Origin of the sequence: Bacillus cereus group sp. RP37 (genome assembly GCF_040459695.1) — a bacterium.
Lineage (GTDB): Bacteria > Bacillota > Bacilli > Bacillales > Bacillaceae_G > Bacillus_A.
This window is the reverse complement of record NZ_JARVHP010000001.1, coordinates 403,699-461,369: the sequence shown is the minus strand read 5'-3', so window position 1 is coordinate 461,369 and position 57,671 is coordinate 403,699. Positions and strand designations below refer to the sequence as shown.

Genomic DNA, 57,671 nt, shown 5'->3' with positions numbered 1-57,671 from the left:
TTTTTGAAGCCTCTACTAAACGCTTCATAAGATTATGTACACGTTCATTTTTTGCAACTAAATCTTCTTCCGTTAATTCATTTGCTGCAATCCATACTGCTAATTGTGTAGCATAATGCGCTTCTTCCGTTGTCGCTACACCTAATTCAGATGGGCTTTTTTGAGGATATCCATTTAATAAAATACGATATACGGCATCAGATGTTTTCCCCATCTCAGGCAAATCGTCCCCATTGGGTGAACGTAAATCAGGCGTTAAACAATACGCAATACTACCCGAAGCCGTTTTAATTATTTCTGTCTTTATTTCACGCTGTTTCGAATTACTATAGCTCCAATCCATTTTATATGTTTCTCTGTTCATTACTTCTGCCTTTACTTGTGGCATTGCAATTCCTAACAAAATAATAAGAGCACTTAAAAAACTAAACCATTTTCCTACCATCTTTCGTTTCATTCTCTCCACCACCATATATAAATTTCTACATGAAGCAATCTTACTGTTTCATTGTACTTATAGTAAAAAAAAGAGAATAGGTGGTTTTTTTGTAGTATCTTGTCGAATTGTTGAGAAAGTTTCACAGTAATAAGCAACTTTAAAATTGTTTGCTCTCCTGCTACTATTGACAAATAAATATTACATGTTTTCAATTTTCAAACATAATAAAAAAGACACTTTATAAGTGCCTTTTTAACTTACGAGAAACAAATTTCAAACGAATACATATTACTTATCTTTTTCCTTTATCTCCATCAACAGCTCAATGATTTTCTCATTTTGCTCCACTTGCTTCTCAGAGTTTTGATAGATGCAACGAATCCATCCTAATACAAAAACAACTACAACTATCGGTAATAGTGCAAGTATTACACCGAATATCGAGAAGTTAAACATCATTTCTCCATCACCTCGCTACATACAACTTTCTCCATATACCCACTAAAACCTGCAAAATTTTACAAATGAAAAAAGAACCTATCAAACGATAGATTCTTCTTTCGCGAACTGAGTAGAACGTCCTCTCGTAATCGAGAAAATCGCACAAAGCAGCGCTAGTATAATAAAGCCGCCTCCTACCCAAGCATTATATATAACAGATGATTTTTCAATAACAACTCCGCCTACTGTTGAACCGAGCGCAATTCCTAAGTGAAGGGCAGAATTATTTAAACTTTGCTGAATACCAGCCGATTCTGGTGCAATTTCAATTAAATAATTTTGTTGTGCTGGCGAAATAGCCCAGCTCAGCATACTCCAAAGTCCCATCATAATAATGAACAGTGGGAATGAGAATGTCATCATTGGCAATAGGAAGATCGCAAACGCAAATATGATAATAATTGAGATAATACTTTTCTTTGATCCCCATTTATCCGCAAGCCAGCCTCCGAAGCCGCCTCCAATTACTGCTGCGATTCCGAAAATGAAGTAAAATACACTAATCCAATTCGCTTCAACATGCATGATATCTTTTAAGAAAGGTGTTAAATATGCATATAGTGTTAAATGACCCGTTAAAAATAAAAATGACGTTAACTGTGCACTGACGATTTTTTTATCTTTTAACGTAGCGATTTGCTCTCTTATCGATAACACTGATGTCGGTGGTACTTTCGTTAAGAATAATGAAATACAAGCGATTGCCATAACTGTTAATACCGAAATTAATACAAATGGTGCACGCCATCCATATGCATTTCCAAGTACAAGACCAAGTGGTACCCCAAGTACAAGTGACCCACTAATCCCCATGAAAATGATTCCAATTGCACGCGCACGAAAATGCGGTTCTACAACGCTAGAAGCAAGTGTTACTGACAGTGCAATAATAAGCGAGCCACTCGCTGCACAAATAACCCTTGAGAACATTAACATCCCGTAATTCACACTACATGCTGAAATGATATTTCCGATTAAGAAAATCGATAATGCCCCAATATACAATTTCTTTCTTTCAAACTTCCCGGTTAAAGCTAATAAAACCGGACCCGATAAAGCAAATACTACTGAAAATATTGTTATTAGCTGACCAGCTGCACTAATAGATACGCCTAAATCATTGGCAACTAAATCGAGCGTTCCTCCTATAATTAGCTCAACCGTTCCGACTACGAAAGCCGCGATAGCTAAAATATACACACGAAAATTCAAGTCTTTCCCCACGCTTTCTATTTTGGTTACTACGATTATAGTAATCAAAATAGAAAGTGGACGCAAGTACAATTTTTTTACAGTAAAAAAGGTAGGCGTATTATACGCCTACCCTTCAATCATGACACTTCCGTTTTGTTCTTCTTATTTAAATACCAATACACCGGCAGTCCAGTAAAGACAATTCCAATTGACAAGAAACAACTTACCGGATCGTTAATAATCGCACTACCGATTACAAAGAACGAACCTAAAATCGCAACGATTGGTACGATTGGAAATAACGGTACACTGTATGCACGCTCTTTATTCTTATTACGCTTTCTTAAAATGAAGACACCAATAAACGTCATTACATAGAAAATATAAATAATGAATACGGAAATCTCAGATAGCTTATTCGGATCACTAATAATCATTAAAATAATTCCTAAAATGATTTCAACAGTTATCGCATTTGCTGGTGTTTTAAATCTTGGACTTTCCTTTGCGATAAACTTAGAAAATGGCAGTTGTCCACGTTCTGCCATCGACATCGGGATACGTGGGAACGTTAAAATCTTTCCATTTAAACAACCGAAAATAGAAACGATAATACCGATACTAATAATTTTTCCGCCATATTCTCCAAGTAACATGCCCGCAGCTGTCGCTGTAGCATTTTCTCCAAGGTCTACAATTTGTGTTGCTGGTAATACATTTAGTAACGCTAAGTTAATTGATACGTAAGCAGCCGTTACAATTAAAATACCAACCGTCATCGCTTTCGGTAATAACTTTGTTGGATTTTTCATCTCTCCGCCAATCGAAGCAAGTAGAATCCAGCCGTCATAAGCAAATAACGTTGCTAAAATTGCCATACCGATACTTTGATTTTCTGATATCGGCACAACTACGTTAAAGATATCACTATTCCCTTTCCAAAAACCTAACACAACAATTAAAACGATTGGAATCATCTTCCCAATTGTCGTAACCGTTTGGACGATACCTCCGTATTTTGTTCCCATACTATTTACAACGCCAAGGAACACAACTGTTCCAATTGCGATTGGTAAATTCCATACTTTATCTAAATAGAAAAAATTAATCATTAAAGAACTAAAATACAAGCCTAATGTTCCAATAATAGCTGGTCCATAAACAATCGTTTGCATCCAGCCTGATAAATATCCCCAAAAACTTCCGTAGATTTCCTCTAAATACGTATACAACCCACCATTTTTCGGGATTTGCGCTCCAATTTCAGCTACTGTTAAACCACTCGCTAGCGTCAACAGACCACCAATTACCCAAGCAAGAATAGCCATATTAGAACTCCCCGAGTAATCTAATACGCTCCCTGGTTTCATAAACACACCAGATCCAATAATCGTTCCTACTACGATAGAAAGTGCTACTGTTAAACCAATTTTATTCTTCTCATCATGATGCATGCTGCGTATCCTCCTTCCAATTCTAGTGTGATGCAAAAATGAAATAAAAAAACACTCCTCCCTAAAAAAGGGACGAGTGTTGTATTCGTGGTTCCACCCTTGTTTCAATTCGTAAAGTAACACACTTCACCAATTTCTCAAGTCTAAATAACGGTTTTTGCCGGCAAGCAATTACTAGGTATCCGTTCACTGCTGCAGTTCAGAGGTGGTAATCCATTTTCCGTATTAGGAAGCTCACAGCCAAAGGCTTCCCTCTCTGAGAATCGTAAAAAATCGATCGTGTCCTCATCATCACTTCTTGATGTCGAATTTTGTAGTTATTGTTCATTATATTGAATTGTTAGAAAAAATCAATATATTTTTTTATATAACATAAGAAATATTTCTATTCTTATATTATAACAGAAGATACGACACTTCTCTAATTCCCTAAAAATGGTATGATCCATCTAGGAGGTGCACGAATAATGATTGCTGTTTTTTGTATCATCGCTACATTTCTTTCTGTTCTATTCGCTATCATGTACAGGCACAAGTATCCTAGTTATAGCATTTTAACGGTAGCTATTATACCAGCTGTTTCCTTCTACGTGTTAGGTAAGTATCAATACACAGAGGTGTTTATCGGTTTTGCAATCTTCTACTGTGTCTTTGGATACATACTAACAATGAAAAAAATTTCAACGAATCATTAAAAGGGACCGATTTCTGCTGACAGAAATCGGTCCTCGCACGTACCTTTCGGTTGCCCACACGAAAGATACGACATAGTTCAATTATTTATCTTCATTTTTCATAAAAAATTTACCCCTCATTAACGGGCAGTAAAACTTCCACCTTAAAATCCAGCGAATACAAGGATGAAGTTGGAATATTAACTGCCCGTAAAAGCCCGATTGGTGAGGGCTAATAATCAGTGGAAATGCACCACTGATTAAAGTTTCACTTTATGGTGCGGAAGATCCACATTCAATGCCTCTAATTGTTTCTTTTCGTTCTCTAAAATTGATTTCGCTTTTTCTTTCGTTTCCTCATCTAATCCCGCAAAAATGTCTTCATGTTTCTCTTTCTCTGGAAGTTTCACACCTAGCTTCGTTAATTCTTCTTTTGCTTGCTCATGAGTTAATTTCCCGGATTTTTCTTGTTCAAAAATAGACTTTGCTTTTTCTTTTGTTGCTTCATCTAAGTCAGCAAGCATGTCTTTACGCTTACCTTTCTCAGGAAATTTCACACCTAGCTTTGTTAATTCTTCTTTTGCTTGTTCACGAGTTAATTTCCCGGATTTTTCTTGCTCTAAAATTGATTTCGCTTTTTCTTTTGTTGCCTCATCTAAGTTAGCAAACATATCACCATGCTTACCCTTCTCTGGCATTTTCACGCCTAACTTCGTTAATTCTTCTTTTGCTTGTTCACGTGTTAGTTTCCCAGATTTCTCTTGCTTTAAAATTGATTTCGCTTTTTCTTTTGTTGCCTCATCCAAGTTAGCAAACATATCACCATGCTTACCCTTCTCTGGCATTTTCACGCCTAACTTCGTTAATTCTTCTTTTGCTTGTTCACGTGTTAATTTCCCAGATTTCTCTTGCTCTAAAATTGACTTCGCTTTTTCTTTTGTTTGCTCATCTAATCCTGCGAACATGTCTTTACGTTTCTCTTTCTCCGGAAGCTTTACACCTAGTTCCTCTAACTGTTTCTTTGTATCGTCCATAATCGTTTTTACTTTTTGTTTTGTGGTATCATCTAAATCTTTTTTCGCCGTTTTTGTAGACTGCTCAGCTGCTGGAGTATTCGTTGCCGCGAATGCCGGAATACCGACTCCTCCAATAATTCCGAATGATAAAGCACCTGCAATCGCTAAATACCCAACTGTTTTCTTCTTCATAGGAAATTTCCTCCTTCATAGTTCTAAAGCATGTACACTTTCGTATACAATGCCTATAGTAATGTTGGTTTCTTAACATTTCCTTAACGACTTAACAAAAAAAACGCCGCTCATCCCGAGCGGCGTTTTTCTAAGCTTTTTGTAATTGTAATTCTTCACGTTCCATTATTCTTCTTAATACAATTGTTTGTGTCATTGTAAATAAATTACCCGTTATCCAGTACAACACAAGTCCTGATGGCGCCGCAAATCCCATAAATAGAATCATTGCCGGCATCATAATTTGCTGCATTTTCAGCATCTGTACTTGTTCTCCAGGTGTAATATTAGATTGGAAAACTTTCATCTGAATAAATGTCGTTAGCGCTGCAAGAATTGGTAATATGTGATACGGATCTGCATGTCCTAAGTTCACCCATAAAAATGAAGATGTGCGAATCTCTTCTGTTCGGCTAATCGCATAATACAAAGCAGAGAAAATCGGCATTTGTATTAATAGTGGCCAGCAACCAGCAAGTGGATTCCAACCCCCTGATTTCATTAGTTCTGACATTTCTTTTTGATACTGCTTTTGTTTTTCAAGATCTTTGCTTACATCACCGTGTTTTTTCTTGAGCTTCTGCAATTCAGGTTGCATTTTTTTCATTTTCGCTTGGCTACGATATTGCGAAACAGCTAATGGAATCATTGCTGAACGAATAACGAGCGTCATAATAATGATAGCAATCCCGAAGCTAGCTCCTGGTATATGATGAGCAACAAATTGAATCATAAACGAGATTGGATACACGAAATAATGATCCCAAATTCCCGCACTATGTGCATCAATTGGGGCTGCATTACTGCAACCAGATAAAACAAAAACAAGTAATAATGATAAACTAACGAGCACAGCTCGGTATGATTTTAACATGTTCATTCCTCCAATGTTTCGTAATTATTTAGCGAAACATTGGTGTATACGGACCTACCTCGTCATTCTCTTCACTTGATTCTTGTCTGCGCACAGATCGAATCATTCCATATTTATAAAAAATAGAGAAAAGCGGTACATTACCAGTACCCTCTTCACACGTATTAACTAGTTTAAAAGCTCTTTGTCTACCGCTTGATGCTTGCTGACGCACAAAACGAGAAACGTTAGCAAGGAAGAAAACTTCTAACAAACAAAGCGCCGTCGTTACAAACGATATATATAGAATTGCATCCTGCAATAAAAATTCCATCGCTTCACATCCTTAATAAGATCATTTTAGCACATTCAACAAACATTCTCTATTTCCTTTTATTTTCAAAAAAAGTATTTTGCATATTTTCTCAAGAAAACAATAATTAAGAAACATTGTATTCGCTTTCTTTAGTATATTCACACACATCAATGAATAGGCTTGATTTATTAGAAATTTATAAAATTTTTGCATTATAATAAAACTATTGCCAGTTTTTGAAAAAACCTTTATTCTCTTCTTGTAATCAAAAATGAATATGGAGATGAAACATACTATGGGTCAACTAGGAGACGCCGATTACGTTCCCGACACCGCCTTTTTATCCTTCCCAGCAGCTAAAACATTTCACTTAGAATTTATCATACAGTTGGTTGTTATTTTCGTAGCCTCTATTTTGTATGCAATTTCTATGAATATGTTCTTTATCCCGCATAACATGATTAGCGGTGGATTCGCTGGTGTAGGGATGATTATCGGTTATTTAATGCATTACAATATCGGTGCACTTATCTTTTTACTAAACATTCCTCTTCTTATTTTAAGTCACTTTTACTTAGGCAAGAAGACAACCTTTTTAACAGCGTACTTTGTAGCTGTATCATCGTTAGCGATGAATATTATCCCTGTACACCAAGTTTCAGACGATATTTTACTGTCCTCTGTATTCGGCGGTGTAATCTGCGGAGCAGCCTCAGGAATCATATTCCGATTCGCTTCTTCAACAGGTGGCTTTGATGTTGTTGGATTGATTGTAGCGAAACATCGAGATATTTCGATTGGAGCAATCATCTTTGGATTCAACTTAATCTTACTTGTTGCAGCAGGATTTATTTTCGGATGGGATATTACACTTTATACGTTAATTAGCCGGTTTGTAGTCAGTAAAGTAATTGATGCCGTGCATACGAAACATATTAAATTAACGATAATGACAGTTACAGAAAAAGGCGAGGAAATAAAAAGCGCCCTACTACATCACGGCATACGCGGAGTGACAATGGTAGATGCTGTCGGCGGCTATACAAACCATAAGAAAAAAATGATTTACACCGTCGTGACTCGCTATGAGTTAGGCGAAATGAAACGTATTATCCGTCAAGTGGATAACAGAGCATTTATGAACATTACTGAAACAGTTGAAATTGTCGGCCGTTTCAAACGCATATAAAAAGGCGCAAGGAATGGTATTTCCTTGCGCTTTTTATTTTTTACACTTATTACAAAATCAGATAATTCTATTATTGTGACCCTAAATGTGTTATAATGAAAGCAGACTCACAAAAAAAGAGTATATAGACTTGGAAGTTTCTCTTATTTTACAAGCAAAAAGAAACGAGCAGTCAGGTATATTTCAGACACCATACACGTAACGGTTTACACAACCGATCACTCTTCAATGATCTTTTTATAAAAAGATACGTACAACTAAAACTCACTTCAATATACTATACCTACCTTTTTGACTTCCAAATCATCTTATTACATAGGGAGATGAACATATGAATCAATATATAAGATACACAATAGCTGTCCTGTTTGCTATTATCGGCGGAACGATCTGCTTCTGGACAAACACTCAGCTTGGAGAGAATATCATTTTTAATGGAATCGAAACACTTGTAAGCGCTTCAATTTTAGGCGGGTACATTTTCTTCCTCTTCAATCCAGAAGAAAATGCGCAAAAAACAATGTTATTAACAATGATCGGAATCGTTGGCGGATGTATTTCCTATTCAATGACTAACTATACATTACCACTTCAATTAAGCTCAGCTTTCTTCCACGGTCTATGGACTTGGTTCATTGCATTCTGCCTAGCAGACGTATTCAACTTATTACAAGACAATGAAGAAGAAAACGGTCGCCAAATTGAAAGTAACTCGTAAGCTGGAAGATATTCTTCCAGCTTTTTTTATGTTGTTTTGCATACCCCGTCACCACAATAAAAAGAAGTTACCCCGCGGCAACTTCTTTTCCACATACCCCACTCAGTATTCGCCGAAATATATCAACGATTTTTCAAATATATCGATCATTTCTCCACTTATATCAACGATTTTTTCATTATATCAACGATTCGATATAGGATATCGATTTACCGACATCCTTCGACATTCAAAACGTACAACATACCCTATCCCCCAAGCAACTTACTGCCGAACTCTACGATTAAAAAGATAACTAATAAGATCGCGAGTATTTTTAATGCTACATACGCTACTTTAAAAACAGCATAAATGAGCAAGACGATTAAAATAATCGTTAAAATTTCCATCTAGAATTCCTCCAAGCTTTGCTCTTCTGCTCTTATTTTACTCGCCTCAGACTTTTTATGGAACGGCATAAGATGACATAGAAAAAAGAGGATATCTCACCCATCGTAAGATACCCTCTCTTTCAGCTGCTCAAACCATTCTCTTTCTAATTGTAAATATCCCATTTCACTATTCTCAGCGCTCTTCAATTCTTTATCCGCTTTCCTTATATAAACGTTGGAAGCTTCCATATCGCCCTCTAAATATTTAATAATTCCTTGTGTACGATAATACCCATGTAAGTCTATTTTCGTAATGGCCTTCCCACGTTGCTTCGCTTCTTGCAGAGAAAGATTATCCATCTGATAAAGAATTTTATATAAAAGATACCAACTATGAAAACTACTAACGAAAAACTTATTTTCTTTCGTTACAGGTAGTTGAACAATTGGTTCTATATATGGTATCGCTCTTCCCATTCCTTCTTGATCGGCTCTGGCATAAAAAACGAGCATAAGTCCGCTCATTATATCTCTTATACTTTTATCCTCTTTTAATTTTTCCTCACTAAGTTCTATTAATCTCTTATCCCAATCTTTCGGCCTCTTATAACTAAATAACTCACTCGATACTTGAATGTTATCTAAGTGCTGCTTCGCTTTCTCATCATCTTTAATTAAAATGAGAAATTGCATACCATCACTCAATAACGTTCCTTTTATCGGTACGATTGTAGCTGCAAAAATCACAAAGTGTAAAACAGAAAAATATAAAAGATATTGATAATAACTCACCATGTATATGTAACCGAAAGTAATACCAAATAATAAACTCGTAATCGGTCCACCTAAAGTGAGCCACGCCCATTTTTTCGAAAGGTTCGGTGTCTCTATAGAAGAAGGCACTAACATCGCCACGCCTCCGAAGTACGCCCATAATTTATTTTCTCGAATGCGTACTTTCCCCTTCTCTTTTTGAAAAGTAATCGGCCCTACTGTCATAAATTTAAAATTTAAACCACCTATTAAACCAAATACTACATGTCCTAGCTCATGAATAGCTATGACTAATAAAAAAATTCCAAATAATGCCCATATATCCAACATTACTTCTAATTTCCCAGTTCGGATTACTCCGTATAAAATGGACAAAACTAACGCCGCCGTCATAGAACCAGCTGGCCTTCTTAAAATATCCACCTTTTTCTCCCCTTAATAAATCATTTTTCTTTGCATTTCGTACATGAATTTCCCAAGATGCAATATCCAAATAAATGAGATTAAGCCAATTAATACAAAATCGATATCGCTAGCTGCTGTATATATAACGGCTGCCCACCATACATATGCCAATATTGTATTCGTAAATTCATATGCTTTATATCCAGCCTCATACACAATATGTTTTAATCCTTCATCTGCGTTTTTCGTCCACATTTTCATAGATTCCATATACGTTACACCTTGTTCAGGATATAGCTTATTATAACGATTTTTTGTTATGAGCCCGATAATCACTACGATAGTTAAACAGACGATAGAAGCTACTAAATTCCACACTGCAAATGAAACATTTGTATCTTGTAACAGTGCACGTCTACATGTAATAACTGCATATACAAACCATGCCTGTGTAACTATATCACCTACACGTAAATATATACTTATAATGCCTAATTTTCTGCCTTGTACGCTCTCTTCCTCATCGCGTGCCTCCGCTAACATACGTGTATTCTTCCAAGTGTAATACATCATTAAGATTCCAAAAATAGTACATACACCTATAAATGTATTAGATGATAATTTTCTCGGTTCATCCGAGAGTAAATTTAAAGCTACATACGTTGTTAAAAAGCCACCCATCATGCTTAATGATATTTTCCCCACAAAATCAAATTGTTTTTTTCGTTTACTCTTCATCGTCCTCTTCCCCCTCCACTAACATAAATATTTCCTCCACCGGTACATTGAAAATGTGTGCGATTTTTAACGACAATACAATAGATGGTGCATAATCGCCGCGCTCAATTAAACTAATCGTTTGCCGTGATGATCCAATCGCTTTTCCTAAATCCCCTTGTGATAAACGATGCTTTGCTCGCAATTCTCTCACTCGATTTTGAAGCTTCATGTCTTCCCTCTTTTTCATTTATTTAATTAAAATTGTAAATAATATCCTTACCATTGTCAATTATAATTGTCATTTTGACGTTAATAATTGACAGAACAACCTATGAAGTTTTAAATAGGATGAACAAAAACGTATTAAAATAGATTAGAACATAAAATAAAAAGGCAGTGCTTTTGCACTGCCTTCTAAATTCTGACATAGAATGGATTCCATATTAACTTGCGTTTTGTAAAAATGCTTGTTTTAACTGTTTGCGGAAACGAACGCCTAACGTAACTGCCACAATCACAATCACTCCAAAAATAATTTTACCGATATGACCTTCTAGCACTCCAAAGATGTCATGTAAATTTCCACCTAACCAATAACCACCGATTAAGAAGAATGATACCCAAAATAGAGCACCTGAGTAAATTGTAATCGCAAAACGACGGAATGGTAAGTTAATAATTCCTGCAAAGTATCCTGTAAAATGACGTACACCAGGAATAAAGAAACCGATAAAAATCAGGAAGTACCCATACTTATCAAACCACATTCTTGTTAAATCGATTTTTCTTTGTGTTAAAAATACGTATTTCCCATACTTTTGAATAAAGGGCATACCTAATTTATTTCCTAAAAAGTATTGAATTGTCATTCCTACACTTGTCCCAATAAAAGATAGGATAATTAAAATCGGTAAGCTTAAATCGCCCTTCTGTGCTAAAAATCCCGCATATGCTAATGTTGGCTCTCCCGGAAACGGAAGTGCAATATATTCTAACAGCAAACCAACAAGTACAACATAGTACCCGTACTGCTGAAATAATTCATGAACCCATTCCATGTCATCGCTCCTTTCAATCACGTACAACTTCTTACTATTATTGTATAAAAAAATTGTCGAAATAACTATCACAATAGCTTACATTTTTATTACATTTTTGTAAGGCTCACACTAAGGTTTTCTGTTCTTTATTTACTTCTATGTACGTTAATTTAAAAACAACTTAACAAATATATACCGTGAGAAACCTGGCCTTAATATACATTTTCCATCCAGTTTTTAACACTTAAAAATCACCTTATTTCGTTCTCAATAAAAAACCACTACAAACTCATACTAACTTCATATTAGCTTCATATACGTATTGTAAGATTATAGCGGAATTTGTTGAAAAATTTAACTAATATATTACTAAGCATTAAATTGAATAAATATAAGTCGCTTTTCGAAATTGAAAAAAGGGTGAATAAGAAATGGAAGCTTATAAAATGCACGATTTTATTAATACAAATGTTGAATCTCATCAAAATGAAACCGTTTTTAATTTACACATATGTGAAACAAGTGAATTTGACGTAAGTTTAACAAAATCTACTACACTATCTTTTATCGTTTCAAAAAAGAACATTAAGATTGTCACGAAAAAATGGATTAATTCAAATCAAGAAAGCATGATTGGCAAAAGTTACATCATTCCAACGAAAGCTTTTCACTATTTCTTACCAATCATTTCTGAAAATGAAGATGAACTAAAGATTCAAGTTCAAAGCTTTGGACTACATGGTGAGCTTTTACTAAATGAAAGATTACTTATTGATAAAAACAACAAACACAATCCAAAGATTACTACCTTCTTTGAAACATTAGATGAAAATGTAAATAAAGCATTAAGAGGATTACAAATTCATTGTATGTAAGACTATTACAATAGTAAAAGGAGAATATAATGAAAAAACTATTATTAAGTGCCCTATTATCATTAGGATTTTTAACTATTCCATTCGCAAATGCGGAGGCAGCTACAACGAAAGACCAGCTTATCGTAGACACGCAGTTAAATAAAATGGATTATTATCAAAATGGAACATTCATCAAGAGTTTTACTGTCGCTACTGGCAAAGCAACTACACCTACGCCTAAAGGTACTTTTCAAATCGTTAATAAAATTAAAAACCGCCCTTATTATACAGGCAAAATTAAAGGCGGCGACCCACGTAATCCACTTGGTGATCGTTGGCTCGGATTAAACATGGCAGGAACTTACGGAACAACTTATGCGATTCACGGGACTAACAATAATCAGGCAATTGGCAAATGGACAACACTAGGTTGTATTCGTATGTATAACAATGATATACACTGGTTATTTGAGCGTATTCCCCAGCAAGCTACTGTCACTGTAAAATAACCTAAGAACACGATTTACGTGTAGCCAAGAATTTTATGTCTTGGCTTATTTTATTTATTCATTTACAGTAGCAAAACAACTGTATTTACATATATAATGGGAATAGATTGTGTTAAATGAAATTAAAACATTGATAAACATGGATATTAAAATTATACAGTTATAATATTTTATAAATTTTACAATACATACTATAATAGAATTACTGTAATTCTTAAATATTCAGTTTCGCTAAACAACTCCCCTTGCTACTTTCATGATTATTTTATGGCGGGGGCTTATTATATGTATAAACAATCTGAGTCATCCGAAAAATGATGAATTCGAATATTGCAGTAAAAAGCGTTATTTAGGAGGTGTTACTATGACGCATATACTGGTGATTGAAGACAACCCAGATATACAAGAACTTATTCGTGAATTTCTAATGGCACAAAATTTTACCGTTGATGTTGTTGGCGCTGGAACAGAAGGTATACTTCTTTTCCAAAAAAATTCATACGATCTTGTCCTCCTTGATGTGATGTTACCAGATATAGATGGCTATAGTATTTGTAAAATTATGCGAGGACAATCTGACGTACCAATCATTATGTTAACAGGCTTACATAATGAAGAAAGTGAAATTAAAGGATTTGAATTAGGTATTGATGACTATATTACGAAACCGTTCCATTACACCGTATTTATTAAACGTGTAGAAGCTGTATTAAGAAGGGCAGCAACGAAGGAAGCAGAGACTGCAACTATACTACAATTCCATGAATTGATGTTAAATTCTACAGCATATGCCGCTTATGTTCATGGTAATCAAATTGAATTGACAACAAAGGAATTTGAAATTATTTATACTTTACTGCAAAATCGAGGAAAAGTATTATCAAGAAGTGATTTGCTGAATAAGGTATGGGGCTATGAACATTATGGTGATGTAAGAGTTATAGATACACATATTAAAAACTTACGAAAAAAATTAGGAATTACTTATATTAAAACGGTGAAAGGCATTGGCTACAAAATCGAATCGTAGCAAAGACAACATCACCAAAAATATTTTCATCAAAACCTTATTATTTTGTATTCTTTTATCACTTTGTCTTTATCAAATCATTTACTTCTTAGCTTCAAACTACGATAAAGAACGTTTTGCGAAAGAAAATGGAACGCATACTACAGAACAAGCGGATTCAGATAAACGAAACGACCAAAGTAAAACGAATCAAAATAAAGCTGTATCACAGGGAGACATTTTTAATTTCCAATCTTCTATTATAGATTATAAATCTCTCTCTACAGCTATCACTCACCTTTTGCAGCCTAGCCAAACTGCAAAAGCAAAAGAACATGCTCAAAATATTTCGGGGAAAAATAGCGCTTCTGCTCCACTTACAGAAACGGAAAAGCAAGTCGCTACTAATGATGCCTTACATAAACAAAATGCAGCCAGTAAAACAAATAATGCACAGGATGATCCAAAATTAACAGATGCACTACAGCAGTTAGCTCCACATATTGGCGCAACAATGCTTGCACTATCTCTGCTCGGATCTTTAATTTATGCAAAACTAATTGCCAAACCTTTTCAATATATGAGTGATGCTTTAAAAGATATTATAAATCTTGATTTCTCAGATAAAAAGCTACTTAACAAAAATACGGATCAAACAGATTTTAATTTGCAAGTAGCTGCTTCACAGGTCCCAAGTATAGTGAAGAATCTACATGCAAGCAATCAAGATTTAAGAAATGAACTCAAAAAGGAGCAACAATTAGAACAATCTCGTAAAGAATTTATGTCTATGGTTTCCCATGAATTAAAAACACCAATCGCAGCTGTTATGGGACAACTAGATGGCATGATTCACGGAATTGGAGCTTATAAAGATAGAGATAAATATTTAAAACGTTCTTATGAAATGATGCAAGACATTAACATATTAACGGAAAAAATGTCGGAATTATCCAAAATACAAAACCCTCAATTTAAACCTGATTTAAAAGTTATCTCATTAACCAATATTATTGAGGATGTTATGAAGAAAGTAGATTATTTCGTATCTGTAAAGCAATTAAATGTTCAATCTAACATTAAACAAGATGTAAAGGTTTTAGCAGATCCTAAATTTATTCAAACTGCTATTTTTAACATTATTTCAAATGCAATTCATTATACAATTGACCATCAGCATGTATATATAAAGCTTTATGAAAAGCCTAACGGTTACGCATTAGAAGTATTAAATACAGGTTCACAAATAGATGAAGATAAACTTGCCCATTTATTTGAGCCATTCTATCGCGCGAACCCTGACAAACATGGCTTAGTACAAGGTAGTGGTCTTGGGTTATACATTGTAAAACAAATACTAGATAAACATCAGTTTCCTTATGGGATACAAAACACACCTCAAGGTGTAAAATGTTCTATTGTATTCCCAAAAGCAATGTAAAAACCTACTACAATTTCATACCCCAAATTCATACTTCGTATGAGTGGCGGAATTTTGTAGAGTATCTTACTCTGTTTCGTTCGCCCGTTATCCTTATTTGGATAGCGGGCGTTTTTTATTATTTAAAAGGAGAATTTTCATGGAAAAATTTAAGTATTCATTACTCGTTTTATTCGGAGCTTGTAGCTACGGCGTACTTTCAACTATTTTCAAACTCGGATTCATTGATGGATTTTCAGCACATGAACTATTAGGAGGACAATATGTCTTCGGATGGATTGGGCTTCTTCTGCTCGTTCTTTTCGTTTCACGTCATAAAGTAACAAAAAAGCAATTCTTTTCATTATTAACAGTCGGCACAACGATGAGTATGACTGGTATTTTCTACGCTATTTCTGTAGAAGAACTACCGGCATCTATCGCTGTTGTCCTACTTTTCCAGTTCACATGGATTGGTGTAGTCATTGAAGCAATTGCAAATCGAACATTCCCAAGCCGTGAGAAGGTTATATCTATCATTATTTTATTTACTGGTACATTGTTTGCAGGCGGTGTCTTTGAAGGTCTCGGACAAAGCTTTTCTACGAAGGGTATTATCTTTGGTCTATTAGCCGCTGTCTCTTTTTCATTCTATGTTTTTGCAAGTGGGCGCGTTGCTACAGAAGTTCCACCTTATACGAAAAGCTTTCTTATGACGACAAGCGCTACTCTTATCGTATGCCTATTCTTCCCGCCAACCTTTTTAACGGATGGTGCCCTGCAAGCCGGTCTTTGGAAATACGCTTTCTTCCTCGGATTGTTCGGTGTTGTCGTACCTGTCATTTGTTTTTCAATTGGCGTACCGAAAGTAGGAACAGGACTTAGTACAATACTAGGAGCAGCTGAATTACCAACGGCCATTATCGCTTCTATTACACTTGTACATGAAGTCGTAACATTCATGCAGTGGATTGGGATACTCTTTATATTGCTTGGGATTTTTATTCCTCAGATGCTTACGGCTAGGAGAGGAAAAAAACCTAATCATGTGCATAGTGCATAACAAAAGACCTTTCATTTATTTGAAAGGTCTTTTTCCCTATCTCACTTTACCGCTCCATACAGCTTCTCTACCTCTTGCTCGATTTGCTTTACATCAATTCGTTCAAATAGTGGCTGTACACTATCAATTCTATTCGGCAACGTATTTTGAGGTTCCCAATTTCGGTTCACAATCGATAATGTATTTCTAACGCTTTCACTTGAAAATGGTAAAAACGGTTCAAGGAGATTTGCAAAATTAGCGATAAGATACACACAGTTATAAATCGTTTCTTCACATGAAACTGGATCATCTTCTCGTTGTTTCCAAGGTTGTCTCTCATCAAAATATTTATTTGCAAAACGTACTGCATCAAATATTGTTTCTAGCGCCACCTTAAATGTAGTTTGCTCAATTGATTCTCCTACATTTTTATATAATCCTTCTACTTTATCTTTCAGCTCTACATCAATACTTCCCTTCGGCAGGATACCACCATAATACTTTTCAATAAACTTTAATGTCCGGTTCACAAAGTTCCCGTATGCACCTAGCAATTCACTATTATGACTGTAAATGAATTCACGCCACGAAAAATCAGTATCACGATTTTCTGGTGCATTGACTGTTAAAAAGTAACGAATGGAATCTGGATTGTATCGTTCTAATATGTCAGGTACCCATACTGCCCAGTTTTTACTTGTAGATAATTTTCTTTTTTCAACTGTTAAATATTCATTCGAAACGATATGACGAGGAATTGCCCCTTCTCCTATTCCAAGCAATACCGCTGGCCAAATGATGGAATGAAACGGAATATTATCCTTTCCGTGCACATAATATGTTTTCGCTTCTCTATCCCAGAACTCTTGATCATCTTTCCCTGTTTCTTCAGCCCAATGTTTACTCGCTGAATAATAGCCTGTCACTGCTTCAATCCATACGTAAATTTTCTTATCTTCATACCCTTCTACTGGAATTGGTACCCCAATTGGTAAATCACGTGATACGGCCCTATCTAGTAACCCTTCCTTTACATATCTCTCTGTTAGTTGAATCGCATTGTCGCGCCATGTCCCTGTTTGTTTGGCGATTTCTACCGCCCTTTTAATTTGCTGCTGAAATGTATGCAATGCGAAATAAAAATGCTCTGTTTCCTGTACAGATGGCGTACTACCACATAACTTACATTTCTTTTCTAACAAATCGAGTGGATCTAAGATTGCTGAACAAGCATCACATTGATCTCCTCTTGCTGCTTCATGACAGTGCGGGCAAATTCCTTCTACATAACGATCTGGTAAAAACTGCGTACATGTTTCACAATATGCTTGTTCCACTGTTTTTTTATAAATATGACCTTCTTCTAATAAACGTAAAAAAACTTTTTGAACCGTTTCATGATGGTGCTCACTATCTGTACGTGTATAGCAATCATAAGTAAAACCAAGGCTACAAAAACATCGCTCAAACTCTTCATGATACTTATCAGCAATTTTCTTCGCCGTCACACCTTCTTGTTTTGCCCTAATTGTAATCGGTGTTCCATTACAATCACTTCCCGAAACATACAACACATTCTCACCTTTTGCCCGGTAATAACGTGCTAAAATATCTCCAGGTAACAAACTCGCAATATGTCCAAGATGTAACGAACCATTTGCATACGGCCAAGCGCCTCCAATAAAAATACTCATCTTACATTCCTCCTTTTAAATATAAAAAAGCCCCGCCCTTATCTTAAAAAAGATAAGGGCGGGGCTGTATAAACAGTCGCGGTACCACCTTATTTCGCCAATTACTCACACAATTAGCCTTAACAAGTACGGAGCTATATGCTCTTATACTGTGGTTTTGATAACGAGTACCAACTCTCGTCGCCGCCTACTATTATCATTTGATAAGTTCAGGACGAAGCTCAAAGGCCATTGTTCAAATGAATATTCTTGCTTCTTCTCAGCTACCGAAGCTCTCTGGAAAGAATGCGTTCATCCTACTTTTCCTTTTCAACGCTTTTACGTATAACAAGTATTGTACGACTTAATAACAGAAAAATCAAACTTTTATTCAGAAAGAAAAGGAAATCCCATCCTCTTGCCGAATAACTATACGTTCACAAAAGGAGTGATACGATTGAATCAAAAACAACTAAGCACACGTAATAAAAAAAGCTGGAATGCAGCTGCTTATGAAGCTTGGACGAATCGCCACGGGGCACCAGCCGATTACGCGAAAAAACTCATAAAAGATCCTATGCGCGAGGTAAATCACTATTTACCTTACATACAATCTCCAACAGGAAAACGCATTATTAATTTACTCGGGTCAAAAGGAAATAAAGCCGTTGCTCTCGCTCTTTTAGGAGCTGATGTAACAGTTGTTGATATTTCAGCAAGTAATGCAAAATATGCAAATGAACTTGCGGAAGCAGCAGGTGTCTCTATCCAGTATGTCGTTTCTGATGTATTACATGTCCAGCTATCCGAATCATTCGATATCGTATTGCTAGAACTTGGTGTACTCCATTACTTTCTAGATTTAAAACCGCTCTTTCAAAAAATTGCTACCTTACTTAAGCGAGATGGAATGCTTATTCTTCGTGACTATCATCCTGTTTACACGAAATTATTAGGAGTAGACCACCCATCATTTCGGGCCAATGGAAATTATTTCGATGAAGAATTGATTGAAGATGACGTTGCTTATAGCATCCTTCTTACAGAAGCACAGAAAGAATCGTTACCGAAAACAACCATCCGTCGCTGGACATTAGGAGAAATTATTACAGCACTCGCCGAAGAACATTTTAAAATCGAAAAACTAATTGAAGAACAGGGACCTCATCAAAAGTGGGTCTTCCCTTCTACTGCCCCAGAAGGAATTGAAGAAAGAATACCCGGTCTATATACATTAATTGCGACGAAATGCAAAAAAGGATCCCTTCACGGATAGGATCCTTTTTGCATGCTTACGCATATAAGTTGAGGTTGGAGATTACCATAATTCTGTAGAATAGGACACAAGATATTTCAACATTTCGTCTCTGACTTACGTCGTCAAAAAGGGGTATGACCAACATAACGAAGAGTAATGTTACAGTTGATACTGATAATCGTTATCAACTAATTAGAAGTATACATGATGTTATTTCAAATTACAATAGCCTTTCTCATTTTTTTTTATGAATTTTTTGATATACAAATGTATACATTTTAAGAACATTTACTCATATCAATCTGCCATCTTCCATTATCTGCTATACTTTTCATTGAACAGATTAATAACTTCATAATAATGTTTTTTATTAATTTTGTTCTTAATATTAATAAATCATAATAAATAGTTTTTAAAGGTAGGGGTAACTATGAAGTATGTTAGTATTCGAAAAAAACTACTGTTCACACTCTTAAGTATTTGTTCCTTATTTAGCATTGCTCTTATTGTTATTCTTTCATTCGCCATGAACCAAGCAAATGAAGTCGAAACATTAAAAGATGATGTATCAAAAAGAGCCACCATTTTAAAAGAACGTGGCGATTGGTTCCAAGCACAAGTTGCTGGTTTACAAGAATATTTACTGTCACATGATCAAAAAGGATTGGATAAGTTCAACCGAGAAGGAAAAAAACTAGCTGATACTAGAGAGAAAGTAACAAGTGATAAAAAACTCCCAGAAGGAATGAAAGAAGCCATTTTAATGGGAGGGAAGTGGCGAAGCGTCATAGATAATGAAGTCCTCCCTCTCGCTCGTGAAGGAAAATGGGACGAAGCATCCAAAATCGCTTTAGCTCAAACCGATTATGTAAATGATCTTTTAGGTCGTTTTACTAAATATACAAATGAAGAAAATGATAAACGTGATGCATTAATTGCTGACGTAGAGTCTTCCTCATCTCTTATTCAATATATTATTTTCTTCTCACTCATTACATGTACAGTAACGTCTATTTTATTAGCATGGTGGTTCTCTGGTAAACTCGTTAAACCGATACGACAAATTGATGAGAAATTAAAAGAATTAGCTTCTCAAGATGGCGATTTAACTGCTAGATTGCACGTAACGAGTAAAGATGAGATTGGTGATATCGCCAATTCCTTTAATCAAATGCTCACTAACTTACAACGTATCATAAAACAAGTTCAACAAACATCAACAGATGTAAAAGAAGCGTCTGAAAATGTGTTTATCGAAACAACTGCTTCTATGGAAAATAGTGCAAAAACCCAAGAAACTATGAATGTTCTCGAGCATAATATTCGTTCACAAGTTTCCAGCATCGAAGAAAGTTCAACTGCAATGGATGATATGACAACGAGTGTTCAGCGTATTGCAGAATCTGCCTCTTCTGTTGCTAGCCTAGCTGTTACAACTTCAGAAAAAGCAGATGATGGAAATAAAGTCATTGAGAAATCTATTACGCAAATGCATACTATTAACGAAGCTGTTAACGCTACATCACAAGTAGTAGAGCGACTCATTACACATACAAATCATATTGATACTGCACTTCAATCCATTTCTAATATCGCGGAACAAACGAATTTACTTGCCTTAAATGCTTCCATTGAAGCTGCCCGTGCTGGGGAACATGGAAAAGGCTTCGCTGTTGTTGCCGATGAAGTACGAAAACTTGCTGAACAATCTCAGCTAGCAGCAACTGACATTAACCATTTACTTCATCAAATTCAAGCAGATACAAAAATAGCAAATGAAATGATGGCGCAAGGTCAGTCAGAGGCTTCTGAAGGAATTACAGTCATTCGTACCGCTGGATCTTCATTCTCAGAAATTGTTAACCACATTAACAAAGTCTCTACACAAATGCAAGAAATGTCTGCAACTGCTGAAGAAATGGCCGCAAGTTCTGAAGAAATGAATGCAGCTTTAAATAACATCGCTTCTATTTCAAATGAGGTTGCCGCCGAAACATCACAAACAGCAACTTCATCTGGTGACCAAGTAAACAAAATGGGTGTCGTTGCTAAAAAAGCGTCTGAAATGAAAACGACTGTACAAGAACTTGAAGTTCTCGTTTCTCATTTCAAAACACACGCTTAAAGTGAAAAAAGAGAGATTTACAGTCTCTCTTTTTTCACTTTAAAATATCTCTTTCTATCTCTCATTCCGTCTGCTATAATTCCTAAAGGAAAGAAGAAAGCTTTGTTCCAGATGGAGTAAAGCTTTCTTTCAATTTTTTAAATTTATTAATTCTAATACTAAGATTTCAAAAAAAGGAGGCTTTTTATCATATGAATTTTATTGGCATTCGAAAAAAACTAATGTTCATGATGGGAACAATTTGCGCTTTATTTGGCATCGCCTTGGCTTTTATTTTATTTTTTGCTATTGACCAATCTCGTAAAGCTGAAGCTTTACAAAAAGAAATTTCTCCCCTTGCAACAGAATTGAAAGAACGTGGAGACGCTTATCAAGTACAACTTTCTGCTTTAAGAGGTTATTTATTACAACATGATCAAGTCGAATTAGACAAGTTTAATGAGATGAGTAAACGTCTGGAGGATTCAAAAGATAAACTTCTTTCTAATCCAAATATTTCTCAATCTGTGAAAAATACAATGGAATCAGGATCAACTTGGAGAAAATTTATTGAAGAAAAAGTTTTCACTCTTGCCAAAGAACAAAAGTGGGAAGAGGCTTTACAAGTAGCTTATGCAGAAAATGGTACTGTTTATAAAGTAATTGGTGACTTCACAAATTACAGTAATGAACAAGCTAAGTTACGTGATCAATCTATCGAAAAAATTGATCAATCTTCACTACAAATTGAATATGTTATCTTCTTATCACTTGTTATTTGTATTATCGTAGCTATCATTCTTGCATGGTGGTTCTCTGGTAAGCTTGTAAAACCAATTCAACAAATTGATAGTAAACTAAAAGAATTATCATCTCAAGAAGGTGACTTAACAGCCCGCCTACAAGTAAATAGTAATGATGAAATTGGTACGATTGCAACATCATTTAATAAAATGTTAGAAAACCTACAACATATCATCAATCGTGTTCAAAAAACATCTGTGGAAGTACAAGATGCTTCTGAAAATATGCTAGAAAAGACGAATATATCACGCGAGGCAACAATAAAAGTTCAAAGCTCGATGTCCAACTTAAATGCAAGTATTCAATCGCAAGCCTCTAGTATGGAAGAAAGCTCAACTGCAATGGACGATATGACAGTAAGTGTTCAGCGTATTGCTGAATCTGCTTCATCTGTAACTGAACTTGCTGTAGCTACATCTGAACAAGCTAACGATGGAAGTACTGTTATTCAAAAATCTGTTTTACAAATGACAACGATACACGACGCTGTAAATGCTACGTCAGAAGTGGTCGAACGTCTAATCACACATACAAAATATATTGATACAGCTGTACAATCTATTTCTAATATCGCAGAACAAACCAACTTACTTGCTTTAAATGCATCTATCGAAGCAGCCCGTGCTGGCGAGCAAGGAAAAGGTTTTGCTGTCGTAGCTGACGAAGTTCGAAAACTTGCTGAACAATCTAAAACAGCGGCAACAGATATTAACCAATTACTACATCAAATTCAACAAGATACTGAAACTGCGAATTCCATGATGTCCCAAGGCCGTTCTGAAGCATTTGAAGGCATTACTGTCATTCGTGAAGCTGGCAATTCCTTCACAACGATTGTCGAACAAGTAAATAAAGTATCTACTCAAATGCAAGACATCTCAGCAACTGCTGAAGAAATGGCTGCAAGCGCTGAAGAAATGAACGCTTCGCTTAATAACATCGCTTCTATTTCAACTGAAGTATCTAGCGAAACAGCAGCTACAGCACAATCTGCTGAGAAGAAAGTCACTACTATGAATGAAATGACCGTAACTGCAAGACAAATGAAACAAACAGTTGCAGAATTAGATCAACTCGTATCTCATTTCAAAACTGAATAGCTTTCAAAAAATATCCCTTTCCCAAAAGGGATATTTTTTTGAGCTCATTTCCTGCACATTATACACATTTCCGTTATAATGAGAATCGATATCATTAATGTGTAGGAGGTGCTACTTATGTCACAAGAAGCATTTGAAAATAAATTATATACCAATTTAGAAGCTGTTATCGATCCTGAGCTAGGTGTTGATATTGTTAATCTCGGATTAGTTTACGATGTTACAGCAGATGAAAATAACAATGCTGTCATTACGATGACGATGACTTCTATCGGCTGTCCAATGGCTGGGCAAATTGTATCAGACGTTAAAAAAGTATTATCAACGAACGTACCTGAAGTCAATGAAATAGAAGTAAATGTCGTTTGGAATCCACCCTGGTCTAAAGAACGCATGTCACGTATGGCGAAAATCGCATTAGGTATTCGTGACTAAATAAAGTGAAACTTTAATCAGTGAGGGGTCTTCATCCCCCACTGATTATTAGTTGAACCAATCGGACTTTTATGGGCAGTTGATCCACCACCTAACTTCTTTGCTTTCGCTGAATTTTGAGGTGGGGGTCTTACTGCCCATTAAAGCGGGATAAAGAAAGACCTGACATCCTAGTCAGGTCTTTTTCTTTTATTATTTTATGCCTACTGCATCATAAGCTTTCGTTACAGCTTGTACAGCTTTAGAGTTTTTACCATATAAATCTTCAGCTGACTGAAGAGCAGCTTGACGCATCATCTTAAAGTCAGAGTTTGCAGTTAAATATTTCGTAAGAGCACGGTAATAAATTTTTTCTGTCGCTTCACGGCCTACTCCAGCTACTTTCACGCCGTAATGCTCTCCGCCATCAGATACTAAATATGCAGCTTTATTATTAATACTACTGTTAATATGAACGCCGCCATTATCAGCTGCTCCAGTGTAGCGTTTATTGTAATGATCTGGGTAACCTTCACCTGGCTTTAATGGGTTTGGAATAGATGCTGGATCTTTCAGAGAACGAAGTGCATCACCAGGTTTTCCAGGTGTATAAATGTCAGCACCTAAATCCCAGCTCTTCTTCTCAACCATGACACCCATAATATCAGATAACGATTCATTTAACGCGCCTGACTCATTTTTATAAACAAGATTTGCTGTATGCTCAGTTACAGCATGCGTTAATTCGTGACCGATAACATCTAGGCCAGCAGATAATGGAATAAATGTCTTGCCATCTCCATCACCGTACATCATCTGAATACCGTTCCAAGCTGCGTTATTCCAGCTCTCCCCTACGTGAACAGAAGAAATAAGCTTCGCACCTTTATCATCGAAAGAGTTACGGTTAAATGTCTTTTTGTAGTAATCGTATACTTTTCCTGCATTTACATGCGCATCAACCGCTGCTTTGTCATCAAAAAACTTATTTTTACTTTCTACTTCGACACCTGTATATCCAAACCATTGTGAGAACATATTAAACCAGTTTTCATCCATATTCTCTGCATCAAATGTATGAACACCTTGTCCACGCTTACCATCAAATAAATGGAATGCTCCTGTCTTCTCATTTTGAGCAATTTCAAATGATTGTCTATTTCCTAATACTCCGTAACCAAATCCTGTAATGTTATCTACAGCATTATATTTCTCAATCACATTTCCATTTGTTGCATCAACAAAGTAATGCCAATAGCCTGGAGCTGGTTTTGAAATCGATGCCTTAACTAAGTATGCAAGATAGTAGTTTCCATCTTTTTCATACACAAATAAATCTTTTTTCACACCGTCATAATTCTTTACTTCTCCAATTTCTTTCTGAATATCTGCCTTTGCAATCGTTTCTGCTTGTTCTGCACTAATGCTTGCAAATGCAGGAATATTTTTATTCTCTAAATTCGGAATAACTTGTCCGAAGAATGCTTTTACATTATTCTCTTTATCTAGTGTAACAGTTTGGTCTGAACCGTACACAGGAATGTTATTATGTTTCTCAACTAACTTCACATGTGTCGTACCAGATTCAGCATCTTTTTCTTCCCCAACGACATTGAAGTGCTTATCAATGTTTCCTGCTAATTTAAACATATCTTTCTTACTCTCTAAGTATTGAAAGACCGTCTCTTTTTTATCTAGTCCTTCCGGTGCTTTCCATTCTTCACCTATGTATGCAGGTGTTTTAAATTCTTGATGATATTGAATTTTTTGTTCTTCCGCTTTCGTTGTCGTTGCTCCAAACGTTCCAAATCCCCCGGCGATAACAGTTAACGCTAATGCTGATGAAATGACTTGCTTTTTCACTATAACATTCCCCATTCCCATAAAGATTTTTGACACTTTTATAAAATTCTGAATCTTTAACCAAATACCTCTTTCGAAAAATTGAGAAACATTTTTCAGATAATTCCATTCAAAAAGAGGACACCCTATCAGGTGTCCTCTTTTTATAAACATTTTGTTATTTTTTTAACTCAATTGCTAAATAGTGTGATTGCTCTTTCGCTTCAATATGAATATCTTCTTCAATCGCTTCTGCCGCATCGCGCATAACAAGTGTCTCACCATTTATTACACTACTTCCTTCAATTTGAACAAGGTATAATTGACGACCTTCTTTCACAGGAAAATGAATTTCTTTTCCAGCTTCTAACGATAAAGAATATAAATTCGCATCTTGGTGAATTTGAATTGGTGCCTCTCCTTCTAATGGAGATACCATATGGAACCACTCATTTTCACGCTTTCTCCAATCAAATTTAAACTCACCATAGTTTGGCTTATGATCCGCACGATCTGGTAAAATCCAAATTTGTAATAAACGCAATGCCTCATTTCCTAAATTATGCTCACTATGAAATACACCTGTACCAGCACTCATATATTGAACATGACCACGCTCAATTGTTCCGCGATTCCCCATGCTATCTTCATGTGTTAAAGCACCCTCTACAACGTACGAAATGATTTCCATATCGCGGTGCGGATGCATATCAAAACCAGTTTGTGCCGCTACTAGGTCATCATTAATAACACGTAATGCTCCAAAGCTCATGTTATTTGGATTATAGTAATTAGCAAAGGAAAAATGAAAATGTGTATTTAACCAACCGTGATTTGCTCTGCCCATATTTTTATGATCAACTTTTCTAAACATATCCTTCACCTCATATTATCTCGAATTCAAGATTTATTTTAAAATTTTTTCTTACTGTAATTTTTTTAGTAATTGTAATAATTGCTGTTGTTCTTCTATGTTTAATTTATGAAACTGCTCCGCTTGGAACGTTTCCTGGGGCGGGACGATCTCCTCATATAAAGCTCTTCCCTTTTCTGTTAACGAAATATATTTCGTAGTACCTTCTTGTTCACGACCAATCCACTCCAGCTGCTCCATTTTATTTAAAAGCTGCGTGACATTTCCTTTCGTAACAAATAGCTTATTTCCAAGCTCTTGCTGCGTTAAACGATTATGTCCCCCAACTTGAGCTAGTACATCAAACTGAGCGGCAGATACATTCCACTTTTTCAAATGCTGATTCGTCTCACGAATACTCTTGTTATAAAAACGTGATAAACGAAACCATAATAGTAATCCGAGTCTATCTTCTGTTTTCATTTCATCACCTCGCTCGTTTCATACCATTAGTTTAGAACTAAACTTTATAAAAGTCAATCGCTTATTTTTAGTAAGCAATAAAGAAAGCACAGCGCCATTTCTCCACTATGCTTTACATCAAATTTCTATTTTTATATTCATCTAATTTCCTCTCCGCGAACTTCCTCGCATCTTTCTCAATCCATCTATCTTCGTACAATTCACTTCCAACATACAATACTTCTCTCTTATGCTGCATCGCATGGCGAAATTCATGCAGTAGAGTTTTGAGCACTTGCTCATACTCTTCCCACATACAAACAAAAATTAATTGTTTGTCTTTATGATAAAAACCACCTATTGGGAATAGAAACTCTTCCTCTTCTTCTCCTAATGATAGAAGTACATGATTTGCATCGCACGTATCACAAAAAATAACTGGCGTTTTACATACTTCAATAAGTGAAAACAAATCATCTCTAAGTCTTTTGACATCCCAAGGAAGCTCCGAATCCAACACATACCAATTCTCCACCTGTTGATATACATTTTGAAACTGGAGTTCCATTTCTCTTTATTCCCCTTTCCAAACTCCCTTTTCCTATATGTATGCCACAATATGTAAAATATTAAACCCACTCTTTCCCCTTTCGAAAAATGACAATAAAAAAGAATCTATATCAGCATAGATTCCTTTTACGTAATCACCTTTTTTTCATCACTTTTTTTAATACAAAGTAACCAATTGCACAAACAATTGCAGCAAGTGCAAAGTATTTCACATATGGCCCCGCTACTTTATTAATACTTTCCCACTCTGTTCCTAATTTAAAACCTAAATATACAAATACAATTGACCATGGAATAACAGCTAATGTAGTTAGCGTAATAAACTTAGCATGTGACATTTTTGCAATACCCGCTGGTATCGAAATAGCATGACGCACAACAGGAATAAAACGCGCTGTAAAAATAACACCAGTTCCGTAACGATTAAACCACGCTTCAGCATAATCAATATGTTTCTTCTGAATCAAAATATATTTTCCATATCGCTCAAGAACAGGTCTTCCTCCGTATCGACCGATCCAATAAATGAATAGCTGTGCGATTACACCACCAATTGTACCGAACGCGACAGCGCCCCAAAATGTAATACTTCCGGTTGATACTAAATAGCCTGCATAAGATAATACGATTTCACTCGGAATAACCTCTAGCATTAATCCAAGCATAATTCCCCAATAACCAAGTCCTTCTAGAAAAACTAAAACGGAATGAATCAACTCTCCTAACATGATGTACCTCTCTTTACTGTTTTCATTGCAAAAATAAAAGTACAAGCAGGAAATATCTTGTACTTTTATTTTCAAAAAATTTATCTAGTCTTCGTATCCCACTTAAAGATTTTATTTAAAAATTTATATACATTCTTTGACTCTTTCGTCAGAAGTGGACCTAAGATGGATAGTATAAGCACGTATAGTGCTGAGAATGGTTTCAATACTGACATTAAACCACCTGCGATACCGATATTGGCCATAATGATGGAAAATTCTCCTCTTGAAACGATTGTTAATCCAATATTTGTTGACGCTTTATGAGATAATCCAGCTTGTCGCCCTGCAATCATCCCTGCAACAAAGTTCCCGATGATTGTTAGAAGGACAGCACCTAACGTTAACCATATCGCTCCGCCTAATGAAAACGGATCTATACTTAATCCGAAACTGAAGAAGAAAATGGCTCCGAAGAAATCTCTAAATGGAACAACGAGATGTTCAATTCTGTCACTATGCTCTGTCTCAGAGAAAACTAACCCTAAAAGAAGTGCTCCGATTGCTTCTGCAACGTGAATTGTTTCCGAGAAACCGGCAATAAAGAATAACGAAGCGAATACTACAATAATGAAAATTTCATCTGAACTAATATTGAGCAATTTATTTAATAACGGCGTTGCCTTTCTAGCCACAATAAAGAATAGAAGCATGTATCCTAAAGCAATTCCAATTGAAGTAAGGGCACCTAAGAAGGAAGCGTGATCCCCTAGAACTAAACCAGAAACGACTGATAAATATACAGCAAGGAATATATCTTCAAACATAATAATTCCTAAAATTAATTCGGTTTCATTATTACCAGTTCTTCTTAAATCAACTAACACTTTTGCAACGATAGCACTAGAAGAAATCGTAATAATACCCGCAATAATTAAGATTTCTAGTAAAGGGAATCCCATTATAAATCCGTATAATAATCCAAGTGAAAAGTTAATTAAAATATAGATTGTTCCGCCAATCGCAATAGAACGTCCCGATTTAATTAGTTTTTTCATCGAAAATTCTAGTCCTAGATAGAACAGAAGGAACAGAACCCCAATCCGTCCAAGGAAGGAAATTACACTTGCACTTTCAATAAACTTGAGATCGATAACACCTATTGTCGGCGCATGTGGCCCCACTAACATCCCAAGAACAATTAGAAACGGAATTACTGAGAATTTAAACTTTCCAGCAATTACTGCCGCAATTGCAACTAATACTAACGCTGTACCAACTTCAAAAATTAACGTATCCATCTAGTCAGTCCCCCTATTCGAAAGTAACTCATTAATAATTTTTTTAATTTCTTCTCTCTCACCAGAAACTACAAGCATATCGCCTTCTTCAATTACCGTTTCTGGTCCTGGATTAAATAGCTTTTTCATATTCTTTTTCATAACTGCAATGATTGTTACGCTATATGTTTTTCTTATTTCAAGATCACCGATTGTTTTTCCGATTGCTGGAGCTGCATTCTCTACTTTAAACCACTCAATCGCTAAACCTTCAAAGACCATTTCAACATTTTCTAATGCTCTAGGCTTATACACCATTCCACCTAATATTGCTGCAATTTGTCTTGCCTCTGAGTCGCGTAATGAAATACTTGAGATACTTTCTTCATGGTCTGAATCAAAATGATACATTTCTCTACGCCCGTCATCATGAATGACAATTACCATCTTTTCGTTACCTTTCGTAACGATTTGAAATTTGTAACCAATACCCGGAAGTTCACTTTCTCTAATATTCATATTTAGCTCCTCCACAACATTTTATATTTGAATTTTCTGTTTTTCTGTCTTTTGTTCATCCAATTAACTTTAGAAATTCTAACCATTCAGGATACCTGTGATTTGGAAATCTTTTATTGTAATAATAAGTGGCTCCCAAAAAGATACTTAAAGATGTAATGATAAAAAATATATTACTTCTCATTTTCAAACTCTTAAGGCTTACTTTCAATAAAGATTCTTCTTTCAAATTATCCCCTCTTTCTCGTTTTACATTTAGTTTTTTAAAATGTAAATAATTCTAAAAATATTACGATGTAACATAATCATAACACAAAACACATTTAAGTAACATAATTTTTTAGAAAAATTGATTCTCGTATATTTTTTGCATATAATTTTCTTATTACGGAAAAAAGGAAGTGTATTATATGGTTGATATCTTTAGCAGATTCCTTGAGGTAACGAATAATATTTTATGGTCATATATTCTTATTGCAATGCTAATCGGCTTCGGTCTTTATTTCTCTTTTAAATTGAAGTTTGTCCAAATTACTCATTTCGGTGAGATGGTCGGTTTAATTAGTAAAGGGTTTAATCGAAAAGAAAAAAAGAAAGATAGCATCTCTCCATTCCAAGCATTTTGCCTAAGTGCAGCAGCACGTATCGGTATCGGGAACTTAGCTGGTGTAGCACTAGCCATTTCAATGGGTGGACCTGGCGCAATATTTTGGATGTGGTTTATCGCTATTCTCGGAGCAGCTACTAGTTTCGTAGAATGTACGCTCGCACAAATTTATAAAGTAAAAGATGGAAGCAGATTCCGTGGTGGTCCAGCATATTACATGGAAAAAGGATTAAATAAACGCTGGATGGGTGTTTGGTTTTCACTTCTTATTACAGTTGCGTACGGATTAATTTTCAATTCTGTACAAGCAAACACAGTAACAATAGCATTTGAAAATGCATTTGGACTAGAGCGAACGATCGTAGGAGCTCTATTAGCTTTATTAGTTGCAGTTATTATTTTCGGTGGTATCAAGAGCATTTCACGTATTACAGAAATGATTGTTCCTCCAATGGCAATTATTTATATTGGTGTGGCAATTTTTGTTGTTATTAACAACTTCACTATGTTACCAAGCATTTTCACGGAAATATTTAACAGCGCATTTGGTTTAGACCAAGCCGTCGCTGGTGGTATTGGAGCAGCAATCAAGTTCGGAATTCAGCGCGGTTTATTCGCGACAGAAGCAGGTATGGGTAGCTCTCCTAACGCAGCAGCAACATCAGATGTATCTCACCCTGTCAAACAAGGACTTGTTCAAGCATTAGGTGTTTTCGTAGATACATTCTTAGTATGTACATCAACAGCGTTTATCGTATTATGTTCTGGACTTTACAAAGGATCGAATTTAGAAGGTATTGAACTAACACAACAAGCATTAAGTTCACAAATTGGACCGTGGGCAAGCACTTTCTTAGCGATTATTATTTTCCTATTCGCTTTCAGCTCTTTACTAGGAAACTACTATTATGGTGAAACGAATATCGCATTCATTAAAGAAAGCAAAACATGGTTAATGATTTATCGCATTGCAGTTGTCGGAATGGTATTCTTCGGATCAATCGCTGCCCTTAAAACAGTTTGGAGTTTAGCTGATTTATTCATGGGACTAATGGTATTCACAAACTTAATTGCCATCTCATTCCTAAGCAAATTCGCTTACGCAGCATTAGTAGACTATATTAAGCAAAAGAAACAAGGAAAAGATCCTGTTTTCGTTGCAAGTTCTATCCCTGGCTTACAGAATACAGAGTGCTGGGATGGACAGGATGTAGAAGAGAATAAAAAAGCGGTATAACAATTAAAAGCGAAAGCGGCTCGTTTAGAATCGCAGGACATTGGAGCTCTCGATTTTGAAGCGCTTGTTGCTTCGAGCGAGAGAGCGAAATGACCGGAGATTCTAGCCGCTGGAGCTATATATAAATAAGAATCCCTATTACTTCACAGTAATAGGGATTTTTATATACAACAGTTCATAATTTGTTCAAATTAATTCCAGCAAAAGGGTTGATTTATACGAATTACTAGATTATAATAATTATAAATTAGTAATTGATATAACATAACAACTCAAAAGGAGATTGATCATAATGAACAAACAAGTAATCGAAGTATTAAACAAACAAGTAGCAGACTGGAGCGTTTTATTCACAAAACTACACAACTTCCATTGGTACGTAAAAGGACCTCAATTCTTCACATTACATGAGAAATTCGAAGAACTTTACACAGAATCAGCTACTCACATCGACGAAATTGCAGAACGTATTTTAGCAATTGGCGGTAAACCAGTAGCAACAATGAAAGAATACCTAGAAATATCTTCTATTCAAGAAGCAGCTTACGGAGAAACTGCAGAAGGGATGGTCGAAGCAATCATGAAAGACTACCAAATGATGCTAGTCGAACTGAAAAAAGGCATGGAAATCGCTCAAGACTCTGACGACGAAATGACATCTGACCTACTACTAGGCATCTACACAGAACTAGAAAAACACGCTTGGATGCTACGCGCGTTCTTGAATCAATAATAGATTTAAAAGCGAAAGCGGCTCGTTCAGAACAGGAGGGTGTTGGAACTCCTGATTACGAGGCGCTTTTTGCCTCGAATGAAGGAGTGAAACAACCGACTGTTCTAGCCGCTGGAGCTGGATATCATTAAAAGCGGAAGCGGCTCGTTTAGAATGTGAGGGGGATGGAGCTTTTGACGTAGAGGCGCTCTTTGCCTCGCAGGAAAAAGCGAAGCCACCGAACATTCTAGCCGCTGGAGCTGGATAATACTTAAAAGCGGAAGCGGCTCGTTCAGAGTCGCTTTTTTCTATTGGGTGTTCCCGTATGATGGTACATGAAATTATATCAACGATTTTTCAAATATATCGATCATAACTTGCAATATATCAACGATTTTTTCATTATATCGATCACAACTCACAATATATCAACGATTCGACAAAGAATATCGATTTACCAACAAATAACGACAATAATAGCACTCACCTCCTCTACTTTCATCAATATATTACAATCTCTTTTATGTTAAAATATAGGAAACACCTTTTAGTAATTAGATCCAAAAAGCTTTTCCAAGTTCATCATTTACTAATTAAATGGCGGGAGTGGTTCAGTTGAAAGACTACTTAATTAGAGCATTTTTTGCGTTAATAACAGTTGGGATTGTCTTACTTATAGCTACTATTTTCAATATACGTGTCGAGGTGAAAGACTATGCTTTCCTCGTTGTTGTAGCAATTGGTGGCGGCTGGGGTGGCTGGTACCTGTATAAAAAACAAAGTAATCAAAATGATAAAGGCATTCCAAAATAATACGGAATGCCTTCTTTTTATTGCCGTCTATAATAAATAATGAAATTCAAGCCGCTAATACAGCCAATCGCAATAAACATGTTAAAACTCTGCACATCTCCGGCTAGATTATACTCATCAACAATAAACCCAGTCATAAACAATGTTATCGCAGAAACACCAATACATAATATCGAAATAAACCAAAGCGAAAACTCATTAATTAGCTCTTTCTTCTGCATTGAAACAATTAGCATAACAAGAATAGATGCTGCTAATATACTTTTAAAAACAGGACGTAAATACACAAACTCCTCCATCTATTTCTCCTTTTCCCAAAACATCATATCTCAACATTAACATATTTAACCAAATTAAAAACACATGCCTTTTCAAGATAAAATGACATGTGTTTCCAAAAATCTCTATACAATTGTATTATGATAGTTGCTTCCACTTCGTCCCCAAAACAGGACGTTCATAATTTTGTATTTCATGAATTAACCTATCTGCTGTCTCAGCTGAAACGATCAACTCTTTATTTGATGGATTCATAAACCCTTCTTCTGCTGCACGTTCAACCATTTGCAGAATTGGTCCATAAAAATCTTTAATGTTTAATAAACCAACCGGCTTATTATGTATACCAATTTGTGACCAACATACAACTTCAAATAGTTCTTCAAACGTTCCGTATCCGCCTGGCAGTGCAATAAAAGCATCCGCAAGCTCTGCCATTTTTGCTTTACGCTCATGCATCGTTTCTACTTCAATTAATTCTGTTAATCCTGTATGTACGATTTCTCCTCGAAATAGACCACGTGGCATAACACCTGTTACACGCCCGCCCAAACGAAGAACTTCATTCGCCACTTCTCCCATTAATCCAACGCAAGAACCGCCATATACAAGCTCATAATCGTTCTTAACAAACATTTTCCCTAGCTCTATCGCCTGCTCTTTAAATTCTGGTCTCTCCCCTAAATTGGAACCTGCAAACACACAAATCTTTCTCATTCCTACACCCCAAAACTATATATTGTCATGATACAATGAGTATTGTACAACATATTGAAGGGATGAGGAAGAAATGGATATCGTCGCATTTCAAAGATGGGTGGAGGAATTTTACGAAAAACGAAGCTGGTCACAGTATAATTCCTTTATTCGCTTAAATTTCTTAACAGAGGAAGTTGGGGAAGTTTCACGCGTTGTTCGCGCCATTGAAATTGGCCGTGATCGTCCTGATGAAGACGCGAAAACAGAAGAAGAGCTAAAACAAGAACTAAAAGAAGAACTTGGTGATGTACTGTCTAACCTTATTATTCTTTCACAAAAATATGATTTAGATTTACAAGACATTATGGAAGCACACGTCACAAAGCTTTCGAAAAGGTTTGAAACATCTAAATGAGAATATTATCAATTATGATATAATATTCTTGTCACAATACTAAGGGGGATTTTATGTTATCTAAAAAATTGCACGACGCACTAAACGATCAAATGAACTTCGAGTTTTACTCTGCCCACGCTTATATGGCAATGGCTGCTTACTGTACAGCCGAAAGCTATGATGGATTTGCTAACTTTTTCCTTGTACAAGCTGAAGAAGAGCGTTTCCACGCAATGAAGCTTTACAACTACATTAATGACCGCGGTGAGCGCGCTATTATTACTGGATTTGATAATCCGAATAACGAATACGAATCTGTATTGAATGCTTTTGAAGTCGCACTTGAACACGAGCGTGAAGTAACGAAACGTATTTATCACTTATCTGATATTGCTTGGGATGAGCGTGAACACGCAACAATCACCTTCTTAAAATGGTTCGTTGATGAGCAAGTAGAAGAAGAAGCTTCATTCGATAGCATCATCCAAAAATTAAAACGTATTACAAGCGATTCAAATGCACTATTTATGCTAGATGCTGAATTGGAGAAACGTACATTTACGGCTCCAGCTGAGTAATATTTCAATCACCTTAATGAATGTATTAAGGTGATTTTTTTATTTCTTCCCTAAGCTTAATAACCTTCGCCAAATCCTTCTTATAAAGCCCTGAAACCTTTTCAACAAAGTCACTATGAGTAAAAGTCCCATCTCCTTCTTCTACTATGCTCAAGTATCCGTGTATCAATTTCAAAAATGCTCTAGCATCTTCACCAGTTAATTGGTCAATGTTCTCTATACTCTCATCAAACTCCCTTAAACTATCCCGTTCTTTCAACCTAATTCCCCCTCTCTGTATTACTTATCATACCAAAATAAAAAAGTCGTTCATCCCTCTAGGCGAGAGATAAACGACTTCTATACCGTTTTATTAAAGCATAACCCCAACGATAATCGCTGATAATATACTTACTAGCGTTGCACCGTATACAAGTTTTAGTCCGAATGATGATACAACGTTTGCTTGTTTGCCATCGATACTCTTCGTTGCACCTGCGATAATTCCGATAGATGAGAAGTTCGCAAATGATACAAGGAAGATAGATAAGATACCTACTGTACGAGTTGATAACTCACCAGCTACTTTGCCTAAATCAAGCATCGCAACAAACTCGTTCGTTACTAATTTCGTTGCCATAATTTGTCCTGCTGTTAGCATCTCTGATGTTGGAATACCCATTACGAATGCTAATGGTGAGAAGACATATCCTAAAATGCTTTGGAATGTGATTCCGAAAATTGAATCGAATACACCATTAATTGCTGTAATTAATGCTACGAAACCGATTAACATCGCCGCTACTGTTACAGCGATAGAGAAACCAAGCATAATATATTCGCCTAACATTTCAAAGAATGTTTGTTTCTTATCTTCTTGTAATTCTAAAATATCGTCTTCTTCTTTTACTTCATATGGATTAATGATATGAACGATAATGAATCCACTGAATAAGTTTAGTACAAGTGCTGTTACTACATATTTTGGATCAATCATTTTCATATAAGAACCGACGATTGACATCGATACTGTTGACATGGAAGATGCACAAAGTGTGTATAAACGATTTTTCGGTAATTTGCTTAGTTGATCTTTTACTGTAATAAATACTTCCCCTTGACCAACAATTGCAGCTGCTACCGCATTATACGATTCTAGTTTTCCTAAACCGTTAATTTTACTTAATAGGAAACCAACTGCACGAATGATAATCGGTAAAACTTTAATGTGTTGTAAGATTCCGATTAGTACTGCTAAGAAAATAATCGGTAATAATACTGTTAAGAAGAATGGTGCTTGTCCATCATTTGCTAAACCACCAAATACGAAATTAACCCCAGCTTCCGCAAATTTTAAAATAGCGCCAAACCCATCTGCAATCCCTTTTACTAATACAAATCCGACTTTTGTATTTAGTAAGAAATACGCAAGTACCAATTGAATGACAAGCATAAGTGCAATTGGTTTATATTTAATTTTCTTACGATCTGAACTGATAAGGAAACCTAGTACAAATACTACAAGTAAACCGACTAGAAACATTACTATTTTCATATGTGAATCCTCCACTTCTCCCACGAGTTATCGGTCGTATAACGTTTAACGTATAACGAATGACGTCTGACCATTGATGTTAAAAAATTTAAAACCCCTAAATACTATTCAACTGTTATCTAAAATCAGTAAGCGTTTACATAAATTGCAATTTATAAAAGGTAGCTTCTTCTCTCCTACCATACTTGAAAGTCTGAAATTGATACCACCTACAAATCAAATTGTAAGCGTTATCTAGATGAAATGCAATATAAATTTTAAAAGATTTTTATATGTTAATATATTCCTAATTAATTGGTTTTTTCATGAAAATTTACCATAAAAAAAATAGCCCTAACTATGAGCTAGGGCCACCTTTTTTTATAACATAACACCAACGATAATCGCTGATAGAATACTTACTAATGTCGCACCATACACAAGGCGTAGACCGAATGATGATACAACATTTGATTGGTTTTCATCGATACCTTTCGTTGCACCTGCGATAATTCCGATAGATGAGAAGTTCGCAAATGATACAAGGAATACAGACAGAATACCAACTGTACGAGCTGATAAATCGCCAGCTACTTTTCCAAGATCAAGCATCGCAACAAACTCGTTTGATACTAATTTTGTTGCCATAATTTGTCCCGCTGTTACCATCTCTGCTTGCGGGATACCCATTACGAATGCTAATGGTGAGAAAATATATCCTAAAATAGCTTGGAATGTAATACCGAACATGGAATCAAACAAGCTATTGATTGCTGTAATTAATGCTACGAAACCAAGTAACATTGCTGCTACTGTGATTGCAATCGTGAAACCAAGCATAATATATTCGCTTAGCATTTCAAAGAATGATTGCTTTTTCTTATTTTCTAATTTCAGTGTATCTTCTTCTTCTGTAATATCGTACGGGTTAATAATATGAATAATAATGAAACCACTAAATAAATTTAATACAAGTGCTGTTACTACATATTTCGGTTCGATCATTTTCATATAAGAACCTACGATTGACATTGATACTGTCGACATGGAAGATGCACATAATGTATATAAACGATGTTTTGGGATTTTACTTAATTGGTCTTTTACTGTAATAAATACTTCTGCTTGTCCTACAATGGCAGCCGCTACTGCGTTATATGATTCTAATTTCCCTAGACCATTTACTTTACTTAACAACGTACCAATAGCACGAATAAATATCGGTAAAATTTTAAAGTGTTGCAGAATTCCAATTAAAACGGCAAAGAATACGATTGGTAATAACGCTGTTAAGAAGAATGAAACCTCTCCTTTATTAACAAGACCGCCAAATACGAAAACGATTCCAGCTTCCGCATATCCAAGAAGCGCGCCAAATCCATCTGAAATTCCTTTTACTAAAATATAACCAACTTGCGTATTTAATAAGAAATAAGATAATACTAGCTGAATAACAAGCATAATTGCGATTGGTTTGTACTTAATCTTCTTTCGATCGGCACTTATAAGAAAACCGAGTACAAATACAACGAGTAATCCTACAAGAAACATAACAAACTTCATTAATAAAATCCTCCATTTAACTCTTCATTAACGTTGAACGTCTGACCACTCAAAATAAGAAATAATCCGAACTTTCCATTTCTCCTCTAAAAGCTTCAATCGGATAGGAAAGATCATAAAACCTCTTGTTTCAAAGGCATTTTCCATTCTAACATAAATCACAACTCATATCCGCACTTTTCTTAAAAAAATTACATTTTATTATAAAACATCTATGAATGTTCGTCTTTTACTACCTACAAATAACTGGATAAAACAAAAAAATGAGCATCAAGTTTCACTTGATGCTCACCTCATTATACCGCTTTTTCTTTATCTGCTACTTGCTCTTCCCAGCACTCTGTATTTTCCAGACCTGGAATAGAATTTGCGTAGAAGACCGGATCTTTTCCTTGTTTCTTCTGCTTAATATAATCTGCTAACGCTGCGAAAGCGTATTTAGAAAGGAATACGATCGCCACTAAGTTAATAACAGCCATAATCCCCATAAATAAATCTGCTAAATCCCAAACGATTTGAATTGTTGCTACAGACCCTAACATAACCATACCAAGCACAGTAATGCGGTATGCATTTAATAGCACTTTACTTCCATTTAAGAACTCAATATTTGTTTCACCATAGTAGTAGTTACCTACTAATGAACTGAATGCAAACAAGAAGATTGCCACCGCTACAAATATAGAAGCCCACGGTCCGATATGTTGACTTAATGCTTGCTGTGTTAATTGAATACCATTTAGATCAGCTGCACCAGGTACATCAGATAATAAAATGATGAATGCTGTACAACTACAAATTAATAATGTATCTGTAAATACCCCTAAAGTTTGAATGAAACCTTGTTTAACTGGATGCGTTACGTTTGCAGTCGCAGCTGCGTTCGGCGCACTACCCATACCTGCTTCATTTGAGAATAATCCACGTTTTACCCCTAGTAAAATCGCAGCTCCTAATCCTCCGCCCACTACTTCTTTAATTCCAAAAGCATGTAAGAAAATTTCTTTAAATACATATGGAATTGCCGTAATGTTTGTTACAACAACGAATAATGCCACTGCTACATAAATAATTGCCATTACTGGTACGATCATTTCAACCGCACGTGCAATACGTTTTACTCCGCCGAAGATAATAACTGCAAGTAAACCAGCCATAAACAGACCTACAAACTTACCATCTGTGTTAAACGCTCCATCAAAAGCCGCCGCTACCGTGTTTGACTGCACGGCGTTGAAAATTAATCCGAAACTAACCGTTATTAGAACAGAGAAAACAACCCCTAGCCAGCGTTTCTTTAAACCCTTTTCCATATAATACGCTGGGCCACCGCGGAATGCATTCCCATCTTTTACTTTATAAATTTGCGCTAATGTGCTCTCTACAAATGCAGAAGCACCCCCAATTACCGCAATTAACCACATCCAAAATACTGCTCCTGGTCCACCCGCTGAAATCGCGATAGCTACACCAGCTAAGTTACCCGTACCTACACGAGAAGCTGTACTCATACAAAACGCTTGGAATGATGATACGCCGCTCTTCTCTTTTTGCGCTTTCCTCGTTTTCGAGCTTGCTCCATCCCCAAGCAAACGAATCATTTCACCGAAGTAACGAACTTGGACAAATTTCACACGAAATGAAAAATAGAGCCCTAACCCAATTAACATCGCAATAATGACATATGACCAAAGGACATTATTTACATCCCCAATTACCTTAGCTAAAAAATCCATATTTGCATTGCCTCCTCTTCCTAACAATAAGAAAATTATATTCTAAAAACTTTTAGTAATCAAGAACTTTATGTTAGGTTTTATGACATGGACACGTTAGACTTGTTAACATACATGTTTTTTTCACGTAAAAATATAACCAGTACGTGCATGTATCTAATACTCAATCACTCATCCCATTCGACCAGTCATACTTTTAAGACAGTACGTTCCTACAAATAACGAGAGGAATGAATGAACAAAAAATTATATTAATAATTACCTCCCACCCTCTTCATCATTTACTACAACAAAAAAGACGAGCATCGAATTTATCTCGATGCTCGCCTTTTCATTACACTGCTTTTTCTTTATCCGTTACCGCTGGCTTATCCCAACACTCTGTATTCGTTAAACCTGGAATAGAATCTGCACTGAAGACTGGATCTTTTCCTTGTTTCTTTTGCCTTACATAGTCTGCCAAAGCAGCATATGCAAATCGCCCAAGAAGTGTAATCGCAATTAAGTTTGTGATTACCATTAGTCCCATAAATAAATCCGCCATGTTCCATACAACTTGAAGTGTTGCAACAGAACCGAATAATACCATTCCAACTACTGCAACACGATAAATCGTTAACCAAGTCTTACTTTGTTTAATGAACTCAATATTTGTTTCACCATAATAGTAGTTTCCTAGAAGTGAACTAAATGCAAATAAGAAAATAATAATCGCTAAGAAGCTACTTGCCCATGGGCCGATTTGTGAACTTAATGCATTTTGTGTTAATTCAATACCTTCTAAATTTGTTGCTTTATATGCATCAGAACATAGTACGATAAATGCTGTTGATGTACATACTAAGAACGTATCTACCAGCACTCCAATTGTTTGAATAAAACCTTGTTTTGCTGGATGCGTTACATCAGCTGTTGCTGCAGCGTTTGGCGCACTACCCATACCTGCTTCGTTTGCAAATAATCCGCGCTGAATACCATACTTCATCGCTGCACCGATACCGCCACCTACAGCTGAATCTAAACCGAATGCACCTTTAAAAATTTCTGTAAACACATCTGGTAGTAAATAGAAGTTTTTAATAACAACGAAAATTGCTACTGCAATATAAATAATTGCCATTGGCGGAACAATCATTTCTGACATACGCGCAATACTTTTTACACCACCAAAAATAATAACCGCAACTAATACCGCTAATACAATCCCAACAATATAACGCTCAATACCAAAAGCATTTTTAAATGCTAATGTAACTGTATTCGCTTGTACGGAGTTAAAAATTAAACCGTAACTAATTGTAATAAGGATAGAGAACCAAATTCCCATCCAACGTTTATTTAAACCTTTTTCCATATAATAAGCAGGACCACCACGGAAGCCACTGCCATCTTTTATTTTATAAATTTGTGCAAGCGTACTTTCTACGAAACTTGAAGACGCTCCGATAATCGCAATCACCCACATCCAAAATACTGCTCCAGGTCCTCCCATAGAAATAGCTAACGCTACACCGGCTAAGTTCCCGATTCCAATACGAGCTGCTGAACTCATACAGAACGCTTGGAAAGAAGATACACTACCTTTTTTACGCGTCTTTCCAGTTAATCCATCACTCATTAGTCGAACCATTTCCCCTAAATGAGTAATTTGTACGAATTTCAATTTAATAGAAAAATAAAGACCTAAACCAATTAACATTGCAATAAGAATATATGACCAAAGAATTGTATTCGTTGATGAAACAAATTGTTCCAAAATATTCATACAATTAATCCCTCCTTTTCTCCATAAATCGAATTATATTCAAAAAATATTCAAAAATCAACATTTTTCGACATCTCATAACTTCCAAATATTAGGTCCCTATCGCCAATACAATATTCTTTTATGATTTTACTTTCAGCAACTGCACATACTAAACAAAAATAATTTCATAAAACTACCCCATTGACAAAAACAACAACCTGTAACTATAATGATTACAACAGGTTGTAACAAGCCCAATTACAATACATTCATTTACTTTCAGATATACACTTTAACAAAACACTTTGGAGGGATTTATTATGAAAATCGGAATCATCGGAGCAACTGGTAAAGCAGGAAGTCGTATTTTAAAAGAAGCATTAGATCGTGGACATGAAGTAACTGCAATCGTAAGAAATGCTGCAAAAATTACAGAAGAAAACGTAAAAGTTTTAGAGAAAGATGTATTCTCTCTTACATCTAACGACCTACAAGCATTCGATGTAGTTGTAAATGCATTCGGCGCTCCAGCAGGAGAAGAACATCTTCATGTAGATGCAGGAAATGTACTAATTGAAGCTATGAAAGGTGCACCTAACACAAAATTACTTGTAGTTGGCGGCGCTGGAAGCTTATTTGTAGACGAAGAGAAAACAACACGTGTATTTGATACACCTGGTTTCCCTAACGAATACCTTGCAACTGCTCAAAACCAAGGGAAAAACTTAGAAATTCTGCAACAAACAAACGATATTACTTGGACATTTATCAGCCCTTCTGCACTATTCGCACTAGGAAAACGTACTGGTTCTTATACAGCTGGTAAAGACAATCTTCTTGTGAACTCAAAAGGTGATAGCTACGTAAGTTATGAAGACTTCGCAGTAGCAGCACTTGATGAAATCGAAAATCCAAAACACGTAAACGAACGCTTCACAGTTGTTTCTGAAGCTGAATAATAAAAGAAAAACGCGCATAGATACAATATCTATGCGCGTTTTTCTTTTATTATATTCCCTTTACTTGTTCTAATCCACTTTGAGTAACTTTAAATGAAACTTTTGTTAAAGCTAATTGCTCTTCTAATTTACTCTTTTTATACCATTGTAAACGACTCGGTTCTGCATGATACACTTCAATAACATCTCCATACTCAAATGGAGTGCCATTTACTTGCTCAGCAAAATTCTTTGAAGTCTCTTGCCCTTCTGCTGTTACATGCTTTTTCTCAGTTCCATTTTGATCGTATAACGTAATTCCCATATATAATTCATTTTTAAAGTAGCTATGAATTTGTTCATCTGTAGACGTTACATGTAGTTTCTTATCCTCATGATTTAACGTTACAATAGAACGAACAACATTACTAAGCCCTTGGTATACAATGCTATCTCCATATGTTACTTCTACTGGTACTTCCGTCACTTTCTTATTTCCAAAACGATCTTTCGTTTCTACTTTTACTTTTTGTTCACCAATTTTTGTTGTATTCGGTTTTTCTACAAATCCGATTACTTCTCCATCTTTCACCTGAACAAAGTCTTTCGCTTCTAATTTTTCAGCGTCTATTCCGATTACTACTTTTTGTGGTACTGCCGTTACTTCTTGTAAGCTTTCCATTTTTTCAAAACCTTTTTCCGTTATTTCAAAGTACAACTCTTGTTTCCCTTTACCGCTACTTACAAACTCATTCTTTTGATACCACTTTAATCGATCTGATTCTGCATGATATACCTTAATAACATCACCATATGCGAAGTTTACACCATTTAACTGTTCTGCAAAATTTTTAGCAGTCTCTTGTCCTTCTACAGAAATAACTTTCTTTTCATTTCCATTTTGATCATATAGCGTGATTCCCATATATTTTTCCTTTTCAAAGCGATAATGAACTTTAGAATCCGTTGATGTTGCCTGTAGCTTTTTCGTATTATGATCCGCAGTTACGACAGAACGCGTTGTATTACCATTACCTTGGAAGACTAAACTATCGCCATAGATTACTTCCAATGGTACTTCTGTCACTTCCTTATTTCCAAAGTAGTCTTTCGTTTCTACTTTCACTGTTTGTTCACCGATTTTTGTTGTATCTGGTCTTTCTACAAATCCAATTACTTCTCCATCTTTCACTTGAACAAAGTTTTTCGCTTCTAATTTTTCAGCATCTGTTCCGATTACTACTTTTTGCGGTACTGCCGTTACTTCTTGCTGAGCTTCTATTCTCTCGAAACCTTGCTCCGTTATTTTAAAATACAACTTTTGTTCTGTTTCCCCTTTTCCCTTACCTACAAACTCATTCTTTTGATACCACTTTAATCGATCTGATTCTGCATGATATACTTCCACAACATCACCATATACAAAATCTAAACCATTTAATTGATTTGCAAAATTCTTTGAAGTCTCTTGCCCTTCTGCTATTACACGTTTTTTCTCGTTTCCATTTTTATCATAAATCGCAAGACCCATATATTTTTCCTTTTCAAAACGATAATGAACTTTAGAGTCCGTTGATGTTGCCTGTAGCTTTTTCGTATTATGATTCGCCGTTACGATAGAACGTATCGTATCGCCATCACCTTGGAAAATTACACCATCACCATAACCAACATTCACTACAACTGGAATTAAATTTTTATTCCCTTTTTTATCTATAATTTCTACTTTTACAGTTTTTTCTCCAATCCCAGGTTTATCTTGTATAATTACACCTGTTACTTTTACACTTTCTCCTAAATTTTGTACAAGTTCGTTTGCTTTTTTCTCATCATATGTAGTACCAACTGCTACATTTTGTATTTTTGTATCATTCGGCTCACCATATGGAACTTCATATGGCTCAGTCTGTTTTTCTCGAATTGGATTACTATCTGTCGATAACCATATTTCTTTTTCTAATTTTGGTAAATTTAATTTTTCAATCTTTTCTCTCGTAGCATCATTTGCAATTAATCCCCATTTATCAAAGAAAGGAATTAAATTTTGTCCTGCGACTTTTGACGTCATATAAATAAACATCTGCTTTTTCTCTTCATCAGATTTAGGCAGTTCTGTATCATGTAACAAACGATACATTTGATGTAAATTCGGATAGAATTGATCCCCATAAGCTAAATGCAACTGCCAAAACATAACTAATTTCTCAAATACATCCATCTTTTCTTGTGCATCCGGTTTACCTAAATAAGCAAATGCAGCTTCATAGCGCCCCTCTTGCTCTAACCTTGTTTTATGCCCGAATGTAGTTTGAACTGCCAAAGAATAAATATTAACGGTTACTTCTCCAAGTCCATCCCATAACCAAGTGTCCTGTTGATGTTGATGTCCCACTTCATGCCAAGGCCCCCATCCATCATTAGTTAACTCTTCTAGATTTAGTACTGACTCTAAATTCCCTTTACTATAAGCTGTTCGATAATAAGTCGCATACATATAATTGTCCGTATACCAGTCTTCAACAAAATGAATGGAATGTTTACCTTGATTCGCAACACCCGCACCATCTTTTGATAAACCTGATATCTTATGTTCTATATTAATTATTTCATCGTGTTTCTTTAATAACGCAGCTGGATCTTCTTGCTTCAAATGTTCCTTCACAGTTTCAGGGTGCATAGTTAATAAACTATTTTCTCCCTTCATTTCTATTGCATATGGATTAGGATTCTCTGCCAACATACGCTTCCAATCTTTTGTCGTATGCTTTCCTAAAATAAATAAAGGATTTGGTGTACCACCTTTTTTCACTTTAGCGACTACTTCTCCTGTGTTGTGATAATTATAAAAGTATAATAGTCCCCTATTTGAAGAAGAAATTTTATTCTCACCAGGATTTAAATTGAATTGTTTAGGTTCTTCTTTTTCATAAGAATATGTGCCAATATAGGCTCTAATCTGTTGATTCCCTTCTACTTGAATAACTACTTCTTCACCTGGCTTTACATAAATGCCCGTTGGTTCATAAGGAGAAAAACTCATTCGACGCTGATGCAACTCACGCATCCCTTCTACATCACCTTTTGGCAGTAATTGATACACTCGCTCTTCTTGCTGTTTCTCCTTATCTTCAATCGTCATCTCTGCATACACCTTAGGTAATTCAAGTCCATATGGCGTTAATAACGTAGCTAAACAAACACCAGCTACTAATACCCTACTCGTCTTTTTCTTCGACATAATCTGTGTCCCCTGTCCTGTTTTTAAACAAACCATCCTATACATTCATTTAATGAAAAATCCTATTATTTTCATAAAAACATTTAACGAATAGACTAACACCTCGCACACCTATATCAATTACTACCGCATTTCTCTAAATATATTCGCTTTCTTACATTGTAAAATTTTTATGTAATATGCCCTCCTCACTTCTCTCTATTTGTGATGAGTTCTCTTCGTACATAAAAAGAGAATAATAAAAAATATAATTTAGTATTGTCATCTATACATCTAAAAATAGTAATAGAATCTTACATTTTCTTCATATATGACCATCTATAGGCAGTTTTTCCAACTGAATTGTACACGCTTTACACTTTGTTTGATAGCACTCCCAATCAGAATAATGTTACAATTCAGTGAATTTAATCCATTAATCTTAACGTTACGATTAATGGAATTTAATATTATTTTAAAATAAAAACCTGTCAAAAAAGATACTACTCTTTTTTAACAGGTTTTTTTATTAGTTCAGTATACGTTTCATTATAAATCCTTTTCCATTTATCCATTCACCTTCAATTTCACCAGTTAAATGAAACCCGATGGATTCATTTAATTTTTGGGCAAGTTTATTCTCTGGATGTATGCTTAAATATATAACTTTTCTATCATATTCTTTTTGTAAATAATCTATTAGCAAATGCAATAATGTTTTCGCATACCCTTTACCTTGGCAATTACTATCAATCATAAATTGATTTAAATATACAGCCTTCTCTTTTTCTTCAAACCAACCATACATCGCGTATCCGATTGGCATATCACCGTCATAAAAACCTACTGAAGCAGCCTCACCTTTATATTTTGTATCAGCATCGACTAAACACTCTGAAACCGTACTTTCAATACATGCAAGCTGTTCTCCCGTTACTTTTAAATTGGCAATTTCATTTCAATTTTCATCCGTTACTTTACAAATATGAAGAGTCATAATTCCTTCTCTCTTTCTAATTTCTCATTTTCATTATACCTTACGGTGGTGTAATGAAGCCAAAACAAACGAATTCTAACCCTTTTCGTACTTCTAAAGAAAAGGTGCTATAGAAATTTTTCGTGGCAAAATTTAAACCAATAAAAAAGCATTGGCAAATGCCAACGCTTTTTTCATCATCTGTTATATTGATTCGGTTTATGTGGTTCATTTGGTGTATAGGGTTTATTTGGTTTATTATCATGACCATTTGCTTTTTTCCAACTTACCGCTAACTCTGGACTTGTTTTTTCTTCACTACGCTCAAGTAATACTACTGCATTTTGAATTGTCGGTGTGCCCTTATGTGCAATCCCTTGTAACTTCGTTAAATTCCCTATTACTTTGAAACTAAATCCACCAGCCGGTGTTTGTTTCGGAATTAAAATGCGGAATTTCTCTCCCACATTAAATTCTGTTTTCGCCTCACCTTTTTCATTTACGAACTTCGCGCCCTGCGGTGCACCTGTTGCCTGTACTTTATACGTTCCACTTTTCGCGTTAGTTTGTACTGTGTATAAACCTGTTTCAAAAAACTCATCTTTTAATACCGCTTCTTGTTCTTCTGTAGGCGTTACACTCATCGTAATTTCTTGTAACTCTTCACTAGCGTTTGCTTTTGCAACGATATCTTTCGTTACCTTTTCTACATTTTTATTACGGAAATCTAAATCATTAATATCGATTTGTTTTAACGCATTCCATACTGCAAGCTGCGTTGCGTAATGCGCTTCTCTCCAATCAGAAACACCTAATTCTTGTGGACTCTTTTGTGGATATCCATTCAATAGTACGCGGTACACGTTAATATCCACTTTCCCCATTTCCGGTAAATCTTGACCGCTCGGAGATTTCAAATCTACATTTAAGCAAAAAGCAATTTTGCCATCTGCCGTTTTAATAAGTTCTGTTCGAATTGGCTTCTTCTTTGACTTACTATAACTCCAATCCATTTGATACTTTGTATGATCCATAACTTCTGCAAATGCTTTTTGAAGTGGGAATAACACAAATAAAACACTTAAAAGCATAGCTAAAAGTTTGAACGATTGCTTTATATTCATGTTTACAGCCCCTTATAACAAACTTAATACTAAGTAGTATTTATTTAGAAAATATTTTTATACACAAAAAAAGAGTGCATAAAAGCACCCTTTTTTCTTTCTTACTTGAATCTTAGAAATCAAAGTTATCAGGATCTGGACCAACGCGGTGATTTTGATTTAACGCATCGATCTTTTCCATATCTTCTTTCGTTAATTCAAAATTAAATACATCAGCGTTTGCAATAATGCGGTGTTCTTTCGTTGATTTTGGAATTGTGATTACTCCATTTTGAAGATCCCAACGTAAAATAACTTGTGCTGTTGTTTTACCATGTTTCTCAGCAATTTCTTGTAATGTTTCGTTATCTAATAATTGACCTTGCATAAGTGGTGACCATGCTTCCATTTGAATACCTTGTTCTTTACAGAAAGCTTGTAATTCTTTTTGCGTTAAACGAGGGTGGTATTCTACCTGGTTAATCATTGGCTTAATTTCCGCATCTTTCATTACATCTTGTAAGTGATGAATTTGGAAGTTACTTACGCCAATTGCACGTACTCGTTCTTCTTTATAAAGTGTTTCTAACGCTCTCCACGTATCTTTGTATTTCCCTTCTACAGGCCAATGAACAAGATATAAATCTAAATAATCTAGCTCTAATTTTTTTAAGCTCTCTTCATATGCAGCAAGTGTCGTTTCATATCCTTGATCTGCATTCCACACTTTTGAAGTGATGAATAAATCTTCTCGAGAAATGCCCGCTTCTTTTATACCAGCGCGGATTCCTTCTCCAACCGCTTTTTCGTTTCCATAAATCGCGGCTGTATCAATACTGCGATATCCTGCTTTGATCGCCGACTTTACAGCCTCTACCAGTTCTGGTCCATCTTCTACTTTAAATACACCTAAACCGAACCAAGGCATTTCTACACCGTTATGCAATGTTATTGTACTTTGTAAATTTTTCATTATATTTTCTCTCCTTTATTTTGCCTGATCTCTTTTTTCTAATGCCATACTCCATGCTGTTAAAATAACAGCACCTACTACCATAACGCCGCCTACCCACGCCGTATGAATTAACCCTAACGAGTTCGTTACAACACCGCCTAAATAAGCACCAAGAGCGATTCCTGCATTGAATGCTGCAATATTCATTGCTGATGCAACATCGACAGCGCTAGGCACAAAGCGCTCAGCCAAAATAACGACATATACTTGCAGCCCTGGAACATTCATAAATGCGAATAGTCCCATGAAAATAATTGTGATTAACCCAGCAACTTTAAATGGTGCTGTAAATGTTAAAACAAATAATACAATTGCTTGAATAAAGAACATGTAAAATAACGCTCGAATCGGATTATGATTTGATAATTTTCCGCCGACCATATTCCCAATCGCAATTGCGATTCCGTACACTAACAAAATGATTGTAACAGTACTTGCTTTAAACCCTGTTACTTCTTGTAGTAACGGAGATAAATACGTAAACGTTACAAATGTCCCACCGTATCCTAATGCAGTAATGATGAAAACAAGTAATAACCTTCCGTTCGTAATCAGTTTGAATTGATCACGAAATGATACGGACGTACCTTTTTTCAAGTTAGACGGAATCAGCATACTATTGGCGATTAAGGCAACGATTCCAATTACCACAATTACCATAAACGATGCTCTCCAGCCAAATTGTTGACCTATAAATGTTCCAATTGGTACGCCTGTAATGGTCGCAACAGTTAATCCAGTAAACATAAATGCAATTGCACTCGCACGTTTATTCTCTGGTACAAGCGCAGCCGCAATTGTGGATCCTATCGACATAAAAACGCCGTGTGCAAAAGCAGATACAACCCTCGCGATAAGTAACACGGTAAAACTTGTTGCCACTGCCGCAATTCCATTACCAATAATGAAAATAATCATAATCCACATTAATAACGTCTTTCGCGACATACTAGCTGTTAATGACGTTAATACTGGGGCACCAAACGCTACTCCTAACGCATATAAAGAAACGGTTAAGCCCGCTGTTGTAACGGAAACATGTAAATCCTCTGAAATAGATGGTAATAAACCGACACTAATAAATTCGGTTGTACCAATTCCAAACGCACTAATTGCTAGTGCCAATAAAGCAAACATACTTCTCCGATTCTTCTGTACTGCCGAAGAAGATATTGTATATGAATTCAATTGAACTCCTCCTTAATGCCAGAAATCCAATCATAATAGTATGAAAAAAGGCCTTTTTTCTTCTACAAAGATAATGTTACTGCTGATATATGCTATTATGAATGGCTTCACTCTTTTTTTGAAGAACGCACTTTAAAGTACGATAGGTACCAAAAAGTAACATAGGCACTTTTTAGTACCGTACTACTCATTTCCCTCTTACGTATGCTATTATGGAACATATTCAACATGATAAAAAGTACGTACTTTAAAGTGCTATAGGTACTTTTTAGTAACATTTAAATTATTTAGCTTCTTTTGTTGGAAAACTGAAATCTACATTCATCAAAGGAGATTTTTATATGAAGAAATATAATATTCCCGTTGAAGCAACTTTAGAGGTTATCGGCGGAAAATGGAAAGTCGTTATTCTTTGCCACTTAACGAAAGGGACAAAGAGAACGAGTGAATTAAAACGTCTCATGCCTGGTATTACACAAAAAATGTTAACACAGCAATTACGCGAACTAGAAGAAGATGGAGTTATTCAAAGAAAGGTATACAATCAAGTACCACCGAAAGTAGAATATTCTCTTACAGACTACGGTTGGTCTTTAGAATCCATTCTTGATTCTCTTTGTACTTGGGGCGAATGCCATCTTGAAAAAAGCGGTAATACATCGATGCTAATTACAGAGGGTGAACAATAAAAAAGGAAAAAATGAACATAAATTTGTCCATTTTTTCCTTTTTTTCTTTATATATACGTACATTTCTAACCTTATCAAAATAATTTATGCGCTTTCACGCCTTGTCAGTACTACGTTATACGCTTAATATCGAATAATTAGGAATCATTTTTATGTTAACATAGGTGTATATAGTATATAATATAGGATATATATTATATACACTTTCCGGTAACGGAGCTTTCCATTATGCGGACAAGCCATGTATCGGACAGTTCATAAATAATAGGTAAGACATTATGGTTTTGGATTTATGATTTCAGCTTACTTGCTGGCATAAATTTAAAGGCATTTTATTGTGCTTTGTGAAACTTTGTATAAAGTTTCGCAAGCGTTTACTATCTTACCTATCAAAAATAAGAGTATTGCTATCGTAAAGGAGAATTGGAGATGCCAGAAACTATGACTCAAACAAAGCCAGAACAAGAAACTGTACAAATTTCTGCTAGCCAAGGACAACTTGATGTACTTGATCAGTTGTTAAAACCTGAGGTACAAGAATCATTAACTACACTAGTAGAACAGCTTCCAAAATTAACTGAGCTTGTTAACATTTTAACTAAGTCTTATGACTTCGCTCAAACTGTTGCTACTGATGAAGTATTAAAAAGCGACACTGTTGGTGCAATCACAGAGCTTGTAGAACCTGTAAAAGATACAGTGAAAAGCATGGCTGCTACTGCAATCGAAGCGAAAGATCGTGCTGACGAAAGCAACGAAGTTATCGGCCTGTTCGGTCTATTAAAATTATTAAAAGACCCACAAGCACAAAAAATGTTCCGCTTTGTGAACGCATATCTTCAAATTAGTGCAGAACGTAACAATAAATAAGTTAACTTATAACAACAATTAGTAAAGACGGGGGATATCATACTATGTCAAAACAAATTGTCATCTTAGGCGCTGGTTATGGCGGTCTTCTTGCCGCTTTAAACGTACGTAAATATTACAGCAAATCAGAAGCACAAGTTACAGTGATTAATCAATACCCAACACACCAAATTATCACTGAACTACACCGCCTTGCAGCTGGTAACGTTGCTGAGCAAGCAATTGCAATGCCACTTACAAAGCTTTTCAAAGGTAAAGACATCGATCTTAAAATTGCAACAGTTGAGTCATTCTCAGTTGATAGCAAAGAAATCAAACTAGCTGGTGGCACTACTTTATCTTACGATGCACTTGTAGTTGCTTTAGGAAGTAAAACTGCTTACTTCGGTATTCCAGGACTAGAAGAAAACAGCATGGTATTAAAATCTGCTGCTGATGCAAACAAAATCTACAAACACGTTGAAGACCGTATTCGTGAATACGCGAAAACGAAAAACGAAGCTGATGCTACAATCGTAATCGGTGGTGGCGGATTAACTGGCGTTGAGCTAGTTGGTGAGCTTGCTGACATTATGCCTAAACTTGCAAAAAGCCACGGCGTAAATCCAAAAGAAGTTAAACTTCTTCTTGTTGAAGCAGGTCCAAAAATCCTTCCAGTATTACCAGACCACTTAATCGAACGTGCAACTACTAGCCTAGAAGCACGCGGTGTTACATTCTTAACAGGTCTTCCTGTAACAAACGTTGCTGGCAACGAAATTGACTTAAAAGACGGTCAAAAACTTGTTGCTAACACATTCGTTTGGACAGGTGGCGTACAAGGTAACCCATTAATCGGTGAATCAGGTCTTGAAGTAAACCGTGGTCGTGCAACAGTTGATGCATACCTACAATCTACTTCTCACAAAGACGTATTCGTTGCTGGAGACAGCGCTGTTGTCTTCTCTCCAGATGGTCGTCCATACCCACCAACTGCACAAATCGCTTGGCAAATGGGTGAGTTAATTGGATACAACTTATACGCAGCACTAGAAGGCAAAGCATTCGAAGAGTTCGCACCTGTAAACTCTGGAACACTTGCTAGTCTAGGACGTAAAGATGCGGTTGCTACAATCGGAGCAAGCAATACTCCACTTAAAGGTTTACCAGCATCATTAATGAAAGAAGCAAGTAACGTTCGTTACTTATCACACATTAAAGGTCTATTCAGCTTAGCTTACTAATCTGAATATAAGCCCGAATCATGCCCAGCATGGTTCGGGCTATTTTTATCCCGCATTATCGGGCAGTAAAAGCCCGATTGGTTCAACTAATAATCAGTGGGGATCAACCCCTCCCACTGATTAAAGTTTCACTTTATCCGTAATTTTCTCTAACTTATTTATTCGGCAGAAGAATAATATAACCCTTTTAATTATCTAAATTTACTGATTATTTTACGTCTAAATTATGTATACGAAAGGATGGAAGTATTGTTCCTACTCCCATCCTTTCACACAAACTATTCTCCTAACTTCACAAGGCTGTAGTTCTTCTTCCCTTTACGGATAATAATAAATCGTCCATCAAATGAATTTTCTACAGTTACATCCGTACCCACATCTGTTACTTTTTCACCATTCATAGAAATCGCACCATTATTAATGTCTTCGCGTGCTTGTCGTCTAGATGGTTCAATTCCTAAATCAACTAGCCATTCTACGATGTTTTTCGTTTCTTTTGAAGACTCGAATGTTGGCATCTCTTTAAAGCCTTGTTCAATTTCATCGGCTGTTAACGATTTAATATCTCCGCTAAACAACGCTGCTGTAATTTTCACCGCTTGCAATAATGCTTCTTCTCCATGAACGAATTTCGTCATTTCTTCCGCTAATACTTTTTGTGCTTCACGCTTATGAGGCTCTGTTTCTACCTTCGCTGCCAATTCATCAATGCGCTCCTTCGTTAAGAACGTAAAGTATTTCAAGTATTTAACGACATCACGGTCATCTGTATTCACCCAGAACTGGTAAAATTCAAACGGTGTTGTTTTTTCAGAATCAAGCCAAACCGCACCACCTGCTGATTTACCGAACTTCGTACCATCTGATTTTAATAATAACGGAATCGTTAATCCGAACACTTTCGCTTCGTGCCCTTCTAACTTACGAATTAAATCTAATCCACTCGTAATATTTCCCCATTGGTCACTACCACCAATTTGCAGTTGCACATCTTCTTTCGTGTATAAATGATGGAAATCCATCGCTTGCAAAATTTGGTACGTAAATTCCGTGAAAGAAATCCCTGTATCTAAACGACTTGCTACAATGTCCTTCGCTAACATGCTATTAATGCTAAAGTTTTTCCCGTAATCACGTAAAAACTCAATAATGTTTATTTCATGTGTCCAGTCGTAGTTATTTACCATCTTCACTTCGCTATTTCCGCCAAAATCAAATAGCTTTTTCATTTGCGCTGTTAACGCATCTACATTATGCTGAACCACTTCTAACGTTTGAAGTTGACGCTCTGATTGTCGTCCACTCGGATCACCAATTGTTCCTGTTGCCCCGCCAATTAAAATAACAGGATGATGGCCAGCTAACTGGAATCTCTTCATCATCATAAACGGAATCAAATGTCCGATATGCATACTATCACCAGTCGGATCCACTCCGCAGTATAGTGAAATCTTTTTCTCATCTACTAGCTTACGTAAACCTTCTTCGTCCGTCTGTTGATTAATGGCGCCGCGCCATTCTAATTCATCAATAATATTCATCTTTTGTCATCCCCTCTATTTTTTGAAAACAAAAAGTCCCTATGTCTATGACATAGGGACGATGATTCACCGTGTTACCACCCAGTTTGTATAAATAGCATAGCTACTCATACCACTCTTAGCAATAATATCGATTGCCAATCCGCTTAGCATTACCTAAGATACTCCAGAGTGTAATTCGCAAGTTTGTTTGTGCTAGGTTCCAGCAACCCCTAGCTCTCTCGTTAACAGTGACAAACTGCTACTGGGCTCTTTCAACGTATGTTATTTGTTAAATTATTAGCCATTATATTGAATTGAAAACAAATTGTCAACAATACCCAAATATTATTTCAAAATAATTCATACTTTTATACACTTTTAATTCAAAGATTACTGTAGATCTTCCCCAATAATCCTTACTTCTCGCTCTAACTTCACGCCAAATTTCTCTTCAACGGTCTTTTGTACAAAGTGAATTAAATCAATGTAATCTTGTGCTGTTCCGTTATCAACATTCACCATAAATCCAGCGTGTTTTAGAGAAACTTCCACTCCACCAATTCGCTTACCTTGTAGTCCTGATTCTTGAATCAATTTACCAGCAAAGTTATTCGGTGGGCGCTTAAATACACTACCACATGAAGGATATTCTAGAGGTTGTTTTGACTCACGTTTAAACGTTAAATCATCCATTTTTTCTTTAATTTCTTCACGTACACCTTCTTCAAGTTCAAATCTCGCTTCAAGAATAATGTAATGGTTGTTTGCAAATACACTCTTACGATATCCAAATTCAAATGCTTCTTTCGTCAAAGTACGTAGCTCTCCATCACCTGTCATTACAACAGCTTCTGTTAATACAAACGATACTTCCCCCCCGTAAGCACCAGCATTCATATATAATGCTCCGCCAACTGAACCTGGAATACCACAAGCAAACTCAAGACCCGTTAAATTATGATCTAATGCAATACGTGATACGTCAATAATTGCTGCACCACACTGTGCTACAATCGTCGTTCCTGTTACAGTCACACCTGTAATGTGAATTAAACTTACTGTAATTCCGCGAATTCCACCGTCTTTAATGATGACATTCGATCCATTTCCTAAAAACGTAACTGGAATATTATATTCGTTAGCATATTTGATAACTTCTTGAATTTCATCATAATTCGTAGGCGCAACAAATACATCTGCTTTTCCGCCAACTTTAATATGCGTATGATTCTTTAACATTTCATCTTGTTTAACATGACCTTCAGGCAATACCGTACTTAAATATTTATAAACCTCTTGCATATTCATTTTACGATTCCTCTATTTCTATATTCTTTTTATCCCGTTATACGGGCCCATAATATCCCCACGTACATGAAATGAACCTAAAGTGGTGGATACAGTGTACCCAAAATCAATTCGAGACACCTATAAACCTCTTAATTTATAAGAGGTGCCACTCATATTAAAATATATATTGCATAATAAAGCAACCAAAATGGGCTACTAAACTTGACATGTCATCAGAAAGACAACAATTTGTAAAATATATTACTTTTTCAAAACACTATCCTTCAGTATCTTACTATACCACACGAAAATAAAGTGGTATTTTTTTGTAATCTTTACTTTATTTTCATCAATAAAAAAGATGCTTTTACCTATGTAAAAGCATCCCTTTTATTACTTATTTTACTTTTCGTTCTCTTCTTTTTCTTTATCAAACCATAACAGCTCGTCATTATCAACTTCACCATTATAATTGATTAAGATTTCTTCTCCCGCTTTTATATCCTTATAAGCGAAGAAGTTAAACGTATGGTTCTCGAAGACAATATCATACGTTGCATTTGGTTTATATGAATGATTAAATAACATACCGTATCCTAAAAGGATTGCCGTATGATTGATCCCATACTCAAATGCGTAATCAGCAAGTAACGTTTTCTCAATGTGTTCATGCTGTTCATTCGGATAAGAGATAACTGGTGCTGCGTGTATCAACTCACCTTTTTTAATATCACGAGTTGCAAATACACCTCTATTAAATTCTCCATCACTAAGTTCAGAAGTCTTAACTTCGATCATATGCGTCACCTATATAATTCTTTCTTTGAAGTATTTTAATTCCGCTATTTGCGGGGTTCAACTAATAATTAGTAGCGTATAGCCCCACTAATTAAAGTCTCACTTTATCTCCTTAAGCTTGGCAGAAAACGCGCAGAAAAGCAATTAAATTCCTATCAAGTATTCGTTTAAATGAAAAAGAGCACACATGATGTGCCCTTTTCAACCGATATTACTTTTCTAAAATATCTTCTAGCAACTTCACTTGCTCGCTAACAGTATGTAACGTCTTCACTGATGTATCATTTCGATGTTTTTCTTCTTCCACACTCGCTAACACTTCTTCCGTAGCCGCAGAAGTTTGCTGGATTACGTTAGAAGCATGTGTAACATCCTTTACGATATTCGTCGTTTTAACTTGAAAATTTTCTTGATGATCAACAATCTCTCTCATTACATCATTAATTGTATCAATAAACTTCCCTAAATCCGTTACGTTTGTTAAAACGCTTGCTAGCATTTCGTTACATTCTTCTTGTACTCTTTCTGATTTTTCTACTTGCACTTCTACCTTACTCGCTTGATTACTAAACTCCTTCAAAATCCCTTGAATTCTCCCCGCAGAATGATTCGATTCTTCGGCAAGCTTTAATACTTCAT

58 protein-coding genes and 3 other annotated features (2 of these 61 only partly in view) are annotated in these 57,671 nt (G+C 35.7%); of the genes, 22 read left to right on the top strand and 36 right to left on the bottom strand.

All coding sequences use genetic code 11. From position 1 onward, the window contains the following. The 4 genes from QCI44_RS02255 to QCI44_RS02240 form a co-directional block, all read right to left on the bottom strand. On the bottom strand, positions 1-457 hold the beginning of the coding sequence (locus QCI44_RS02255; protein WP_116349179.1) for a SpaA isopeptide-forming pilin-related protein. 1,700 nt of this gene lie to the left of the window's left edge; the window shows 457 of its 2,157 coding nt (coding positions 1-457); its start codon is at positions 455-457; its stop codon lies off the left edge, out of view. 270 nt (positions 458-727) lie between these two features. Continuing rightward, positions 728-898 (bottom strand): hypothetical protein, encoded by a 171-nt coding sequence (locus tag QCI44_RS02250; RefSeq protein WP_016085674.1) that lies wholly within the window; start codon positions 896-898, stop codon positions 728-730. Between the two features lie 81 nt (positions 899-979). After that, the gene (locus QCI44_RS02245; protein WP_353810990.1) at positions 980-2,224 is read right to left on the bottom strand and encodes an MFS transporter; all 1,245 of its coding nucleotides are present in this window, start codon (positions 2,222-2,224) and stop codon (positions 980-982) included. Positions 2,225-2,271: 47 nt separating this feature from the next. Further along, positions 2,272-3,588: an APC family permease gene (locus QCI44_RS02240; RefSeq protein WP_016085672.1), complete on the bottom strand. Its 1,317-nt coding sequence runs from the start codon at positions 3,586-3,588 to the stop codon at positions 2,272-2,274. A 65-nt stretch (positions 3,589-3,653) separates the two neighbouring features. Further along, positions 3,654-3,889: a binding site (T-box leader), on the bottom strand. Between the two features lie 166 nt (positions 3,890-4,055). Here QCI44_RS02240 and QCI44_RS02235 point away from each other — a divergent pair. Further along, positions 4,056-4,283, top strand: a complete 228-nt coding sequence (locus tag QCI44_RS02235) for a hypothetical protein (RefSeq protein ID WP_016135963.1) — start codon at positions 4,056-4,058, stop codon at positions 4,281-4,283. A 239-nt stretch (positions 4,284-4,522) separates the two neighbouring features. On the opposite strand, the gene QCI44_RS02230 is transcribed toward QCI44_RS02235, so the two are convergent. From QCI44_RS02230 to QCI44_RS02220, 3 genes are all read right to left on the bottom strand, one after another. Further along, a complete protein-coding gene (locus QCI44_RS02230) occupies positions 4,523-5,470 on the bottom strand; it encodes a hypothetical protein (RefSeq protein ID WP_353810989.1) in 948 nt (315 codons plus the stop codon). A gap of 130 nt (positions 5,471-5,600) precedes the next feature. After that, on the bottom strand, positions 5,601-6,383 hold the full coding sequence (yidC, locus tag QCI44_RS02225; RefSeq protein ID WP_116363590.1) for a membrane protein insertase YidC: 783 nt from the start codon (positions 6,381-6,383) through the stop codon (positions 5,601-5,603). Positions 6,384-6,411: 28 nt separating this feature from the next. Further along, positions 6,412-6,696: a hypothetical protein gene (locus tag QCI44_RS02220; protein ID WP_016085668.1), complete on the bottom strand. Its 285-nt coding sequence runs from the start codon at positions 6,694-6,696 to the stop codon at positions 6,412-6,414. A gap of 277 nt (positions 6,697-6,973) precedes the next feature. On the opposite strand from QCI44_RS02220, the gene QCI44_RS02215 reads away from it, so the two are divergent. Both QCI44_RS02215 and QCI44_RS02210 read left to right on the top strand, forming a co-directional pair. Then, positions 6,974-7,867: a YitT family protein gene (locus QCI44_RS02215; RefSeq protein WP_016085667.1), complete on the top strand. Its 894-nt coding sequence runs from the start codon at positions 6,974-6,976 to the stop codon at positions 7,865-7,867. Between the two features lie 331 nt (positions 7,868-8,198). Beyond that, entirely contained in the window at positions 8,199-8,585 is a 387-nt protein-coding gene (locus QCI44_RS02210; protein WP_001077770.1) for a DUF3938 domain-containing protein, read from the top strand. Between the two features lie 248 nt (positions 8,586-8,833). Here QCI44_RS02210 and QCI44_RS02205 read toward each other — a convergent pair whose 3' ends face one another. The 5 genes from QCI44_RS02205 to QCI44_RS02185 all read right to left on the bottom strand — a co-directional run bounded on the left by QCI44_RS02205 (position 8,834) and on the right by QCI44_RS02185 (position 11,913). Further along, on the bottom strand, positions 8,834-8,974 hold the full coding sequence (locus QCI44_RS02205) for a DUF3985 family protein (protein WP_000404783.1): 141 nt from the start codon (positions 8,972-8,974) through the stop codon (positions 8,834-8,836). A 96-nt stretch (positions 8,975-9,070) separates the two neighbouring features. Next, entirely contained in the window at positions 9,071-10,123 is a 1,053-nt protein-coding gene (locus QCI44_RS02200; protein WP_033660225.1) for a site-2 protease family protein, read from the bottom strand. Between the two features lie 42 nt (positions 10,124-10,165). After that, on the bottom strand, positions 10,166-10,873 hold the full coding sequence (locus QCI44_RS02195; protein WP_016085664.1) for a DUF3169 family protein: 708 nt from the start codon (positions 10,871-10,873) through the stop codon (positions 10,166-10,168). Next, positions 10,863-11,084, bottom strand: a complete 222-nt coding sequence (locus tag QCI44_RS02190; RefSeq protein ID WP_016085663.1) for a helix-turn-helix transcriptional regulator — start codon at positions 11,082-11,084, stop codon at positions 10,863-10,865. The genes QCI44_RS02195 and QCI44_RS02190 overlap by 11 nt, the downstream gene beginning before the upstream one ends. Positions 11,085-11,298: 214 nt before the next feature. Further along, positions 11,299-11,913 carry a DedA family protein gene (locus QCI44_RS02185; RefSeq protein WP_016085662.1) on the bottom strand — a complete coding sequence of 205 codons (615 nt, stop codon included), beginning with the start codon at positions 11,911-11,913 and terminating at the stop codon, positions 11,299-11,301. A gap of 413 nt (positions 11,914-12,326) precedes the next feature. On the opposite strand from QCI44_RS02185, the gene QCI44_RS02180 reads away from it, so the two are divergent. From QCI44_RS02180 to QCI44_RS02160, 5 genes are all read left to right on the top strand, one after another. Then, on the top strand, positions 12,327-12,770 hold the full coding sequence (locus tag QCI44_RS02180; protein ID WP_033659968.1) for a DUF3978 domain-containing protein: 444 nt from the start codon (positions 12,327-12,329) through the stop codon (positions 12,768-12,770). A gap of 29 nt (positions 12,771-12,799) precedes the next feature. Next, complete coding sequence (locus QCI44_RS02175) at positions 12,800-13,261, top strand: L,D-transpeptidase (RefSeq protein ID WP_016085660.1); 462 nt, start codon at positions 12,800-12,802, stop codon at positions 13,259-13,261. Positions 13,262-13,625: 364 nt separating this feature from the next. Next, positions 13,626-14,291 carry a response regulator transcription factor gene (locus QCI44_RS02170; RefSeq protein WP_016085659.1) on the top strand — a complete coding sequence of 222 codons (666 nt, stop codon included), beginning with the start codon at positions 13,626-13,628 and terminating at the stop codon, positions 14,289-14,291. Then, on the top strand, positions 14,269-15,711 hold the full coding sequence (locus tag QCI44_RS02165; RefSeq protein ID WP_016085658.1) for a sensor histidine kinase: 1,443 nt from the start codon (positions 14,269-14,271) through the stop codon (positions 15,709-15,711). Before QCI44_RS02170 ends, QCI44_RS02165 begins: the two co-directional genes overlap by 23 nt. Before the next feature lie 139 nt (positions 15,712-15,850). Further along, positions 15,851-16,753 carry an EamA family transporter gene (locus QCI44_RS02160; RefSeq protein WP_016085657.1) on the top strand — a complete coding sequence of 301 codons (903 nt, stop codon included), beginning with the start codon at positions 15,851-15,853 and terminating at the stop codon, positions 16,751-16,753. A 41-nt stretch (positions 16,754-16,794) separates the two neighbouring features. Here the strand turns inward: QCI44_RS02160 and metG are convergent, their stop codons facing one another. After that, positions 16,795-18,429, bottom strand: coding sequence for a methionine--tRNA ligase (gene metG / locus QCI44_RS02155; protein WP_353810988.1), 1,635 nt, complete (start codon positions 18,427-18,429; stop codon positions 16,795-16,797). 51 nt (positions 18,430-18,480) lie between these two features. Next, positions 18,481-18,751 (bottom strand) — a binding site (T-box leader). Positions 18,752-18,865: 114 nt separating this feature from the next. Between metG and QCI44_RS02150 the strand changes: the two genes are divergently transcribed. From QCI44_RS02150 to QCI44_RS02135, 4 genes are all read left to right on the top strand, one after another. Further along, on the top strand, positions 18,866-19,684 hold the full coding sequence (locus tag QCI44_RS02150) for a class I SAM-dependent methyltransferase (RefSeq protein ID WP_033660218.1): 819 nt from the start codon (positions 18,866-18,868) through the stop codon (positions 19,682-19,684). Positions 19,685-20,096: 412 nt separating this feature from the next. Continuing rightward, positions 20,097-21,791 carry a methyl-accepting chemotaxis protein gene (locus tag QCI44_RS02145; protein WP_353810987.1) on the top strand — a complete coding sequence of 565 codons (1,695 nt, stop codon included), beginning with the start codon at positions 20,097-20,099 and terminating at the stop codon, positions 21,789-21,791. Between the two features lie 191 nt (positions 21,792-21,982). Beyond that, positions 21,983-23,674: a methyl-accepting chemotaxis protein gene (locus QCI44_RS02140; RefSeq protein ID WP_016135968.1), complete on the top strand. Its 1,692-nt coding sequence runs from the start codon at positions 21,983-21,985 to the stop codon at positions 23,672-23,674. 117 nt (positions 23,675-23,791) lie between these two features. Further along, positions 23,792-24,109 (top strand): metal-sulfur cluster assembly factor, encoded by a 318-nt coding sequence (locus QCI44_RS02135; protein WP_016135969.1) that lies wholly within the window; start codon positions 23,792-23,794, stop codon positions 24,107-24,109. A 192-nt stretch (positions 24,110-24,301) separates the two neighbouring features. Here QCI44_RS02135 and nprB read toward each other — a convergent pair whose 3' ends face one another. The 7 genes from nprB to QCI44_RS02100 all read right to left on the bottom strand — a co-directional run bounded on the left by nprB (position 24,302) and on the right by QCI44_RS02100 (position 30,321). Continuing rightward, complete coding sequence (gene nprB, locus QCI44_RS02130) at positions 24,302-25,951, bottom strand: neutral protease NprB (RefSeq protein ID WP_016085652.1); 1,650 nt, start codon at positions 25,949-25,951, stop codon at positions 24,302-24,304. Positions 25,952-26,108: 157 nt separating this feature from the next. Beyond that, entirely contained in the window at positions 26,109-26,804 is a 696-nt protein-coding gene (locus QCI44_RS02125) for a pirin family protein (protein WP_016135971.1), read from the bottom strand. A gap of 51 nt (positions 26,805-26,855) precedes the next feature. Next, complete coding sequence (locus QCI44_RS02120) at positions 26,856-27,266, bottom strand: MarR family winged helix-turn-helix transcriptional regulator (protein WP_016085650.1); 411 nt, start codon at positions 27,264-27,266, stop codon at positions 26,856-26,858. Positions 27,267-27,378: 112 nt separating this feature from the next. Then, the gene (locus QCI44_RS02115) at positions 27,379-27,813 is read right to left on the bottom strand and encodes a DUF3920 family protein (protein WP_016135972.1); all 435 of its coding nucleotides are present in this window, start codon (positions 27,811-27,813) and stop codon (positions 27,379-27,381) included. 136 nt (positions 27,814-27,949) lie between these two features. Then, positions 27,950-28,543 (bottom strand): undecaprenyl phosphate transporter UptA, encoded by a 594-nt coding sequence (uptA, locus tag QCI44_RS02110; protein ID WP_016085648.1) that lies wholly within the window; start codon positions 28,541-28,543, stop codon positions 27,950-27,952. 80 nt (positions 28,544-28,623) lie between these two features. Continuing rightward, positions 28,624-29,823 (bottom strand): cation:proton antiporter, encoded by a 1,200-nt coding sequence (locus QCI44_RS02105; protein WP_016135973.1) that lies wholly within the window; start codon positions 29,821-29,823, stop codon positions 28,624-28,626. Continuing rightward, on the bottom strand, positions 29,824-30,321 hold the full coding sequence (locus tag QCI44_RS02100; protein WP_001026069.1) for a cation:proton antiporter regulatory subunit: 498 nt from the start codon (positions 30,319-30,321) through the stop codon (positions 29,824-29,826). A 410-nt stretch (positions 30,322-30,731) separates the two neighbouring features. Between QCI44_RS02100 and QCI44_RS02095 the strand changes: the two genes are divergently transcribed. The 4 genes from QCI44_RS02095 (at position 30,732) to QCI44_RS02080 (ending at position 33,690) form a co-directional block, all read left to right on the top strand. Then, positions 30,732-32,165, top strand: coding sequence for an alanine/glycine:cation symporter family protein (locus tag QCI44_RS02095; protein WP_016135974.1), 1,434 nt, complete (start codon positions 30,732-30,734; stop codon positions 32,163-32,165). Positions 32,166-32,457: 292 nt separating this feature from the next. Continuing rightward, positions 32,458-32,898, top strand: a complete 441-nt coding sequence (locus QCI44_RS02090) for a Dps family protein (protein ID WP_001041891.1) — start codon at positions 32,458-32,460, stop codon at positions 32,896-32,898. Then, positions 32,868-33,029, top strand: coding sequence for a hypothetical protein (locus tag QCI44_RS02085; RefSeq protein WP_033660219.1), 162 nt, complete (start codon positions 32,868-32,870; stop codon positions 33,027-33,029). Before QCI44_RS02090 ends, QCI44_RS02085 begins: the two co-directional genes overlap by 31 nt. Before the next feature lie 463 nt (positions 33,030-33,492). Further along, positions 33,493-33,690, top strand: coding sequence for a hypothetical protein (locus QCI44_RS02080; protein ID WP_016085645.1), 198 nt, complete (start codon positions 33,493-33,495; stop codon positions 33,688-33,690). A gap of 17 nt (positions 33,691-33,707) precedes the next feature. Here QCI44_RS02080 and QCI44_RS02075 read toward each other — a convergent pair whose 3' ends face one another. Together QCI44_RS02075 and QCI44_RS02070 are read right to left on the bottom strand one after the other, a co-directional pair. Next, positions 33,708-33,989 (bottom strand): hypothetical protein, encoded by a 282-nt coding sequence (locus QCI44_RS02075; protein ID WP_088084564.1) that lies wholly within the window; start codon positions 33,987-33,989, stop codon positions 33,708-33,710. A 118-nt stretch (positions 33,990-34,107) separates the two neighbouring features. Next, complete coding sequence (locus tag QCI44_RS02070) at positions 34,108-34,686, bottom strand: LOG family protein (RefSeq protein ID WP_033659971.1); 579 nt, start codon at positions 34,684-34,686, stop codon at positions 34,108-34,110. A gap of 73 nt (positions 34,687-34,759) precedes the next feature. On the opposite strand from QCI44_RS02070, the gene QCI44_RS02065 reads away from it, so the two are divergent. Together QCI44_RS02065 and QCI44_RS02060 are read left to right on the top strand one after the other, a co-directional pair. Further along, positions 34,760-35,083: a MazG nucleotide pyrophosphohydrolase domain-containing protein gene (locus tag QCI44_RS02065; protein WP_000355762.1), complete on the top strand. Its 324-nt coding sequence runs from the start codon at positions 34,760-34,762 to the stop codon at positions 35,081-35,083. 53 nt (positions 35,084-35,136) lie between these two features. Further along, the gene (locus QCI44_RS02060) at positions 35,137-35,643 is read left to right on the top strand and encodes a ferritin (RefSeq protein ID WP_016085642.1); all 507 of its coding nucleotides are present in this window, start codon (positions 35,137-35,139) and stop codon (positions 35,641-35,643) included. Positions 35,644-35,668: 25 nt separating this feature from the next. Here the strand turns inward: QCI44_RS02060 and QCI44_RS02055 are convergent, their stop codons facing one another. From QCI44_RS02055 to QCI44_RS02035, 5 genes are all read right to left on the bottom strand, one after another. After that, positions 35,669-35,902: a hypothetical protein gene (locus tag QCI44_RS02055; protein ID WP_016135978.1), complete on the bottom strand. Its 234-nt coding sequence runs from the start codon at positions 35,900-35,902 to the stop codon at positions 35,669-35,671. Between the two features lie 93 nt (positions 35,903-35,995). Continuing rightward, on the bottom strand, positions 35,996-37,177 hold the full coding sequence (locus QCI44_RS02050) for a NupC/NupG family nucleoside CNT transporter (RefSeq protein ID WP_016085639.1): 1,182 nt from the start codon (positions 37,175-37,177) through the stop codon (positions 35,996-35,998). A gap of 360 nt (positions 37,178-37,537) precedes the next feature. Beyond that, positions 37,538-38,719: a NupC/NupG family nucleoside CNT transporter gene (locus tag QCI44_RS02045; RefSeq protein ID WP_016085638.1), complete on the bottom strand. Its 1,182-nt coding sequence runs from the start codon at positions 38,717-38,719 to the stop codon at positions 37,538-37,540. A 296-nt stretch (positions 38,720-39,015) separates the two neighbouring features. Beyond that, positions 39,016-40,455, bottom strand: a complete 1,440-nt coding sequence (locus QCI44_RS02040) for an alanine/glycine:cation symporter family protein (protein ID WP_353810986.1) — start codon at positions 40,453-40,455, stop codon at positions 39,016-39,018. 334 nt (positions 40,456-40,789) lie between these two features. Then, entirely contained in the window at positions 40,790-42,220 is a 1,431-nt protein-coding gene (locus QCI44_RS02035) for an alanine/glycine:cation symporter family protein (protein WP_088084565.1), read from the bottom strand. Between the two features lie 302 nt (positions 42,221-42,522). Here QCI44_RS02035 and QCI44_RS02030 point away from each other — a divergent pair, with 302 nt between their 5' ends. Beyond that, positions 42,523-43,161, top strand: a complete 639-nt coding sequence (locus tag QCI44_RS02030) for an NAD(P)-dependent oxidoreductase (RefSeq protein ID WP_016085635.1) — start codon at positions 42,523-42,525, stop codon at positions 43,159-43,161. 49 nt (positions 43,162-43,210) lie between these two features. Here the strand turns inward: QCI44_RS02030 and QCI44_RS02025 are convergent, their stop codons facing one another. From QCI44_RS02025 to QCI44_RS02005, 5 genes are all read right to left on the bottom strand, one after another. Continuing rightward, positions 43,211-46,378, bottom strand: coding sequence for a putative mucin/carbohydrate-binding domain-containing protein (locus tag QCI44_RS02025; RefSeq protein ID WP_033659972.1), 3,168 nt, complete (start codon positions 46,376-46,378; stop codon positions 43,211-43,213). A gap of 508 nt (positions 46,379-46,886) precedes the next feature. Next, entirely contained in the window at positions 46,887-47,309 is a 423-nt protein-coding gene (locus tag QCI44_RS02020) for a GNAT family N-acetyltransferase (protein ID WP_353811519.1), read from the bottom strand. Between the two features lie 221 nt (positions 47,310-47,530). Beyond that, positions 47,531-48,457 (bottom strand): thioester domain-containing protein, encoded by a 927-nt coding sequence (locus tag QCI44_RS02015; protein WP_016085632.1) that lies wholly within the window; start codon positions 48,455-48,457, stop codon positions 47,531-47,533. Between the two features lie 112 nt (positions 48,458-48,569). Next, positions 48,570-49,409: an aldo/keto reductase gene (locus QCI44_RS02010; protein ID WP_016135983.1), complete on the bottom strand. Its 840-nt coding sequence runs from the start codon at positions 49,407-49,409 to the stop codon at positions 48,570-48,572. A 15-nt stretch (positions 49,410-49,424) separates the two neighbouring features. Further along, entirely contained in the window at positions 49,425-50,588 is a 1,164-nt protein-coding gene (locus QCI44_RS02005; protein ID WP_176553795.1) for an MFS transporter, read from the bottom strand. Between the two features lie 392 nt (positions 50,589-50,980). Here QCI44_RS02005 and QCI44_RS02000 point away from each other — a divergent pair, with 392 nt between their 5' ends. From QCI44_RS02000 to QCI44_RS01990, 3 genes are all read left to right on the top strand, one after another. After that, positions 50,981-51,328, top strand: a complete 348-nt coding sequence (locus QCI44_RS02000; protein WP_000760478.1) for a winged helix-turn-helix transcriptional regulator — start codon at positions 50,981-50,983, stop codon at positions 51,326-51,328. Between the two features lie 429 nt (positions 51,329-51,757). After that, complete coding sequence (locus QCI44_RS01995) at positions 51,758-52,198, top strand: DUF1641 domain-containing protein (RefSeq protein WP_001115309.1); 441 nt, start codon at positions 51,758-51,760, stop codon at positions 52,196-52,198. 44 nt (positions 52,199-52,242) lie between these two features. Then, the gene (locus tag QCI44_RS01990) at positions 52,243-53,421 is read left to right on the top strand and encodes an NAD(P)/FAD-dependent oxidoreductase (protein ID WP_000043197.1); all 1,179 of its coding nucleotides are present in this window, start codon (positions 52,243-52,245) and stop codon (positions 53,419-53,421) included. Positions 53,422-53,699: 278 nt separating this feature from the next. Here the strand turns inward: QCI44_RS01990 and tyrS are convergent, their stop codons facing one another. The 4 genes from tyrS to QCI44_RS01970 form a co-directional block, all read right to left on the bottom strand. Beyond that, positions 53,700-54,962, bottom strand: a complete 1,263-nt coding sequence (gene tyrS, locus QCI44_RS01985; protein WP_016085629.1) for a tyrosine--tRNA ligase — start codon at positions 54,960-54,962, stop codon at positions 53,700-53,702. Positions 54,963-55,013: 51 nt separating this feature from the next. Continuing rightward, positions 55,014-55,229: a binding site (T-box leader), on the bottom strand. Positions 55,230-55,334: 105 nt separating this feature from the next. Then, positions 55,335-56,252: a UDP-N-acetylmuramate dehydrogenase gene (gene murB, locus QCI44_RS01980; protein ID WP_016085628.1), complete on the bottom strand. Its 918-nt coding sequence runs from the start codon at positions 56,250-56,252 to the stop codon at positions 55,335-55,337. 384 nt (positions 56,253-56,636) lie between these two features. After that, positions 56,637-57,032: an SET domain-containing protein gene (locus QCI44_RS01975; protein WP_000573647.1), complete on the bottom strand. Its 396-nt coding sequence runs from the start codon at positions 57,030-57,032 to the stop codon at positions 56,637-56,639. A 211-nt stretch (positions 57,033-57,243) separates the two neighbouring features. Then, positions 57,244-57,671, bottom strand: the 3' portion of a protein-coding gene (locus tag QCI44_RS01970; protein ID WP_016135985.1) for a DUF4077 domain-containing protein. The gene runs 1,075 nt beyond the window's last position; only the last 428 of its 1,503 coding nucleotides appear in the window; the start codon falls outside the window, past its right edge; it ends in the stop codon at positions 57,244-57,246.

What these genes read in the sequence shown, in the direction of transcription:
- QCI44_RS02005 (WP_176553795.1), bottom strand. Translation starts at nt 50,588, where the DNA reads ATGTTTGCTTTATTGGCACTAGCAATTAGTGCGTTTGGAATTGGTACA.
- QCI44_RS02065 (WP_000355762.1), top strand. Translation starts at nt 34,760, where the DNA reads ATGGATATCGTCGCATTTCAAAGATGGGTGGAGGAATTTTACGAAAAA.
- QCI44_RS02070 (WP_033659971.1), bottom strand. Translation starts at nt 34,686, where the DNA reads ATGAGAAAGATTTGTGTGTTTGCAGGTTCCAATTTAGGGGAGAGACCA.
- QCI44_RS02220 (WP_016085668.1), bottom strand. Translation starts at nt 6,696, where the DNA reads ATGGAATTTTTATTGCAGGATGCAATTCTATATATATCGTTTGTAACG.
- QCI44_RS02135 (WP_016135969.1), top strand. Translation starts at nt 23,792, where the DNA reads ATGTCACAAGAAGCATTTGAAAATAAATTATATACCAATTTAGAAGCT.
- QCI44_RS02205 (WP_000404783.1), bottom strand. Translation starts at nt 8,974, where the DNA reads ATGGAAATTTTAACGATTATTTTAATCGTCTTGCTCATTTATGCTGTT.
- QCI44_RS02060 (WP_016085642.1), top strand. Translation starts at nt 35,137, where the DNA reads ATGTTATCTAAAAAATTGCACGACGCACTAAACGATCAAATGAACTTC.
- QCI44_RS02120 (WP_016085650.1), bottom strand. Translation starts at nt 27,266, where the DNA reads ATGAAAACAGAAGATAGACTCGGATTACTATTATGGTTTCGTTTATCA.
- murB (WP_016085628.1), bottom strand. Translation starts at nt 56,252, where the DNA reads ATGAATATGCAAGAGGTTTATAAATATTTAAGTACGGTATTGCCTGAA.
- QCI44_RS01990 (WP_000043197.1), top strand. Translation starts at nt 52,243, where the DNA reads ATGTCAAAACAAATTGTCATCTTAGGCGCTGGTTATGGCGGTCTTCTT.
- QCI44_RS02145 (WP_353810987.1), top strand. Translation starts at nt 20,097, where the DNA reads ATGAAGTATGTTAGTATTCGAAAAAAACTACTGTTCACACTCTTAAGT.
- QCI44_RS02230 (WP_353810989.1), bottom strand. Translation starts at nt 5,470, where the DNA reads ATGAAGAAGAAAACAGTTGGGTATTTAGCGATTGCAGGTGCTTTATCA.
- QCI44_RS02075 (WP_088084564.1), bottom strand. Translation starts at nt 33,989, where the DNA reads ATGGAGGAGTTTGTGTATTTACGTCCTGTTTTTAAAAGTATATTAGCA.
- QCI44_RS01975 (WP_000573647.1), bottom strand. Translation starts at nt 57,032, where the DNA reads ATGATCGAAGTTAAGACTTCTGAACTTAGTGATGGAGAATTTAATAGA.
- tyrS (WP_016085629.1), bottom strand. Translation starts at nt 54,962, where the DNA reads ATGAATATTATTGATGAATTAGAATGGCGCGGCGCCATTAATCAACAG.
- QCI44_RS02090 (WP_001041891.1), top strand. Translation starts at nt 32,458, where the DNA reads ATGAACAAACAAGTAATCGAAGTATTAAACAAACAAGTAGCAGACTGG.
- QCI44_RS02215 (WP_016085667.1), top strand. Translation starts at nt 6,974, where the DNA reads ATGGGTCAACTAGGAGACGCCGATTACGTTCCCGACACCGCCTTTTTA.
- QCI44_RS02200 (WP_033660225.1), bottom strand. Translation starts at nt 10,123, where the DNA reads ATGACGGCGGCGTTAGTTTTGTCCATTTTATACGGAGTAATCCGAACT.
- QCI44_RS02100 (WP_001026069.1), bottom strand. Translation starts at nt 30,321, where the DNA reads ATGAATATTAGAGAAAGTGAACTTCCGGGTATTGGTTACAAATTTCAA.
- QCI44_RS02190 (WP_016085663.1), bottom strand. Translation starts at nt 11,084, where the DNA reads ATGAAGCTTCAAAATCGAGTGAGAGAATTGCGAGCAAAGCATCGTTTA.
- QCI44_RS02240 (WP_016085672.1), bottom strand. Translation starts at nt 3,588, where the DNA reads ATGCATCATGATGAGAAGAATAAAATTGGTTTAACAGTAGCACTTTCT.
- QCI44_RS02175 (WP_016085660.1), top strand. Translation starts at nt 12,800, where the DNA reads ATGAAAAAACTATTATTAAGTGCCCTATTATCATTAGGATTTTTAACT.
- metG (WP_353810988.1), bottom strand. Translation starts at nt 18,429, where the DNA reads ATGAGTATTTTTATTGGAGGCGCTTGGCCGTATGCAAATGGTTCGTTA.
- QCI44_RS02180 (WP_033659968.1), top strand. Translation starts at nt 12,327, where the DNA reads ATGGAAGCTTATAAAATGCACGATTTTATTAATACAAATGTTGAATCT.
- QCI44_RS02015 (WP_016085632.1), bottom strand. Translation starts at nt 48,457, where the DNA reads ATGAATATAAAGCAATCGTTCAAACTTTTAGCTATGCTTTTAAGTGTT.
- QCI44_RS02115 (WP_016135972.1), bottom strand. Translation starts at nt 27,813, where the DNA reads ATGGAACTCCAGTTTCAAAATGTATATCAACAGGTGGAGAATTGGTAT.
- uptA (WP_016085648.1), bottom strand. Translation starts at nt 28,543, where the DNA reads ATGTTAGGAGAGTTGATTCATTCCGTTTTAGTTTTTCTAGAAGGACTT.
- QCI44_RS02105 (WP_016135973.1), bottom strand. Translation starts at nt 29,823, where the DNA reads ATGGATACGTTAATTTTTGAAGTTGGTACAGCGTTAGTATTAGTTGCA.
- QCI44_RS02095 (WP_016135974.1), top strand. Translation starts at nt 30,732, where the DNA reads ATGGTTGATATCTTTAGCAGATTCCTTGAGGTAACGAATAATATTTTA.
- QCI44_RS02195 (WP_016085664.1), bottom strand. Translation starts at nt 10,873, where the DNA reads ATGAAGAGTAAACGAAAAAAACAATTTGATTTTGTGGGGAAAATATCA.
- QCI44_RS02035 (WP_088084565.1), bottom strand. Translation starts at nt 42,220, where the DNA reads ATGAATATTTTGGAACAATTTGTTTCATCAACGAATACAATTCTTTGG.
- QCI44_RS02025 (WP_033659972.1), bottom strand. Translation starts at nt 46,378, where the DNA reads ATGTCGAAGAAAAAGACGAGTAGGGTATTAGTAGCTGGTGTTTGTTTA.
- QCI44_RS02250 (WP_016085674.1), bottom strand. Translation starts at nt 898, where the DNA reads ATGATGTTTAACTTCTCGATATTCGGTGTAATACTTGCACTATTACCG.
- QCI44_RS02160 (WP_016085657.1), top strand. Translation starts at nt 15,851, where the DNA reads ATGGAAAAATTTAAGTATTCATTACTCGTTTTATTCGGAGCTTGTAGC.
- QCI44_RS02030 (WP_016085635.1), top strand. Translation starts at nt 42,523, where the DNA reads ATGAAAATCGGAATCATCGGAGCAACTGGTAAAGCAGGAAGTCGTATT.
- QCI44_RS02125 (WP_016135971.1), bottom strand. Translation starts at nt 26,804, where the DNA reads ATGTTTAGAAAAGTTGATCATAAAAATATGGGCAGAGCAAATCACGGT.
- QCI44_RS02140 (WP_016135968.1), top strand. Translation starts at nt 21,983, where the DNA reads ATGAATTTTATTGGCATTCGAAAAAAACTAATGTTCATGATGGGAACA.
- QCI44_RS02170 (WP_016085659.1), top strand. Translation starts at nt 13,626, where the DNA reads ATGACGCATATACTGGTGATTGAAGACAACCCAGATATACAAGAACTT.
- QCI44_RS02050 (WP_016085639.1), bottom strand. Translation starts at nt 37,177, where the DNA reads ATGAAAATAGTAATGTTTCTAGTCGGTTTACTTGTAGTATTTGTACTA.
- QCI44_RS02010 (WP_016135983.1), bottom strand. Translation starts at nt 49,409, where the DNA reads ATGAAAAATTTACAAAGTACAATAACATTGCATAACGGTGTAGAAATG.
- QCI44_RS02045 (WP_016085638.1), bottom strand. Translation starts at nt 38,719, where the DNA reads ATGAAGTTTGTTATGTTTCTTGTAGGATTACTCGTTGTATTTGTACTC.
- QCI44_RS02210 (WP_001077770.1), top strand. Translation starts at nt 8,199, where the DNA reads ATGAATCAATATATAAGATACACAATAGCTGTCCTGTTTGCTATTATC.
- QCI44_RS01995 (WP_001115309.1), top strand. Translation starts at nt 51,758, where the DNA reads ATGCCAGAAACTATGACTCAAACAAAGCCAGAACAAGAAACTGTACAA.
- QCI44_RS02235 (WP_016135963.1), top strand. Translation starts at nt 4,056, where the DNA reads ATGATTGCTGTTTTTTGTATCATCGCTACATTTCTTTCTGTTCTATTC.
- yidC (WP_116363590.1), bottom strand. Translation starts at nt 6,383, where the DNA reads ATGTTAAAATCATACCGAGCTGTGCTCGTTAGTTTATCATTATTACTT.
- QCI44_RS02000 (WP_000760478.1), top strand. Translation starts at nt 50,981, where the DNA reads ATGAAGAAATATAATATTCCCGTTGAAGCAACTTTAGAGGTTATCGGC.
- QCI44_RS02185 (WP_016085662.1), bottom strand. Translation starts at nt 11,913, where the DNA reads ATGGAATGGGTTCATGAATTATTTCAGCAGTACGGGTACTATGTTGTA.
- QCI44_RS02040 (WP_353810986.1), bottom strand. Translation starts at nt 40,455, where the DNA reads ATGGATTTTTTAGCTAAGGTAATTGGGGATGTAAATAATGTCCTTTGG.